This is a genomic window from Streptomyces sp. NPDC028298, assembly GCF_055565895.1.
Genome location: NZ_JBVHTL010000006.1, coordinates 568,479 through 624,737, shown reverse-complemented (window position 1 = coordinate 624,737; position 56,259 = coordinate 568,479). Strand labels below are relative to the sequence as shown.

The following is a 56,259-nucleotide window of genomic DNA, read 5'->3' as shown; positions in this document are numbered from 1 at the left end:
AGCGGCCGCGCAGGTGACGCCGACCGAGGAAGCAAGGAATCCACGCATGCTCCTGATCCTGGACATAGTCATACATATCTGTCCATCGCGGAATTGACGGACCGTCGGACCGCGCTCCGCCGAACCGGTGGCGTGCTCGGCCCGTGCCGCGCGTCGCCCCCGCGTACGCTTGCGCGCGTGAACGCCACCGACCGCACCCCTGCCGACCTGCTGCGATCCGCGCTCTCCGAGGACCCCGCGCGTCCTTTGGTGACCTTCTACGACGACGCGACGGGCGAACGGGTCGAATTGTCCGTGGCCACCTTCGCCAATTGGGTGGCCAAGACCGCCAACCTGCTCCAGGGCGAGATGGCCGCCGAGCCCGGCGAGCGGGTCGCGCTGCTGCTGCCCGCGCACTGGCAGACGGCGGTGTGGCTGCTCGCCTGCTCCTCGGTGGGCGTCGTCGCGGACCTCGGCGGCGACCCGGCGGCCGCCGACCACGTGGTCGCGGGCCCCGGCCACTTCGACGCGGGGCTCGCCTGTTCCGGTGAGCGCGTCGCCCTCTCGCTGGCCCCGCTCGGCCGCCGTTTCCCGACGCCGCCCGCGGGTTACGCCGACTACGCCGTCGAGGTGCCGAGCCAGGGCGACCGTTTCGCGCCGTACGCGCCGGTCGACCCGGAGGACCGGGCCCTGATCGTCGCCGGGGCCTCGTTCACGGGCGCGGAGGTCGTGGAGCAGGCGCGCGGGGACGCTCCCGGGCTGGATCTGACGGGTCCCGGTTCCCGCATCCTGTCGGCGCTCCCTTACGACACCTGGGAGGGCGTGACCGCGGGTCTGTACGCGCCGCTCGCGGCCGGCGCCTCGGTGGTGCTGTGCCGCAATCTCGACCGGCTGGACGACGACGCGCTCGCCCGGCGCATCGAGAGCGAGCGGGTGACCGCGACGGCCCGCTAGACCCCGCACCCGGCAGGACCTCGGGGCGCCCTCGGCGCCGGGGCGTCCCCCGTTCGGCCCATCATCGGCCCCCCTCACCTGCCGCGTCGGGACATGGTCGTAGGAGCAGCGAGACTCGCTCGTACGCCATGAGGGGTGGTGGTCCCGACGTGACCGACACCGCGGGCACTCCCTCCGGAAGCCCGAAGGACCCGGGGCGGGGAGCGTCGCCCACCGGGTCCAGGCGCCGGCGGCGGCGCTGGCTGCGCTGGACGGCGACCGGGGCGGCCGTGGTGGTCCTGGGCGCCGTGGCGGTGGGCTGGGCCGCCTACGAGAAGCTGAGCGGGAACATCACGGCCGACAACGACGCGGCCGCCGAACTGGCCCGCTACGAGAAGGAACGGCCCACCGCGCTGGTCCGCGACGCGCAGAACATCCTGCTGATCGGGTCCGACTCGCGCTCGGGGGCCGGGAACAAGAAGTACGGCCGCGACTCGGGCACGGAACGGTCCGACACCACGATCCTGCTGCACCTGTCGGCGAACCGGCACAGCGCGACCGCCATGTCGCTGCCCCGCGACCTGATGGTGGACGTGCCGAGCTGCCGGCGCCCCGACGGCAGCCGCACCGCCCCCATGTTCGCGATGTTCAACTACGCCTTCGAGGTGGGCGGCTCGGCCTGCACGATCCGCACCGTCGAGAAGCTCACGAACATCCGCGTCGACCATCACATGGTGGTGGACTTCCACGGCTTCAAGGACATGGTCGACGCGGTGGACGGCGTCGAGGTGTGCCTGCGGAAGCCGATCCACGACAAGGCGGCGAAGCTGAAGCTGCCCGCGGGCAAGGTGGTGCTCGACGGCGAGCAGGCGCTCGGCTACGTACGCGCCCGCAAGAGCATCGGCAACGGCAGCGACACCGACCGCATGGACCGCCAGCAGAGGTTCCTGGGCGCGCTGATCAGCAAGGTGCGCAGCGACGACGTGCTGCTCAACCCGACGAAGCTGTATCCGGTGCTGGACGCGGCCACCTCGTCGCTGACCACCGACCCGGGGCTCGCGAGTCTGCGCGGCCTGTACGACCTGGCCCGCGGCATGCGCGACATCCCCACCGAGGACATCCAGTTCCTGACCGTGCCCCGGACGTCGTACGTCCTGAACGCCAACCGTGATCAGCTCGTGGAGCCGGCGGCGGCCCGGCTCTTCAGACGGCTGCGCGCGGACCAGCCCGTCGTGGTCGTGAAGGAGCCTCCCGCGAGGCCGGCCCAGGGTCAGCCACCGCATTCCGTGAGCCTGTACGGGAAATCCTTCAGCGACTACGAAGGGGAGTCGTCCGGCGACGGAATGTCGACGTCAATAGGGGTCGCCCGACTCTCCGGGACCCCCGATCCGGCTCCCACTTTCCGCGGCAACACGGCCGCGCAGGACGCCTGCGGGTAAAGCGAGCGCCAAGGTGGGGAACAGGCGAGCTAAGAAGTCTCTGAAAATGGGGCGGATTGCCCGGTTGTAGGAACGTTGAATTTGTCACGGCCGTCGCTGGACGCTGAACTGGGCGGATAGTGTGAGCGATCCGGTGCACCCGGCCACGAGGTCCGTCCTGGGGGTCGCGCACTGCTTGACCGAGACCCGAGCGCCTTTTGAGGGGGAAAGGGCGCCGCGTGGCCCCGACGGAGGATTCAGACAACCGTGGACGCGCAAGGCCGTGGGCGGGCGGACGACATCGACCCCGCAGACCAGTGGGTGCTCAACCCGAACACCGGTGAATACGAACTGCGACTGCCCCCTTCCGGAGCGCAATCGGGCGTACCGCGACCGCGGAGGGGCACCCCCTCCGCGGCGACGCGCACCCGCAGCGCGCCGGCTCGGGACCGCGCGGCACCGGGACGGGAACGTGAGGCACCAGGACGGGAGCGCGGAGCTCCCGGCCCCGACGTGCCGGGGCCGCGCCGCCGGCGCGCCGAGCCGCCGGAGCCCGTTCCCGGGCGGCGGCGCGGGCGCACCAAGGCGCCCAAGAAGTCGAAGGCGAAGAAGGCGCTGCTGTGGACCGGCGGCACCATGGCGCTGGTCCTGGTGGCCGTGACGGGCGCCGCGTACGCCTATCTCAAGCACCTCGAGGGCAACGTCCAGACCGAGGACGTCGGCGGTTCGGCCAAGGACGGCTTCAGCAAGGACGAGGCCTTCAACATCCTCATCATCGGCACCGACAAGCGCACCGGTGCGGGCAACGAGGGATACGGCGACAAGAACAGCGTCGGGCACGCCGACACGAACATCCTGTTGCACGTCTCCAAGGACCGGACGAACGCGACCGCGCTGAGCATTCCCCGCGACCTGATCGTCGACATCCCCGAGTGCAGGTCGAAGCAGGACGACGGCACGGAGACGGTCATCAAGCCGTCCCAGAGCGTCCGCTTCAACACCAGCCTCGGCCAGGAGGACCGCAACCCCGGCTGCACGATGGACACCGTCAAGGCGGTCACCGGCATCACGGTCGACCACTTCATGATGGCCGACTTCAACGCCGTCAAGACGCTGACCACCGCGGTCGGCGGTGTCGAGGTCTGTCTGGCCAAGAACGTCAACGACTCCGACTCGCACCTCAAGCTCTCCGCCGGCAAGCACACCATCGAGGGCGAGCAGGCCCTCGCCTTCGTGCGCACCCGGCACAGCTTCGGCAACGCCGGCGACCTCGACCGCATCAAGGTGCAGCAGCAGTTCATCGGCTCCCTGATGCGCAAGATGAGCTCCAGCGACACCCTCACCAGCCCCACCAAGCTGTACAAGCTGGCCGAGGCCGCCACCAAGGCGCTCACCGTGGACACCGGCATCGGCAAGGTCAGCACGCTCAAGGACATGGCCCTGGAGCTGAAGAAGGTGCCGACGAAGAACATCACCTTCACGACGGTGCCGGTGAAGGACAACCCGGCCGAGAAGGGCTACCACGCGACGGTCGTGGTCGACGAGCCGAGGGCCCAGCCCGTCTTCGACGCGATCAAGAACGACGTCTCCTTCACCGCCGTCAAGCAGAAGGAGAAGAAGGAGAAGGCCGCGGAGGCCGCCCGCCTCAAGGGCTCCCGCTCCGCCGCCTCCGACATCCGCGTCGACATCTACAACGGCGGCGCCGAGGCCGGCTCCGCACAGGAAACTCTTAACTGGCTGCAGAATGATGAGGGCGTGCTCAAGTCCAGCCAACTCGGCAACGCCGACGAAACACTGAGCAAGACGACCCTGGAGTACTCTCCCGACCAGGCCGACCAGGCACGCAAGCTGGCGGATCTCATGGGTCTGTCCGGCTCGGCGCTGAAGCCCGGCAAGAGCGAGAAGAACTCACAGGGGCTGCCCGCGATCGTGCTGACCCTGGGCAAGGACTTCAAGGGCGCCGGTGTGCCTTTGACCGCTGCGACGAAGGCCCCGGACGTGGAGAAGTCCACGGCGGACAAAACGGTGTGCGCGAAGTGACCTAACGGGTCCGTCAGGCGTCCTACAGGGCGCGAGCGGCTGTCCGGCCGGGCGTGAAGACGCCCGGCCGGACGCCCGACGGACCCGTTTGTCAGGCGCAGGGTGGGGAGAGGCTGGGAGATGGCGCAAAGCAGTGTGCGCGGGGAGGGAGCACGACCACGTGTCCCGCAGGCCGGCGAACTGGGCTGGGACGACAGCATGTACGACGGGGGCGGCGATTCCGTTCAGACGTCGGAGCGTGCCCGGCCCGAAGGGGAAGGCACCGGCCCGGCCGACGGCCCCGTGCCGCCCGGCCCGAAGGCACAGGGTCCGCACGACGGGGACGACGGACACCACGGGACCCCGCGCCGCCCGCGGCGCAGACGCCGAATACTTCGCTGGTCGGCGCTGGTGCTGTCGGTCCTGATACTCGGCACCGCCGGTGCGGGCTATCTCTACTACCGGCACCTGAACAACAACCTCAAACGGGACGACCTGAACATCGGCGACGCGAAGGACCGCGCCGCGAAGACGAAACCGAACGCGGCGGGCCAGACCCCGCTGAACATCCTGCTGATCGGCTCGGACGCCCGGAACTCCACCGAGAACCAGAAGCTCGGCGGCGCGAAGGACACCTTCGACACCCCGCCCCGCGCCGACGTCCAGATGCTGCTGCACCTGTCCGCGGACCGCACCAACATGTCGGTCGTGAGCATGCCGCGCGACACCCTGCTCCAGATACCCAAGTGCACCGACCCGAAAACCGGGACGAGCTACGCCGCGAGCTCCTCGCTCACGATGACGAACGACTCGCTGGGCCGCGGCGGCCCCGGCTGCACGGTCGCCACCTGGGAGAAGCTGACCGACATCCACATCGACCACTTCATCATGGTCGACTTCGCGGGTGTCGTGTCGATGGCCGACGCCATCGGCGGCGTCCCCGTCTGCGTGGACGCCAACATCTACTCGCACACCTCCACCGGGCACGGCTCCGGGCTCAAGCTCGAGAAGGGCACGACGTCCGTCAAGGGCAAGCAGGCCCTGCAGTGGCTGCGCACGCGGTACGGCTTCGAGGACGGCAGCGACATCGGCCGGACCAAGGCCCAGCACCAGTACATGAACTCGATGGTGCGCCAGCTCCGGGAGAACGCCACGCTGAGCAACCCGGGCAAGCTGCGGGGGCTCGCCGAGACGGCCACCAGCGCGCTGACGGTCGACCAGGGCCTGGGCTCGGTCACCGACCTCTACGACCTCAGCAAGGAACTGAAGAAGGTCCCGACCAAGCGCATCACCATGACCACCATGCCGTGGGTGTACTCCAGCGACGGCAACCGCGTGCTGCCCAAGCCGACGGACGCGGACAAGGTCTGGCGGCTGCTGCGCGAGGACATCGCGCTGGACGGCAAGGACAAGAAGAAGGCCGCGGAGAAGACCTCCTCGGACCCGGCCGCGGCGGACGACGAGATCGCGGTGCAGGTGCGGAACGGCACCCGCACCAGCACGCTCGCCCCGGTGCCCGGACGCGCCAGCGCGGTGAGCGAGCTGCTCGTCGGCAAGGGGTTCACGCAGGCGAAGGCCGATCCGTCGACGACGGCGGCCGAGGACACCACGGTGATCCGCTACCCGAGCGCCGATCTGGAGGGTGACGCCCTGCGCCTCGCCAAGGCCCTCGGGATCTCGACCCACGCGGTGGAGAAGTCGGCGGACGTCTCCGGGGTCACGCTCGTCGTCGGCGCCGACTGGCGCGAGGGCACGACGTACAAGGCACCCGAGGACGACGACTCGACGCCCGCGTCGGCGAAGCTCGACAAGGGCTCGGACACCGGCGCCTGCATGCACGTCGACCCGAACTACACCTGGTCGTAGACCCGTTTCGACGGCCGAGGCCAGCCGGGCCCCTCTCGATTCGAGAGGGGCCCGACTCGTGCGCGGCTCACGAGACGACTCTGCGGTGACACAGATCACGCCGGTTCGAGTTGTCCGCCCGGCACCCCTCCGACATGATCATCTTTTCTTGCAGAAGATCTGATGGAGGATCAACCATGACCATGGGCAAGCGACTTGGGTCAGCGACGGCCGTCCTCGGCCTCACCGCCGCGGGAATGATCGCCGCCACCGGCAGCGCCGAGGCCGCGGCCGCCTACAACGGCGCCTGCGGGTCCGGGTACAGCGTGGTCGGCTCCAAGGACGTCGGCGACGGCAAGGCCTTCATCACGTACAGCAGCGCCACCGGCTACAACTGCGTCGTCACCGTCAACGACCACCCGGGAACGTCGACGTACCTGGACGCCCGGCTGCGGATCCACCGGACCGACACGGTGTGGAAGTCCAGCGAGATGGACGCCGGCACCTACAGCTCCTACGCGGGCCCCGTCTACGTGTACGCCGCCCACTCCTGCATCGACTACGGCGGCTCCGCGGGCAACGCGAGCTACATCCAGATCGACTACGGCGTCCACTGCGGCTGACGGCGAAAGACAGCCGGGCCCCTCTCGACGCGAGAGGGGCCCGGCGTGGGTGCGGGAGGGATCAGCCGGCGCCGACGACCGCCGGGCGGCGGGACGCGATGACCTTGCGGGCCAGCGCCTTCGGGCTCGTCAGGAAGCCCCAGCCCCACGACATGTGCATCGTCGCGAGGGCCACGGGGATCTGCAGCCGGGCCTTCGCCGGCAGCCCCTTGCCCGCGGGCAGCGAGCCCAGCCCGATGGCCGCGAGATATCCGGCCGGGACGACCAGACCCCACGGCGTCAGCACCGCGCCGACGACCAGGCCCGCGGCGATCGCGCAGACGGCGGCCGGCGGAGCCAGGTAGCGCAGGTTGATGGAGCCCTCGTGGTAGCGGGCGACGACGTGCCGCCAGCGGCCGTAGTCCTTGTACTGCTTGGCGAGCGCCTTGACGGACGGCCTCGGACGGTACGACACCCTCAGCTCCGGCGAGAACCAGATGAGCCCGCCGGCCTCACGGATACGGAAGTTCAGCTCCCAGTCCTGGGCGCGGATGAACTCCTCGTTGTAGCCGCCCTGCTGCTCCAGCGCCTCACGCCGGAACACCCCGAGGTACACGGTCTCGGCCTGGCCCGCCTCACCACCGGTGTGGAAGGCCGCGTTGCCCACGCCGATCTTCGACGTCATGGCGGCCGCGACGGCGTGCTCCCAGTCGTTCTCGCCCTCGGCGTGCATGATGCCGCCGACGTTCTGCGCGCCGGTCTCCTCCAGGAGCCGTACGGCGGTGGCGATGTAGTTCGGGGAGAGCATGCCGTGCCCGTCGACCCGCACGACGACGGGGTGCCGGGACGCCTTGATCGCGGCGTTCAGCGCCGCGGGCGTACGGCCGGTCGGGTTCGGCACCGTATGGACCCTCGGGTCCTCACGGACGAGTTCGGCGGCGATCTCGTCCGTCCGGTCCGTGGAGGGACCGATGGCGATCACGACCTCCATCTCGCCGTCGTACTCCTGCGCCAGGATCGCTTGGACGGCCCCGCGCAGATGCCGCTCCTCGTTGAGGACGGGCATGATCACAGAAACGGCGGGAGACCGCACGTCAGACTTCTCGCTCATCGGAGCTCACGTTACCGCGAACGGGGGACACGGTCGCGCGCCGCCCGGCGTAAGGACCGGGCCGCAGATCGTATCGGCCTACCGTGCTCACGGATCCCCACGCCCAGCGGAACGCGGCTGCGTCCGGCCCGCGGAACGCTTCCCTCCCCCGTCCCCCCTCGCGGAGGTGTTCCCCTTGCCCACGCCGCCCCGCTCCCCCGTCCGCCCTCAGCGCCCCCCGCGGCCGTCTCCCGCGCGGCGCCCGGCCCGACGCTCCGACGGACGCCCCGTACGCCCCGTACGGCGCAGGAGGCCGCGCTGGGCCATGCGGGCGCTCACCACCGTCTCCGTGGTGGTCCTCGCCTCGGCGGGCATCGGGCACGCGGTGCTGAGCGGCCTGGACGCGGACATCGCCCGGGTCGACCCGTTCAAGGACATGAAGAACCGGCCCGAGGGCGGGCACGGCATGAACCTGCTGATGGTCGGCACCGACGGCCGGGACAAGGTCACCGAGGCGGAGCGGCGCAAGTACCGGCTCGGCGGCGCCCCCTGCCACTGCACGGACACCGTCATGATCGTGCACATCTCGGAGGACCGGGAGCGCGCCAGCATCGTCAGCCTGCCGCGCGACTCCTACGCCGAGGCGCCCGAGCACACCGACGCGGTCACCGGCAAACGGCACGGCCCCCACGCCCTCAAGCTCAACGCGGCGTACGCGGAGGGCGGCCCGACCCTGACCGTACGGACCGTCGAGAACATGACCCACGTGAAGATCGACCACTATCTGGAGGTCGACTTCACCAGCTTCATGAAGACGGTCGACGTGCTCGGAGGCGTCCGCATCTGCACCGCGCAGCCGCTCAAGGACCGCTACACCGGGCTCGACCTGGCGGCGGGGCCGCATCTGCTGGGCGGCGGACAGGCCCTCCAGTACGTACGGTCCCGGCACACCGACGGCTCCTCCGACCTCGGCCGGATGAAGCGCCAGCAGCGCTTCCTGGCGTCCCTCGTCTCCCAGGCCACGTCGTCCGGGGTGCTGCTGAACCCGATGAAGTTCCGGGACGTGACCCGGGCGGTGCTGGGCTCGGTGCGGGCCGACAAGGGGTTCGGCACGGACGAGCTGCTGGACCTGGGCCGCGCGATGCGGAACTTCTCGCCGTCCTCGTCCGAGTTCACGACCGTGCCGATCGGACAGATGGCGTACGCCGTCAAGGGCATCGGCTCGACCCTGAAGTGGGACGAGCCGAAGGCGCGGAAGCTGTTCCAGGAGCTGCGCGAGGACAAGCCGCTCGCCACGCCCCGGGCACCGCGGCCGAAGGCCGTCCGGGTCGCGGTGGCCCCGCAGCAGATCCGGGTCCAGATCGAGAACGGGACCTCGACGACGGGTCTCGGCAGGCGGGTCGACGGCGCGCTCGCCGCCACCGGGTTCCGCACGACGGGCCGGCCCACGACGGGCCACGACTCCGGGGTCCGGCGCACCGTCGTGGCGTACGACCCCCGCTGGGACCGCTCGGCGAAGTCCCTCGCGGCCGCGCTGCCCGGTGCCGAGCTGCGCGCGGTCCCCGGGCAGGGCCCGCTGCTGAAGGTGATCGCCGGTACCGACTTCAAGCGGGTGACGCGGGTACAGGCCGAGGATCCCGCCCAGGGCGAGTCCGGAGTGGTGACGGGAGACCAGGTGGTCTGCCCCTGAACCCGGACGGCCACCCGGCCCGGACGGCCACCCGGGGGCGGCCATCCGACCCCGGACGGCCACCTGACCCCGACGCCCCGCGACCCCGGACGACCACCTGACCCCCGTCGGCCACCTGACCCCCGTCGGCCGCCGGGCCTCGACGCCCGGCGGGCGTTCGGCACCTAGTCGTCGAGGCCTTCCGCGGAGCGCCTCTCGCGGAGGTCCATGATCGCGCGGCGGCGGGCCAGCCGGTGGGTGCGGCGGATCTGCGCCTCCTGGAAACGGCGCTCGTCCCGCTCGGTCTCGGTGATGACCGGGGGCACCCGGCGGGGCTTGCCGTCCGCGTCGACGGCGGCGAAGACGAGGTAGGCCGAACCGACCTGCTGCGGCGGGGTGGACTCGTTCCAGCGCTCGGCCAGGACCCGCACGCCGACCTCCATCGAGGTCCGCCCGGTCCAGTTGACCTGGGCCTTCACATGCACCAGGTCGCCCACGCGGACGGGCTCGAGGAAGGCCATCTCGTCCATCGAGGCGGTGACGGCGGGCCCGCCGGAGTGCCGCCCCGCCACGGCGCCCGCCGCGTCGTCGACGAGCTTCATGATCACGCCACCGTGCACGGAGCCCAGAAGGTTCGTGTCGTTGTGGGTCATGATGTGGCTGAGGGTGGTGCGGGACGCGGAGGTCGGCTTGCCCGGGATGTCGTTTTCCGGGTTGGGGGCCTGGTCTGTCATGTCCTCCACCTTATGCCGGGCACGAGGCCGTCGATTTGCATCAGCTCTGCAACAGGCGTGACCCAGATCTCCCTGCTCTCTTGTAAGGCGCCTGGTGGAGAGCGGCACACTGGTCCGCATGAATGATTGGCCCGACGGGTGGTCCGACGACAACCGCAGCAACCGCTACGGACGCGGCAGCGCAGGCGCACAGCCTGAGAGCGCCCGCGTCATGCGCCAGGTCCGCCGTGGGCCCGCCGCACCCGCCCCGGGCCAGGGTGCGCCGCCGTACGGCGCCGGTGTCCCCCGGCAGCCCTCGTACGTCGACGGCCAGGGCTACGACGAAGGCCAGGGCTACGACAACGGGTACGACTCCGGCTACAACACCGGCCACGTGTACGGCAACGGCCCCGGCGGTCCGCAGGGCCCTGGCGGTGACGGCACGTACCCGCGGCGCCCCGCGCCGAACTGGCGGAAGCGGATCAAGTGGACCGCGATCACGCTGGTCACCGCGCTCGTCGTGGTCTCCGTCGGCACGTACTTCTGGGCCGACTCCAAGCTCCACCGTGACGTCGATCTCTCCAAGGTCATAGACCGGCCGGAGACCGGCGAAGGCACGAACTACCTGATCGTCGGCTCCGACAGCCGCGCCGGCATGTCCGCCGAGGAGAAGAAGAAGCTCCACACGGGCTCCGCCGAGGGCAAGCGCACGGACTCGATGATGATCCTGCACACCGGCAGCAACGGCTCCACGCTGCTGTCGCTGCCGCGCGACTCGAACGTCACGATCCCGAAGTTCCAGGGCTCCGAGTCCGGCAAGATCAAGGGCCCGCTCGGCCAGAACAAGCTGAACGCCGCCTACGCCTTCGACGGCCCCACGCTCCTGGTCAGGACCATCGAGTACAACACCGGCCTGCACATCGACCACTACGTGGAGATCGGCTTCGCCGGGTTCGCCGGCATCGTCGACGCGGTCGGCGGTGTCGAGATGAACCTCGACCAGGGCTTCAAGGACAAGTACTCCGGCGCCGACTTCAAGGCGGGCAAGCAGACGCTGAACGGCGAGCAGGCCCTCGCCTTCGTCCGTACCCGCCACGCCTTCGCCGCCTCGGACCTCCAGCGCACCAAGAACCAGCAGAAGTTCCTGGCCGCCCTGGCCCACCAGGTCGCGACCCCCTCGACGGTCCTGAACCCCTTCAAGCTGTACCCGACGATGGGCGCGGGCCTCGACTCGCTGGTCGTCGACAAGGACATGAGCCTGTGGGACCTGGCCGACATGTTCTGGGCCATGAAGGGCGTCACCAGCGGCGACGGCAAGTCCATGAACATGCCGATCTCCGGTTCCGTCGGCGGCAACCTCGTCTGGGACAAGGCGAAGATGAAGACGCTGGTCGACGAGCTCAAGAACGACGAGGCGGTCACGGTCTCGGGCAACTGACCCGCCCGCGACCGCCGTCGCCGCCGACTCCCGGTCACCCGGGGGCCGGCACCGGCCGGCCGACCCGCCGACACCGCCGCCCGCCGGCCGTCGGCGGGTCATTTGCGTAGCGTGATCCGGCCCCTCGTGCGGGGGCCGTCGAACTTGGACCGGTCCACGACGGGCCTCGGGGCCGGTTCCGCGGCCATCAGGCGGATGGTGTCGCGCCCCGCCAGCGCGGTGCACCACTGGGCCAGATGGGGGCGGGTGCCCCGGGGACCCGAGGCCTCCTCCCAGAGGTCACGGACCGCGTCGGCCCGCCGGTCGTCCAGGACGCCGGACAGCGGCCGCAGCGGCGTGCCCGGCGTCACGTACGGGTCCTGGCTCACGACACGGCCCACCACCAGGGCCGCCTTGTAGCGGTCGCTGTCCACCGTGGCCGCGCCGGCGGCGGCCAGCGGGTCGTGCCAGTCGGGGGTGTCCGCCTGCTCCAGGACCGGCGGCCGCCCGGCCATACGGACGCCGTCGCAGTCCAGGAGGTACGGGGCCGGCGCGGGCCGGACCGTCCACAGCACGTTGGCGTGGGACACGTCGCCGACGACCAGCCCCAGGGCGTGCAGCCACCGGAAGAGCCCGAGAACGGCCACGACCAGCGCGAACCGCTCGGCGGGCGACGGCTGCGCGACGGCCTGCCAGGCCGGCCGCGGCGGCCGGAGCAGATAGGACAGGTCGGTCAGCCGGGTCTCGCCGCGCGAGGTCGGCCAGGTCATGGAGTCCGGCGCGCGGCGCATCAGGAAGCCGGTCGCCCTGCCCCCGTCCACGACCCGGCACAGCGGCCACGCCGCCTCCCGGTCCAGGCGCTCACGGTCGGCCGGGGCGAGCCCCTGACGCAGCGCCACGAGCGCCGCGAGTTCCCGGCCGTCGGCCTTCCCCGGCTCGCGATAGCTCTTGTACAGCAGCCGGCCGGGACCCACGACGCCGTACACCTCGCCCTGGCCGCCGTCGCCGACGCGCGCGCCGAGGGCGAGCGAGCCGAGGGTCACGTCGGCGCCGTCGTCGGCGCTCACGGCACGGCCTCCCACAGGACTACGGCGGTGCGGTCGTCGTCGTACGACTTCACCCGGTACTGGAGCTGCCACAGGAAGTCGGCCGGTGCCGGCGCCCCTTCGCGCCCCCATCCCGACGCGAGGAACGCCCGCATCCCCGCGTCACCGGCGAGCGGTGTGGACAGGCCGTCCGTGCACAGCACGAGGACGTCTCCGGGCAGGGCCGGGGCGAGGAGCAGGGCGCGGGCGCGATGGCCGTGCGGCAGGGCTGCGGTGCGGGTGTCGATCATCCCGTCGCCGTCGTGCTCGGGGTCGGTCAGGGACAGGTTCCACTCCCCGCCGCGCAGCAGCGCCGTGCCGCCGTCGCCGACGGCCAGGAAGCCGCGGGTGCGCACCCGGGGATCGAGCGGCACGAGCAGGGCACGCAGGGTGGTGGCGTACGCGGCGGGGTCGTCGCCGTGTTCGCGGGCGCGGTGCGCGAGCAGGGTCGCGACCCGGCCCACCGCGGTGTCCGCCAGGGCCGCGAACCCCGGACGGTCGCCCGTGCGCAGGGTCTCCACCAGGTCGGCGGACACGGCGTCCAGCTCCAGCGCGGCGAGCCGGCAGGCCTCCTGGGAGCCGACGTGCGAGCGGGCCGCCGAGCCCACGCCGTCCGCCACCGCGAGCAGCAGCAGTCCGTCCGGGCCGGCCGCGCCGAGCCGCACCACGGCCAGCGAGTCCTGGCGCGGCTCGCCCTGATAGCGGTGCGAGTCGCCGCGCACCGACGCCGCGCGCACGGTCAGCGCGCCGTACCCGGCACCGTCCACGACCATGTCCGGCGTCAGCGCCGCGGTCGGGTCCTCCCGGACGGAGGGCAGCTCCCGGGGTTCGGGGGCGTACAGCGGCGGCTTGGGCCCCGAGTGCGGCGGCGCGCCGAGCACGGGGACGGCTCCGGTGCGCGCGGCGGACCGGTCGGCCGCCGTCCCGGGCCCGGGCACGGGGCCGCGCGGGGACGAGGGGGGTGCCGAACCGTGCGGAGACGGCTGCCCGGGGGCCTGCAGTGCCGGCGGTGCCGGCGGCGGTACGAACCCGGGCTGAGGGTACGGCGGCGTCGGCGTCGGCTCGTACGCGGGAGGTGCCGAGGGCGGCGACTGCGGACCCGGCCCGTAGGACACGGGGGTGGGCACGGCGGGCTGTGCCGCGGGCGCCCCCGGCCCGGCACCGGGCGCCCCCGACTCCGGATGGTCGGTGAAGAACAGGTCGACGCTCTGCTGCCAGGTCTCGTCCAGCGGGTCGGGCTGCCGCGCGTCCGGCCAGCTCGGCTGCTCCCGCTGCCCCGGGTCGTGCGCGCACCCCTCGGGGTGCCTCGCCTCCGGCTGCCCCGCATCCGGGCGAGGCGGCCCCACCTCGCGGGGGTGCGGCCCCACCTCGCGCGGGTGCGGCTCGGGCTCGCGCGGGCCCGGCCGGGAAGGTCCGGCGGCGTTCATGTCGTTCTGCATGGACGCCGCCTCACATCTTGTCGAGCGAGACGATGGAGAAGCCGGGCACGGTGTCGTCCACGGCCAGCGTGAATCCGCCGCCGCCGTCCGCGCCGATGCTCCCGGCGGACCGGACGATCGACCGGGTGAGGCTGGAGGCGAACTCGCGCAGCGCCTGCGCCGGTGACACCGAGGAGTCCTTCTGCATGAAGGCCCGGAAGTTCGCGACCCGGGCGATCGTCGACTCCTGCGCCTCGCCGATGCCGAAGGCGATGATCTTCGGACAGAACCGTGACTGGGTGACCTCCTTGTACGCCTGGTCCCAGTCCGGGTCCGTGGGAATGCCGTCCGAGAGGAAGAAGACCACGGGGCGGTACACCTCGTGGCCCTCCGCCTTGAGTGCCGCCACGTCGGCCTCGACACAGCGCAGCAGCGTGCGGAACGCGTCGCCGTACGAGGTGAGCCCGCCCGCGGCGAGCGCGGGGACCGAGTCGATGTCGCTGAGGTCGACGAGCGGCTGGAGCACGGTGGCGCTGTCGGAGAAGCCGATGAGGCAGAAGCGCGTCTTGTCGGCGACGGTCGGGTTGGTGCTGATCTCGTGGTGCAGGTCCGGGAGCGCGCCGTTGATGGCGTCGATCGGCTCGCCGATCATCGACCCGGACTCGTCGCAGAGCAGGTAGAAGGGCAGGATCTGCAAGGTCTCGTACCTCCGGGTCAGTACGTGTAGAAGTAGATCTCGATGTCGGCGTGCCCCGTGGAGGCTCCGCCTTTCCAGAAGTCGCGGGTGGTGGCGGCGCGGAACATGTCCGGACGGGCCTTCTCCAGCAGGGAGTTGACCTCGTGCGCGTACTCGCCCCCGGCGCCCGGGTCCGTGTGGCGTCCGAAGGTCAGCACGAAGGCGGCCTGCCGGCCCCGGTAGCGCGCGGTCGCGGTGCGCAGTGCCCGCACGATGCCGTCGTCGTCGCCGGCCGCCGCGTCGACGGCCACCTCGACCGGTGTACGGACGACCGCCCGCGGGCCGGTGTGCCGGGCCTTCTTCCCGGCGGCCGGGGCCGAGGAGGCGGGGCGCTTCTCGGCGGCCTGCGGGTCGCCCTGGTCGCCCATGGCCACCAGGGCGAGGACGAGCAGCATGTCCGCGAACAGCCACCCCGCCATGTGCAGGGGCTGGAACCTTCCGCCGCGCTTCATCGGGCCTCGGTCACAGGAGGCGCGGGAGGCGGCGGGGGCCGGCGACGGGGGTCGGGCCGTGCGGGGCCGGGGTGGCCCGGGTCACCGGAAGGGGGCCCGAACCGGCCGGCGGGGGCGTCGGCCTGCTCCACGGGCGAACCGAACCGGTCCCCGGGGGCGTGGCCCGCGTCGGTGGAGGGGGCGTGGCCCGCGTCGGCGGAGGAGGCGTGTCCGGATGCGGGAGAGGAGGCGTGTCCGGATTCGGGGGAGGACGGATGGCCCGCGTCGGCGGCTCGGCCATGCCCGTGGGCGTCACCGGCCGACGACCAGGCACCCCCATGCCCGACCTGGCCGGGCAGGGCCGCCCGGTCCGCCTGACCCGCCCGGCCTGCCGGGTCCGTACGGCCCGGCGGACCCGGAGGCCGGACGTCGGTGAGGCCGCCCGCCCCGCCCGCCCTCAACTCGGCCACCAGACGGGCGAACTCGTCGGCGACCGCCCGCAAAGCACCGCTCTGGGAACTCAGTTCACGCACCGCGTGCTGGGACTCCTCGACCGCGCGGGCCGTGTCCTCGGCCACCTCGCCGAAGCGTCCCAGGAGTTGGGCCGAGACGTCCGAGGCCACCTCGACACCGGTGGCGTAGGCCCGCTGGGACGCGGCCAGCACGGTGACGGACTCCTCGACGCGGTCGCCTGCCCCGTGCACCGCGAGGCGCACCTCCCCACTCGCCTCCCGCACGTCGTCGAGCGCCTTGCGGACCTGCGCCCCACCGTCGCTGACGGCGGCCTCGACGCGGCCCACCGCGGTCTCCAGGGGCTTGACGGAGGTGTCGACCCCGGACAGCGCGCGTTCCGCGCCCCGCACCGCCTCGCCGACCGTCGAGGCCGCGGCCGTCAGCTCCTCCTGGACCCGGACCGCCTTGTCGCCGAGCCGCCTGAGCGTCGCGGCGGACTCGGTGAGCTCGGCGGCGAAGCGCTGCGGGGAACTCGACCGCTGCCCGTTCAGGACGAGTTGGGCGCGGGTCAGCGCGGGGACGAGCGCCGCCATCACCTCCTCGTGGCCGCGCTCGGCGTCCTCCTCCCGGCGGGCGACGGCGGACCGCCGCAGGCCGTGCACGAGCACCAGCGAGAAGAGCAGCGCGATGGCGACGGTGGCGCTCATCGCCACATGGCCGAAGGTGAAGGCACCGGTGAGGTGCCCCTCGAAACCGGACTGCCAGAGCTGGAGGAAGGGCCGGGAGGCGGCCCTCGGGTCCGCGCCCGTCAGCGCTCCGTACGCGCTCGACGCCCGGGTCAGCCCGTACCAGGTGAGCATCAGCGGTACGAAGACCAGCGCGCCCAGCGCTCCTTCGGCGTAGGACCAGAGCGGGTGCTCCGGGCCGCGGCCGCCGGGGGCCCGCAGGCTCTCGGGGCGGGCGTAGGCGGCGAGGAGATCGAGTTCGGACCACGGGTCCAGCTCGCCGGCGTTCTGGTTCCGCAGTGCCGCGGCGAGCGCGGCCAGTTCCTCCTGCCGGGTCCCGAGTGCCGGCCGCTTCGCGAGTTCCTCGATGCTCTGCGCGATCACATGACGGTCCATCAGGGCGCCTGACGGCATGCCCACCCCCACAACACGACGGACGCGGGGGCGCGTCGACGGCGACCCTGGATCCCCACCCGTGTCACGTGCCGTCGTGTCCCCCGCCGGTTCGCACGCACCGGACGCGCGACCGAGGGCACAGAGAGTACTCCAGTGGACACGCTCCGCGCATAAACTCGCGACACCCGCCACTCTCCCCGACGGCGGTGCGAGGGGGACAAGTTGAGCAACGACGAACGTCGACGGGCGACCATCCGCCTGAGGCCCGCGCCCGGCGCCCGGCCCGGGACCGGCGCGCAGCGCGCGGCCCCGACGGCCCGGGAGGCGCCGCGGCCTCCCGCCGCGCGGGCCGAGACGACGCTGACCAGGTCGGCACCGAGGGCCCGCGTCACGGGGCGCGGCGTCCTCCAGGTGAACCTCAACCGGCCGCCGGGGACCGGGGCCGACCTGGACCTCGGCTGCATGGCCGCCTTCACGGACGGCACCTCCGCGGCCGTACAGCCGCTGGGGAACACCTTCGGCTCGCTGTCGCGGTGGCCGTACATGGAACTCGACCAGGACGACCGCACGGGGGCGTGCGCGGACGGGGAGACGGTCCGGGTGGACCTGGAGCGGCGCGAGCTGTTCCGGCAACTGCTCTTCCACGTCTACGTGTACAGCGGCGCCGTGGATTTCCGGAGCCTGGGCGCCACGGCCACCGTGACCGCTCCGTCCGGCGGTTTCCGCATCGCGCTCGACGACTCCCCCGAGGGGGCGACGGGCTGCGCCATCGCCCTGGCCACCCCCACCGAGGGCGGCCTCACCGTCACCCGCGAGGTCCGCTGGTTCACCGGCACCCCGCGACGCTCGGTCCAGGAACAGATGGACGGCGCCTACGGGTTCGGCCTCACGTGGGTCCGGATGCGCAAGGACTGATCAGGGGCGAAAACGAAGAGGTGAGAGGCGCGCCGGGGCGCCTCTCACCTCTTCCCCCGTCCACTGCCGGCCGATTCCCGGCAGGCGGCGTACTACGGCAGGTTGCGCGCCATGACGATGCGCTGGACCTGGTTCGTGCCTTCGTAGATCTGGGTAATTTTCGCGTCGCGCATCATGCGCTCGACCGGGTAGTCGCGGGTGTAGCCGTAGCCGCCGAGGAGCTGGACGGCGTCGGTGGTGACCTCCATGGCCACGTCCGAGGCGAAGCACTTGGCGGCGGCGCCCTGGAAGGTGAGGTCCTTGTCGCCGCGCTCCGACTTGGCGGCGGCCGCGTACGTGAGCTGGCGGGCGGCCTCGATCTTCATGGCCATGTCGGCGAGCATGAACTGGATGCCCTGGAAGTCGGCGATCGCCTTGCCGAACTGCTTGCGCTCCTGGACGTAGCCCTTGGCGTAGTCGAGGGCGCCCTGGGCGACACCGAGGGCCTGGGCCGCGATGGTGATGCGGGTGTGGTCCAGGGTCTTCATGGCCGTCGCGAAGCCGGTGCCCTCCTCGCCGATCATGCGGTCGGCGGGGATGCGGACGTTGTCGAGGTAGACCTCGCGGGTCGGGCTGCCCTTGATGCCGAGCTTCTTCTCGGGGGCGCCGAAGGACACGCCCTCGTCGGACTTCTCGACGACGAAGGCGCTGATGCCCTTGGAGCGCTTCGTCGGGTCGGTCACCGCCATGACCGTGTAGTACTCGGAGACGCCCGCGTTCGTGATCCAGCGCTTCACGCCGTTCAGGACCCAGTAGTCGCCGTCGCGGACGGCCCGCGTCTTCATGCCGGCCGCGTCCGAACCGGCGTCCGGCTCGGAGAGGCAGTACGAGAACATGCCGTCGCCCTTGGCGAGCGGGCTCAGGTACTTCTTCTTCAGGTCCTCGGAGCCGGAGAGGATCACCGGCAGCGAGCCCAGCTTGTTCACCGCGGGGATCAGGGAGGAGGACACGCAGACGCGGGCCACCTCCTCGATCACGATGACCGTCGCGAGGGCGTCGGCACCGGCGCCGCCGTACTCCTCGGGGACGTGCACGGCGTGCAGGTCGTTCGCGACCAGGGCGTCCAGCGCCTCCTGCGGGAAGCGGGCTTCCTCGTCCACCGCGGCGGCGTACGGCGCGATTTTCGCCTCGGCCAGCGAGCGGATCGCGTCCCGGAGCATGTCGTGCTCCTCGGACGGGCGGTACAGGTCGAAATCAGCCGATCCGGCCAAGGTCTCTCACGCTCCAAAAGGTGCTGTGCTGGCGGCGCTAACTACCGTTAAGTAACACAAATTTTAGGCCCCCGCCCGCGGGACGGATACGTGAGGTTGGCGACAGGGGTAAAAGTGCCCGTGAAAGCGCTCCCCGAAGCCCCGACTATGCTCGGGCGCGCACCGACGCGCCGCACACCTCAGGAGCACCCATGGCCCTCAAGATCACCGTGATCGGCACCGGCTACCTCGGCGCCACCCACGCCGCGGCCATGGCCGAGCTCGGCTTCGAGGTCCTCGGACTCGATGTCGTGCCGGAGAAGATCGAGATGCTCCAGCGGGGCGAGGTCCCGATGTTCGAGCCCGGTCTCGAGGAGCTGCTGCGCAAGCACGTGGCCGGCATCGAGGGCTCCTCGGGCCGGCTCCGCTTCACCATGGACTGGGCCGAGGTCGGCGCGTTCGGCGACGTCCACTTCGTGTGTGTGAACACACCGCAGAAGCACGGCGAGTACGCCTGCGACATGTCGTACGTCGATGCCGCCTTCGAGGCGCTGGCGCCGCATCTGCACGGCCCCGCCCTCGTCGTCGGCAAGTCCACCGTGCCGGTCGGCTCGGCGGAGCGGCTGGCCGCGCGGCTGGCCGAGCTGGCGCCCGCGGGCGAGGACGCCGAGCTGGCCTGGAACCCGGAGTTCCTGCGCGAGGGCTTCGCCGTGAACGACACGCTGCACCCCGACCGGATCGTGGTGGGCGTGCGCAGCGAGCGCTCCGAGAAGCTGCTCCGCGAGGTCTATGTGACGCCGGTCGCCGAGGGCACGCCGTTCGTCGTGACCGACTTCCCCACCGCCGAGCTGGTGAAGACGTCTGCGAACTCCTTCCTCGCCACCAAGATCTCCTTCATCAACGCGATGGCCGAGGTCTGCGAGGCCGCGGGCGGCGATGTCGCGAAGCTGGCCGAGGCCATAGGGCACGACGAGCGGATCGGGAAGAAGTTCCTGCGGGCCGGGATCGGCTTCGGCGGCGGCTGTCTGCCCAAGGACATCCGTGCCTTCATGGCGCGCGCCGGTGAGCTGGGTGCCGACCAGGCGCTGACCTTCCTGCGCGAGATCGACTCCATCAACATGCGGCGCCGCGGTCAGATGGTGGAGATGGCCCGTGACGCGCTCGGTGGCGGTTCCTTCCTCGGCAAGCGGGTCGCCGTGCTCGGCGCGACCTTCAAGCCGGACTCGGACGACGTGCGCGACTCCCCGGCGCTGAACGTCGCCGGGCAGATCCACCTCCAGGGCGGCCAGGTGACCGTGTACGACCCGAAGGGCATGGAGAACGCCAAGCGGCTGTTCCCGACGCTCGGGTACGCCCGCTCGGCCGTGGAGGCCGTACGGGGTGCCGATGTCGTCCTGCACCTGACGGAGTGGCGCGAGTTCCGCGAGCTGGACCCGGCGGTGCTGGGTGAGGCGGCGACGTCCCGGGTGCTGCTTGACGGGCGGAACGCGCTGGACCCGGAGCTGTGGCGCCGGGCGGGCTGGACGTACCGGGCGATGGGCCGGCCGACGGCCTGAGCCCCTGAGGGGCGACCGCCGCGAGAGCCGGGGCCCGGGCTCCGGAGTTCCAGGTGGCAGGGCCCTGGGGTTCCGGTCCCGAGGCGGGGCGTCGATCGCGGCGCCGGTTCCGGGATCGGGCCGGGTCTCGGGCGAGGGCGTGACGGTGGACGCCGGTCCGGCCGAGGCTCAGTCGGCCGGACCGGCGCCGGTTGCATTCTGCACCACTTCGCTGTGCGGTGACCGGGGACCGCCGGACCACGTCCGGCTCCCGGCCCCTCCGCCCGCAGGATTTACCGTGGCCGGAGGCTACTTCGCGCGGTAGCGGCGCATCTTGGCGCGGGCCCCGCACACCGCCATCGAGCACCAGCGGCCGCGGCCGGCGGGCGAGCGGTCGAAGTACGCCCAATGGCAGGTCGGAGCCTCGCAGGCCTTCAGCCGGGGCCAGGTGCCCTCGACCAGCGAGTCGGCGATCGCGGCGGCGACACGGAAGGCGAGGGGCACCACCGGGGAGGGCCGAGCGGCCCCGGCGGGGTCCTCGGGCATGGGCTCGGCGGCGGGGACCAGGCGCGCGGTGCCGCCGTCCGCGTCGAGTGTCACCCGCAGGGGCGCGCGGGCGAGGAGTTGCCCGAGCGGGGTCACCGTCCGGTGTGCCGGATGCCCCGCGTGCGCCAGGCACACCGCCCGCAGCGACTCGCGCAGCTCACGGGCCCCCGCCGCCTCGCCCGCCGTCAGGCCGAAGCGCGCCAGCCCGTCGGGGGTGTCCAGGGAGTCGGCGCCCGACTCGAGGTCCAGGGTGTTCACCAGGGCCTGGACCAGGGCGAGACCGCCGGGTGCGGGCGCTCTGTCATTCATGCTTGCGACGTTACCTCCAATGCGGGAGCATGGAGTAACCGTTACCCCTTGAAGAGGTTTGTGGGTAACGCACCGGTGTTGCTCGAGATCCCACGGAGGAAGTCATGGCTCTCGCCGTACTGGACGTCGTCGTCCTGGACTGTCCCGACCCGCGCGCGCTCGCCGAGTTCTACGCGGGGGTGCTGGGCGGCACCATCACGGAGGAGACCGACTGGATCGACCTGGAGGTGCCCGGCGGCCGCAAGCTGGCGTTCCAGGCCGCGCCCGGGTACGTACCGCCGCGCTGGCCGTCGCCCGACGGCTCGCAGCAGCTCCACCTCGACCTGAACGTCGAGGACCTGGACGTGGCGGAGAAGGGCGTGCTGGCGCTCGGCGCGACGCCGCTGGACACCGAGGACCGGTCGCGTTCCTTCCGGGTGTACGCCGACCCGGCCGGACACCCGTTCTGCCTCTGCGCCTGCTGAGCCTCCGCGCCCGCTGAACGGACCCGGGCGGCGGTCAGCCGTCCAGGTCGGCGATCCTCGCGGAGGACGGCGGCCTGCGGTGCTGCGCGGCGCGGGCGGTGAAGTCCGCGCCGCGCAGCACGCGCTGGACGTTTCCCCAGGTGAGCAGGGCGAGGTCGGAGCCGGACCAGCCCCGGGTGATGAGCTCCGCGATCAGGTGCGGATAGCAGGAGGCGTCGGCGAGGTCCTGCGGGTGGGCGGTCCCGGAGTCGTACGTGCCCGAGAGGCCGACGCACTCGGCGCCCGCGAGCGCGCGGACGTGGTCGAGGTGGTCGGCGACGTCCCGGACGGACGGGCCGGTCTGTTCGGCGGTGAGCGGGACCATGCACAGGCCCTTGGCGAAGCCGAGTTCGGCCAGGACCTCGTCGGACAGGTTCGACGGGTGGGGGCGCAGGGCGCGGGCGGCCGAGCGGGTGAACAGGACCGGGGCCTTGGAGGCGGCCAGAGCGCGGCCGATCGTGGCGTCCGAGCTGCCGGAGAGGTCGGCGAGGACGCCGAGCCGGTTCATCTCGCGCAGCACCTCCTCGCCGAACCGGGTCAGGCCCGTCTCACCCGCCCATGAGGCGCCGGTGAGGGTGAGGACGCGCAGGCCGAGCGTGTGCAGGGCGCGCAGGATGCCGAGCGAATCGCCGAGCGCGGCGGCTCCGGCCGGGCCGAGGACGACGGCGACGCGGCCGCGGTTGCGGGCGTCGGCGACCTCACCGGCTCCGCACGCGGCCCGCAGGCCCTCGGGGTGGGCGTGGATCACGGTCCTGGCCAGGTCGAGCTGCTCCAGGGTGGCGCCGACGGCCCGGTCCCCGGCGAGGCCCCTGGGCAGGTGCAGCGACCAGAACAGGGCGCCCACGTGTCCTTCGCGCAGGCGCGGCAGGTCCGTGTCCACGGCGCTCTCGCCGAGCTCCAGATCGAACCAGGGCAGGTGGCGCAGGGCCCAGGGGAGCCCGCTGTAGCCGTCGGCGACGGGGTTGCCGGCCAGGAACGTACGGGCTCGCGCCAGCGGGTCGGAGCCGTCGGCTCCCGCCGGGGCGCGGTCCCGGACGCGATCCGCGGCGCGGTCCGGGGCGCCGGAGCCGGTGACGAGGGCCGTGGCGCCTGCGAGGAGGGGGTCGGCGGGCAGCGCCTCGGTGTCGGGCCAGGCAGCGGGCGGATCGAGCTCTCCCACCTCGGCGGTGGAGTGCAGTTCGTCCTGCAGGTCTGCCATGACAGGCTCCGGAGTGTGGGCAGCGGTGATCACCAGCGGTGTTACCGCCACCGTGGCACGGGGCCCGGGGCGCTTCCTGGTGGATGCGGCGTTCGGGGTAGCCCACCGCTTCCACCGACCTGCCGGGCGCACGCGGAAGGCGCCCGGGCGGGAAGCCCGGGCGCCTTCGTGGGTCCCGGAGTCCGGGGCCCGGCAACTCGATGTGCCGTCAGCCGATCAGTCCTCAGCCGTCCAACTGCTCCAGCGTCGCGTTCGACGGCGCCCGGCGGGACCGGAGGTCGCGGGCGACGTCCTCCGCCGCGCCCAGCACGCGCACGGCGTTCTGCCAGGTCAGCTTGGCCACGTCCGTGGAGGACCAGCCGCGGTCGAGGAGCTCGGCGATCAGGTTCGGATAGCCCGAGACGTCGTCCAGTCCGGCCGGGGTGAACGCCGTGCCGTCGTAGTCGCCGCCGATGCCGAGGTGGTCGATGCCGGCGACCTCGCGCATGTGGTCGAGGTGGTCGGCGACCGTGGAGACGGTGGCGATCGGGCGCGGGTTGTCCTCCTCGAAGGCCCGGTGGATCTTCATGGCCTCGGCGGTGGTGTCGAGGTGGTGGAAGCCGTTCGCGCGCATGTTGTCGTCGGCCGCCGCCGTCCAGTCGACCGCCGCCTGGAGGACGAACTTCGGCACGAACGTCACCATCGCCACTCCCCCGTTGGCGGGCAGCCGCTCCAGCACGTCGTCCGGGATGTTGCGCGGGTGGTCGCACACGGCGCGGGCCGAGGAGTGCGAGAAGATCACCGGCGCGACGGAGGTGTCGAGCGCGTCGCGCATGGTCGTCGCGGCCACGTGCGAGAGGTCCACGAGCATGCCCTCGCGGTTCATCTCCCGTACGACCTCGCGGCCGAAGGCGGACAGGCCGCCCACGACGGGAGCGTCCGTCGCCGAGTCCGCCCAGGCGTTGTTGTCGTTGTGGGTGAGGGTCATGTAGCGGACGCCGAGCGCGTACAGCCCGCGCAGGGCGGCGAGGGAGTTGTCGATCGAGTGACCGCCCTCCGCGCCCATGAGCGAGGCGATACGGCCCTCGGCGCGGGCCGCCTCCATGTCCGCGGCCGTCAGCGCGCCGCGCAGGTCGGCCGGGTACCGGTCGATCAGCTGCCGTACGCAGTCGATCTGTTCCAGTGTCGCGGTGAGGGCGCCGGGCAGGTCGGAGCGGACGTACACCGACCAGTACTGCGCGCCGACGCCGCCCGCGCGCAGCCGGGCCAGGTCCGTGTGCAGGTGGGCGCTCTGGTCGGTGGCGATGTCACGGGCGCCGAGGTCGTAGCGGACCTGCTCCCGCAGCGCGTAGGGCAGGTCGTTGTGTCCGTCGACGACCGGGAACTCGTCGAGCAGGGCGCGGGCGCGGTCGATCGAGGGCAGGGAGGACGACGGCATCCGCGTCACTTCCCGAAGCCGAAGCCGCCGGCTGCGCCCTCGACCTTGGCGCGCAGCCGCTTGCCCTTCTCGGTGGCCTGGTCGTTCAGTTCCTGCTGGAACTCCCGCATCCGGCCGAGGAGTTCCTCGTCGTGGGCGGCGAGCATCCGGGCGGCCAGCAGACCCGCGTTGCGGGCGCCGCCGACGGAGACGGTGGCCACCGGCACGCCGGCCGGCATCTGCACGATGGAGAGCAGCGAGTCCATGCCGTCGAGGTACTTGAGCGGGACGGGCACGCCGATGACGGGCAGCGGGGTGACCGAGGCCAGCATCCCGGGCAGGTGGGCGGCCCCGCCGGCGCCCGCGATGATCGCCTTGAGCCCGCGCTCCGCGGCCTGCTCGCCGTACGCGATCATCTCGCGCGGCATGCGGTGCGCGGAGACGACATCCACCTCGTAGGGGATCTCGAACTCGTCCAGCGCCTGGGCGGCGGCCTCCATGACCGGCCAGTCGGAGTCCGAACCCATGACGATGCCTACAACGGGGCTCATTCGGTGATCGTGCCTCTCAGGTAGCCGGCTGCGTGCCGGGCGCGCTCAAGGACGTCGTCCAGGTCGTCGCCGTAGGTGTTGACGTGGCCGACCTTACGGCCGGGCTTCACGTCCTTGCCGTACATGTGGATCTTGAGCTGCGGGTCGCGGGCCATGCAGTGCAGGTACGCGGAGTACATGTCGGGGTAGTCGCCGCCGAGGACGTTCGCCATGACGGTCCACGTGGCGCGCGGGCGCGGGTCGCCGAGCGGGAGGTCGAGGACCGCGCGGACGTGGTTGGCGAACTGGGAGGTGACCGCGCCGTCCTGGGTCCAGTGGCCCGAGTTGTGCGGGCGCATGGCCAGTTCGTTGACGAGGATGCGTCCGTCGCGGGTCTCGAAGAGCTCGACGGCCAGGTGGCCGACGACCCCGAGTTCCTTGGCGATGCGCAGTGCCAGTTCCTGCGCCTCCAGGGCCAGCTCCTCGGCGATGCCGGGCGCCGGGGCGATCACGGTGTCGCAGACGCCGCCGACCTGCTGGGACTCGACGACGGGGTAGGCGACGGCCTGGCCGTGCGGGGAGCGGACGACGTTCGCGGCGAGTTCGCGGGCGAAGTCGACCTTCTCCTCGGCGAGGACGGGGACGCCGGCGCGGAACGGGTCGGCGGCCTCCTCCAGGGAGCGGACGAACCAGACGCCCTTGCCGTCGTAGCCGCCGCGGACGGTCTTGAGGATGATCGGGAAGCCGTCACCCTCCTCCCCCTCCGCGAGGCCTTCCGCCGCGAACGCGGCCACGTCCGCGACGTCGGTCACGATGCGGTGCCGGGGGCACGGCACGCCGATCTCGTCGAGCTTCGCGCGCATCACACCCTTGTCCTGGGCGTGCACGAGCGCGTCGGGGCCCGGCCGGACGGGGATGCCGTCCGCTTCCAGGGCCCGCAGGTGCTCGGTGGGGACGTGCTCGTGATCGAAGGTGATCACGTCACAGCCCCGCGCGAAGTCGCGCAGCGTGTCGAGGTCGCGGTAGTCGCCGATGACGACTTCGCCGACGACCTGCGCCGCGGAATCCTGTGGAGTGTCACTGAGGAGCTTGAACTTGATGCCGAGCGGGATGCCCGCCTCGTGTGTCATACGAGCGAGCTGGCCACCGCCGACCATGCCGACTACCGGGAACGTCACGCTCCAAGAGTATCGGCCGCGCCACCCTGGCCGATTTCCGCGGCGATTCGCCCGATTTTCCCTTCCGGTGACCGGCTCTTTTCTTACCTGTGAGCACATGCACAGGCACCGTGCGGGAGCGCTGGTTAGCATGGGCTGGTTGGCGTATTCCACCGCGCGTTCACCGGCGCGGCACACGACGAGACCCACCGACAGGGGCTGGCAAGACCATGGGCAGTGCTACACCGGGGCCTCATACCGGGCCTCGCAGCGCGGTTCGGCGCCGCTTCGACCTGCTCTTCCGGGAGGTCGCCAAGTTCGGCGCGGTGGGCGGTGCGGGGCTGCTCGTCAACCTGCTCGTGTTCAACCTGGTGCGCCACCTCACGGACCTGCAGGTCGTGCGGGCCAGTGTCATCGCCACGGTCGTGTCGATCGCCTTCAACTACGTCGGGTTCCGCTACTTCACCTACCGGGACCGCGACAAGGGCGGGCGCACGAAGGAACTGACGCTGTTCCTGCTGTTCAGCGCGGTGGGCCTGGTCATCGAGAACGGCGTGCTGTACGTGGCGACGTACGGCTTCGGCTGGGACAGCCCGCTGCAGAGCAACGTCTTCAAGTTCCTCGGCATCGGTGTCGCGACGCTCTTCCGCTTCTGGTCCTACCGCACCTGGGTGTTCCGGGCGCTTCCGGCCCGCGAGGCCGTGGCCAGCGCCGAATCGTTCCTGGACGAGGAGCCTGAGCCCGGGACGCGCCGTCCGCGGGCCCGCGTGAACTGACCGCGCGGTCCCCTGCCCCGAGCCCCCGGCCTCACCGTGGGAACCCCTGCCTCGCGCTCCTCGTGCCCTACCTGACCGTGCGCTCCTCGTCGTCCTCGGCGAGGCGGGGCGGGCGCTTGTGCGGGGTGCGGGACAGGAACAGGCCGAAGACCGGCGGCTGGGCCTGGAGCATCTCCAGCCGGCCGCCGTCCGCCTCCGCGAGGTCGCGGGCGACGGCGAGACCGATTCCCGTGGAGTTGCGGCCGCTGATGGTGCGCTCGAAGATGCGGGCGCCGAGGTCGGTGGGGACGCCGGGGCCCTCGTCGGTGACCTCGATGACGGCCTGGTTGCCGGTCACGCGGGTGCGCAGCGCGACGGTGCCGCCGCCGTGCATGAGGGAGTTCTCGATCAGTGCCGCGAGGACCTGGGCGACCGCGCCCGGGGTTCCCACCGCCTGGAGATGTCGCTTGCCGGAGCTGACGATCGCGCGGCCGGAGCTGCGGTAGGCGGGGCGCCATTCCTCGAGCTGCTGCTTGATGACCTCGTCGAGGTCGAAGGAGACGGCGGAGCCGGTCCGCGGGTCGCGGGCGTTGGTGAGCAGCCGCTCGACCACGTCGGTGAGGCGCTCCACCTGCGTCAGCGCGATGGTCGCCTCCTCCTTGACCGTGTCGGGGTCGTCGGTGAGGGTGATCTCCTCCAGCCGCATGGAGAGCGCCGTCAGCGGTGTCCGGAGCTGGTGGGAGGCGTCGGCGGCCAGGCGGCGCTCGGCGGTGAGCATGCGGCCGATGCGCTCGGCGCTGCCGTCCAGGACGTCGGCGACCCGGTCGAGCTCGGGGACGCCGTAGCGCTTGTGCCGCGGGCGGGGGTCGCCCGAGCCCAGCCGTTCCGCCGTCTCGGCGAGGTCGGTGAGCGGGGAGGCGAGACGGTTGGCCTGGCGTACGGCGAGCAGGACGGCGGCGATGATCGCGAGGAGGGCGACGGCTCCGATGACCAGGAGCGTGCGGCCGACCTCCTTGGTCACCGAGGAGCGGGGCTCCTGGACGGTGACGGTCTCACCCGACTCGCCCCTGGCGGTGTACTGGATGACGTCGCCGGTGGGCTGGCTGCCGACCTCGATGGGGTCGCGGCCCGGGATCCTGATGACGGCGTAGCGCCGGTCGGTGACCTGGTTCTTGAACGTGTCGCCGGAGATGTTCTCGTCGCCGAGGATGCGGCTGTCCACGATGCTGGCCAGGCGCAGCGCCTCGGAGTCCACGCGCTCCTGGGCGCTGTTGCTGATCGTGCGGGTCTCGACGATGACGAGCGAGACGCCGAAGACGGCGATCACCACGAGGACGACGGCGAGGGTGGACTGGATCAGACGGCGACGCACGGGGCCCTCCGGGCAGATGGCTGTACCGGGACCAGTGTGCACGTTCGCCGCTGCGGGCCGAGCCGGTCACCGGTCCGGGGCGCGGGTTTTCCACGCCGGCCGGACCGGACCGGCCCGGAGCCTCAGCTCTTCTCGAAGCGGAAGCCGACCCCTCGTACCGTCGCGATGTAGCGGGGGTTCGCGGCGTCGTCGCCGAGCTTCTTGCGCAGCCAGGAGATGTGCATGTCGAGCGTCTTGGTGGAGGACCACCACGTGGTGTCCCAGACCTCGCGCATGAGCTGGTCGCGGGTGACGACGCGGCCCGCGTCGCGCACCAGGACCCGCAGGAGGTCGAACTCCTTCGCCGTGAGCTGGAGTTCCTCGTCGCCCATCCAGGCGCGGTGCGACTCGACGTCGATGCGCACGCCGTGGGTGGCGGGCGGCTGCTGGGGCTCGGCGGCGCCGCGCCGGAGCAGCGCCCGGACCCGGGCGAGCAGTTCGGCCAGCCGGAACGGCTTGGTGACGTAGTCGTCGGCGCCCGCGTCGAGGCCGACGACGGTGTCCACCTCGTCGGCGCGCGCGGTGAGGATGAGGATGGGCACGGTGTGGCCCTCGGCGCGGAGCCGGCGGGCGACTTCCAGGCCGTCCATGCCGGGCAGTCCGAGGTCCAGGACGACCAGGTCGACGCCGCCCTGCATGCCGGCGTCGAGCGCGGTGGGTCCGTCCTCGCGGACTTCGACCTCGTAACCCTCCCGGCGCAGGGCACGGGCCAGCGGCTCCGAGATGGACGCGTCGTCCTCGGCGAGCAGTACACGGGTCATGGGGTGATGGTAGTCCGCCGTGCAGCACGCCCGGGCAGTGATCCGCCCGTGGGATTCACACCCTCCGTCCGGGTGTTTCTTACCTGCGGGTGTGCGATGCGATCCTTGATGACACCTTCGAAAGATCGCTCGCGGTTCCATGATCGCCTGTGATCCATGTCTCAAGTCCTTCCATATGGGGCATTGCGATGTCGTATGGTGACCAGACGCCTGTTGCACCACATCGGGACCTTTGGCTCGAACTTGATGCTGAAGGTCTCTTCTGTGTGCGGGCTGGTGTCAGCCAGCCTCGAAGGAAAGACCTGTGGCCGGGCCCGGACACGCTGACGCGTGCCGGGCGTGGATCCCGGTGGTCGCCGTCCGCCGCTCCGGCAATGCCGTAGCGGACTCCCCATGGGCGTGGGGAGGGACGCCGGACCCCGCCGGTGCCGGCCGCCCCCCATGGGCGCGTATTCCCCCGAGCTCCCGCTGTCCGCGTGAGTGAGGGGACCCCCCAACAGCGCGTCCCGACCAGCAAGGATCGACCATGGCGTCCAGCCTGACGAAGGACTCGGTTTCCCCGGGAATCTCCGGCTCCGAGAAGACCTTCTTCGGCCACCCCCGCGGACTGGCCACTCTCTTCATGACCGAGATGTGGGAGCGTTTCTCCTACTACGGGATGAAGGCACTGCTCCCGCTGTACCTGGTGGCACCGGGCGGCCTGCACCTCAGCGCGGCCACCGCGACCGCGATCTACTCCGTGTACCTCTCCCTCGTGTACCTGCTCGCCCTGCCCGGCGGCTGGTTCGCGGACCGTGTCCTCGGCCCCCGCAAGACGGTCGCCGTCGCGGGTCTGATCATCATGCTGGGCCACCTCACGCTGGCTCTGCCCTCCTCCGGCACCTTCTACGCGGGCCTCGGTCTCGTGGCGATCGGTTCCGGTCTGCTGAAGGCCAACATCTCCACGATGGTGGGCCACCTCTACGACGGCCCGGACGACCCGCGCCGTGACGGTGGCTTCACGCTGTTCTACGTCGGCATCAACCTCGGCGCCTTCGCCGCCCCGCTGATCATCGGCACCGTCGGCGAGAACGTGAACTGGCACCTGGGCTTCGCCCTCGCCGCGCTCGGCATGGCGCTGGGTCTCATCCAGTACCTGCTCGGCGGCCGTCACCTCAGCGCCCGTTCGCACGAGGTCCCCACGCCTCTGACGGCCGAGGAGAAGTCCTCGACGCTGCGCAAGTCCGCGCTGTGGGCCGCTGTCGCCGTCGTGTTCTACGCGATCGTCGGCTTCTCGGGCCACTACACGCTGAACTGGCTGCTGGTCCCGATCACGATCGCCGGCCTGGTCATCCCGGTCATGGTCATCGGGCGCATCAAGCGCGACAAGTCCCTGGACCGCGCCGACCAGTCGAAGATGTCCGCGTACATCTGGTTCTTCGTCGCCGCCGCCGTCTTCTGGATGATCTACGACCAGGGCGGCTCGACGATGTCGATCTTCGCCGACGAGTCGGCCAAGAACACCATCTTCGGCTGGGAGTTCCCGGTCTCCTGGTACCAGTCGGTCAACCCGGTCATGATCATGGCGCTGGCCCCGGTCTTCGCCTGGGCCTGGCTGTGGCTGAACAAGCGCGGCAAGGAGCCGAGCACGGCGACGAAGTTCGCCTCGGGTCTGATCCTGATCGGCGCGTCGTTCTTCCTCTTCCTGGCCCCGCTGACGATCGCCGAGGGCGGTCACAAGGCGGCCGCGATGTGGCTGGTGGCGATCTACTTCGTGCAGACCGTCGGTGAGCTGACGCTCTCCCCGGTCGGCCTCTCCGTCACCACGAAGATGGCTCCGGCGAAGTACGCCTCCCAGATGATGGGTGTCTGGTTCCTGGCCGTCACCGCCGGTGACGCCACGACCGGTCTGCTCTCCATCGCCGAGGTCGACCTCAACAAGACGGGCATCGTCGCCCTGGAGGCCGCGCTCGCCGTGATCGCCGGTGTCGCGGTGTGGATGTACCGCAAGAAGGTCAAGACGCTCATGGGCGACGTCCGCTGACGTCGGCTCCACAGCACGGCGAAGGGCCGCCGCACCGTTCGGTGCGGCGGCCCTTCGCCGTTCCCGCGGCCGGCCGGCGGCCGGGGCGGGGACCGGGTCGGGGGTCACGGGGATCAGCGCGTGCCGCTCACCGTGTCCGGCGGCGGCCCGGCATGAAGGTGAAGACCGCACCGCCCAGCAGCACGACCGTGCCCGCCACCAGTCCGAGCGCCTGGAGGGCGCTGTGGCTGTCGGAGCCCGTCTCCGCCAGGCCGCCGCTGGAGGACGTGCCGGCGGAACCGGAGCCGGACGAGGTGGAGCCGCCGCCCGAGGCGCCGCTCGCCTGCTGCGAGGTGTCCAGGGTCAGCGAGACCTCGGACTTGCCCGGGGTGCAGGTCGTCGTCGTGCCCAGGGCCATCACGGTGAGGACTCCCGGGGACAGGGTCGAACTGCCGGTCGCGCCCGGCTTGTAGGTGCCCGTCAGATCGGGGATCTCGATCGGGTCGCCGGACTTGATGGGCGCGGAGTTCGTCGGACCCTCCACATGCACCGTGCCCTTGTCGGCGCCGCCCAGGACCACCTCCATCGACGGCTTCACGGAGTCCGCGGGGATGTCCGCCGGGCTGTCCATCACCGACGCCTTGAACTGCACCGTGAGCGCGAAGCTCCCGCCGCTCTTCTTGGCGTTGATCTGGACGGCCGAGGTGGCGTTCTTGTCTCCGATGGGCGTCTTGCAGGCGTAGGGCACGGAGACCTCCTTGCCCGTGAAGTCGGTCTGTCCGCCGGACCCGCCGGTGTCACCGCCCCCGTCGGTCCCGCTGCCGCTCGGCGACGGGGTGGCCGAACCGCTCGGCGCCGTCGGGGTCGGCGTCGGCGTGGGGGTGGGAGTCGGCGTCGGCGTCGGCGTGCCGCCCGAACCACCGCTCGTCACCTTGATGGTCGCCGAGGGGCTCACCGCCTCCTTGGGCGTGCACTTGGTGTCGGTGGAGATCGGCTTGCTGACGTTGATGTTGTACGCGTCCGGGGTGAGCGTGACATCGCCCGCCGTCGTCAGCTTCAGCTTGCCCGTCATGTCGGACAGCTTCATGGCGCTGTTCTTGGGGATGGCGGGGTTCTCGCGCGGTCCCTCCATCGCGACGGCCGCCGTCTGCGCGCCGCCCGCCTTCAGCGTCCCGGTGGGCTTGACGGTGTTCGCGTCGAGGTCGAGGACGTCGGGGTTCTTCGAGGCGGCCTGGGTGAACTTCCAGGTGATGGTGACCTCGTCGCCCACCTTCGCCTCGGCGGGCGCGGTGATCTCCACCTTCGTGGTGCCCTGGACGGCGGGCAGCCCGGAGATCGCGGGCGGGATGCACTCCGTGCTGTACGACACCTCGGCGGCCTGCGCGGGGACGGCGGCCACCGCCAGCAGGATGCCCGCACCGCCGAGCATCAGCGCGACCCCGGCCGCGCCCGCTCTGCGGCCTCCGGCCCGTACCACTCTCCGTTGCGTGCTCACGTATGCCCCTTTCTCGTCTGCGTCGTCGAACCGTTCTCGTGCGGTGCGGAGAGCTGACCGTTCGTCCCGGTCCCCGGATCGGTCTCCGGGGTGAACCAGGGCAGGGCGGGAACCGGGGAGGCGGAGTCGTCCGCCGGTGTCCGGGGGGCGGGGTGAACCCAGGGCAGGCGCAGGGTGAGCTCGCCCGGCCGCAGCCCCCGGTGCCGTCCGGCCCGTCCGGTCGACCTGCGGGGGCGCACCCGGTCCACCACGGCCATGCCGACACGGAACACGGCGGCCGGGACGACCACGCAGAGCAGGATCCAGAAGACGGTGACTCCCCAGGGGCGGCCCACGCCCCACGGCTGCTCGGCGAGCACCTTCCCGCCGTACTTCAGCGAGATCGTGTAGTCGCCGTGCGCCCCGGCCGACAGTTCGACCGGGAGTCTGATCTGTGCCTTGCGGCCGGGCGCGATGCTGCCGCGCCACTGCTGTTCCTCCCACTGCGGGGCGAACACCCCGTGGGCGGTGCCGACCTGGAAGACCGGGTCCTTCACGGGGCTGGTGCCGACGTTGCCGACGGTGAGGACGAGGGTGCGCGAGGGCGGTGAGCCGAACCAGGTCAGCAGACCACTGGACCCGTCGAGCCGGGGGTCGGTCAGCACCGAGATGCGGCCGCCGCTCTCCTCCTTCGGCAGCGGCTCGACCGCGTGCCCGGCCACCATGAAGACGGCGTCGGCCTCGGCCTTCTCCCCGGTGACGGTGGCGACGTGCACCACGCAGGGGCAGGGCCTGGGCGGCTCGGTGACCGGCAGTTTCCTGCTGAAGCCGCCCTTGGCGTCGGTGGTGACGGCCCGTCCGTCGGCGTTGGCGCAGGAGTTGGTGCCTCCGATGACCCCGCGCGAGGGCACGGACTGCCCGCAGATCAGCATCATCAGCAGCGTCCCGGGCCGCCATCCGCCGCCGGTCACGGTGATCGAACCACCGGTTCCCGCCTCGGACCTGGACAGCGTGACGACCGGCTTCCCGGCGGCCGACACCGATCCCGCCGAGCCCAGCACCGCCGGGACCATCGCGAGGGCCAGCACCAGCCCCAGCGCCGCCGCCCGCATCTTGCCGTCCAGGACGCTCACGACACCGCTCCCGTCAACTCGACCTCCGCGCCGCTGTGTTCGCCGGCCCCGTCGTCCCGCGCCCGGCGTCCGCGGCGCCCCGGCCCCGGCATCCCGGCCCGCCTCCGGCGCCGTACGACGGACAGGGCGGCCAGGAGGACCACGAGGGCGCCCGTCGTGGCGGCCACCGCGGCCCACGGCACCGGCCGGACCTCCGCGGTCCCGGTCGCGCGCACCCCGCCCGCCGCCGTCACCGTCAGCCGCACCTTCGCCGCGTCGAACGCCGGCGGGCCGGTCCACGGCTCGTGGAGCGTGACCCGGCGGCCCGGCGGGAGCTCGACGGGCAGCGCGCGCGGGCCGCGGTCGAGCAGGGTGCCGAAGACCCCGCCGGCGTGCACGGCCAGCCGCGGAGCGAGGACCGTGGTGCCGCGATTGACCAGCTCGTACGAGATCCTGCCGCCGCCCACCCTGACGTGCTCCACCGTCAGCGCCGACAACGCCGGTCCGGGCACCCGGAGCTGGACCCGGACCGCCGAGGTGCGGCCGCCGCCGCTCGCGACGATCGCGCCGGGATGGTCGCCGGGCGCGGCCGCGGCCGGGACGCCGATGGTGAACGGCACGTCGGCGCGGGTGTGCGCCGGTACCCGTACGGACAGCTCGCGCACCGCGGTCCTGCGGCCGTCCGCGTGTCCGGCGAAGGCGATCCACGCGCCCGTGTCCGCCGCCCGTCCGCGCACCGCGAAGGCGCCGTCGGCCGTGTCGTCCGCGTCGGCGCCGCGCAGCCGGACCGTGACGGGCCGCGTCCCGGGGTTGAGCACGGACACCGCGTCCTGGAGGACCGTGCCGGGGGCGCCCTCCGCGTAGACGGAGGGCCGTCCGCCGGCCGTGCCGCCCGCGGCCGGCACGACGGACCAGCCCTCGGCGGCCAGGGCCGTCGGTGCCGCGCTCAGCAGCACCAGGGTCAGGCCCAGCGCGCGGGCGGCGGGAAGTGCGTACGGCATGCGGCGGCTCCAGGTCGCGGGGCGGGAAGGTCAGCGGCGTACCGCCTGGTGCCTGCGCGTCAGCCACAGCACGCCTGCCGCGCCGGCGAGCAGGACCGTGCCGCCGAGGGTGCCGAGAGCGATCACGGAGTCCTCGGGGCCGGTCTGCGGGAGGGAGTCGCCGGAGTCGGTGCCGCTCTGGCTCCCGCTGGAGCCCGAGGAGCCGGAGGAGCCCGAACCCGACGATCCCGAACCGCCGGCCGCCGTGACGTCGAGCGTCAGCGAGGGCCCCGGGTTGTTGGAGGGCGTGCACGTGGTCGTGGTGCCGAGGGCCTTGATGGTGAGGACGCCCGCGGTGAAGGTGACCTTGCCGGACTTCTTCGGCGTGTAGGTTCCGCTCAAGTCACTGATCTTGATGGGGGTGTTGGCGGGGATGGCGGCCGCGTTGGCCGGCCCGCTCACCGCCACCGTGCCGCTGTCCGCGCCGCCCACCTTGATGACGGCGCTCGGCGACATCGCGCCCTTGCCCAGCTCGACGGGGCTGGAGGAGACGCCCTTCTGCCAGGACATGGTGAGCTTGTAGGCGCTGCCGCTCTTGACTCCCTTGATGTCGATGGGAGAGACGGCGCTCTTGTCGCCGATCGGCGTCTTGCACTGGTAGTTGACGTCCACCACGTCGGCCTGGGCTGCGGGGGCGGCCGTCAGCACCGCCGAGCCGGCCAGGGCCGCGGCGAACGCGAGCGCGGCGGTTCGTTTCTGGTACGTCCGGTACGTCACGGGCTCGGCCTCATTTCTGACGGCACATCAGATCGGCCGTCAAGGTACGCCCGGTGACTTGTGGAGGGAAGACAAAGTGCGCGCCGGATCCGTGGGGATCCGGCGCGCATCGGGTGACACACGAAGAAGGGTTCGAACCACGCGCAGCCGTGGCCCGGACCGAACAGCTAGGCGGGAGCGCCGAGTTCGGCCCAGACCGTCTTGCCCGCGACGCCGGGCGTCCGCAGGACACCCCAGTCCAGGCAGAGTCGCTGCACGATGAACATGCCGTGACCGCCGGGACGGCCGGCGCGGTGCGGGGTGCGCGGGGCGGGCTGGCCCGACCCCCGGTCGGAGACCTCGATGCGCAGCACCTTGTTGTCGCAGGAGATCCGGAGCCCTTCCGGGCCCTCGGCGTGCAGACAGGCGTTCGTGACGAGCTCGGAGACGACCAGCAGGACGTCCTCGGCGGCCGCGCGCCGGTCGGCGCTCGGCGCGGGCAGCCAGCCCCACGCGTACAGCGCCTGCCGGGCGAAGTCACGGGCGAGCGGCACGACGCCGCTCTCGCCGGCGAGGCTCAGCGAGCGGACCTGGCCGCCGACGGAGGCGGAAGCCGCCGGGGCGGTGCCGCCGGGCGTCTCACCCGCCGTGGAGGCACTGCCACCGGGCGTCCCGCCCGCTGTGGAGGCGCTGCCGCCGGGCGTCTCGCCCGCCGTGGGGGCACGGTCGACGGGCGCCGCGGCGCCGGCCGGGGAGACGCTCTCGACGGGCGTCGCTCCGTCCACGGGCGCCACGCTCCGCGCGGACACCGCGGAAGCGCCGCCGTCGCCCGACTCCGGGCCGCGGTCGCCCGGCGTGCAGGGCCGGGTGGTGCTCATCAGCGCTTCACCTCACCGATTCACCGGTTCACGATTCAAGACTCAGTACGCAGTCTTCAGTACGGATGGATCAACGGCTTTCACCGCTGGTGGATCAACGAACTTCCGCCGCCCGGCCGCCGGCCCCTGGACCGCCGACGCTTCCAGGATGTCTCCTGCCCGACGGAACCGTCCGAACACCCACTTTTTCGGCGCGGGACCCGTGACGCGGGTAACGCACCGAACACTCAGAGGCACCCGGGACGGGGACGACGACATGGCGGACCGCCTCCGGCTCAGCCGGAGAGCGCCGCTTCGAGCGTGTCGTGGACGGTGAAGACGGCCTCCGCCCCGGTGATCTCGAAGACCCGTGCGACCACCGGCTGCATCGCCGCCAGGTGCACGCCGCCGCCCGCGGCCTCGGCCTTCAGCCGGGCACCGAGCAGCACATTGAGCCCGGTGGAGTCGCAGAACTCCAGCCGGGAACAGTCGATGATCAGGCGTGCATACCCCTTTTCGAGGCAGCCCTCGAGTGGCTCACGCAACAAATCGGCCGTGTGGTGATCGAGCTCACCCGCGGGAGTCACGACGGCGGCCGTGCCCTCTTCCCGCACCTCGACAAGAAGCCGGCCAGACTGTGCGCTGCCGACCGTCCCGCGGTCCATGCCGTCTCTCTCCCGAGTGTCGCGACTACTGACGTACGCACTCGAACACTACGCCTTCTCTACGTCACCCGACACCCGAACAACCCCCTGAAAATGGACATTTCACCACAGATGACACTTGCGGTGAGTTCAGGAAACCGGGTAGGGCTAGTAGAGACACCTATCCGACCCGGCCGGCTTTGGAGGCGCCGCACACCGCAGTGCACGTATTGGCATCGGCGGCCATATGCCGAGAACGATGGAGGACACATGTCACCCCGGCTCGACGCATCGCAGACCCTGACGGCGACGTCGACACCTTCTCCGGGTTCCCCGGAGCACGTCGACGCGACCGCGACCCACGGAGTCGACGCACTCACCGGACTCGACGGACTTCCGGAGATCCCCCCGTACGACAAGGTGGGGCCGGTGGACGCGCGGGCTCTGTCCAAGACGCTCTTCGCGCGACTGGAGTGCCTCGAAGAAGGCACGCACGACCACGCGTACGTACGCAACACACTCGTCGAACTCAACCTCGCGCTGGTGAAGTTCGCCGCCTCCCGCTTCCGCTCCCGCAGCGAGCCGATGGAGGACATCATCCAGGTCGGCACCATCGGCCTCATCAAGGCGATCGACCGCTTCGAGCTGAGCCGGGGCGTCGAGTTCCCGACCTTCGCGATGCCGACGATCATCGGCGAGATCAAGCGCTTCTTCCGCGACACCTCCTGGTCGGTGCGGGTGCCCCGCAGGCTCCAGGAACTCCGCCTCGACCTGGCCAAGGCCGGCGACGAGCTGGCCCAGCGCCTCGACCGCGCCCCGACCGTGAACGAGCTCGCGGAACGCCTCGGCATCAGCCGCGACGAGGTCGTCGAGGGCATGGCCGCCTCGAACGCCTACACGGCCAGCTCGCTGGACGCCCAGCCGGAGGAGGACGACTCCGAGGGCGCGCTCGCCGACCGCATCGGCTACGAGGACAACGGACTCGAGGGCATCGAGTACGTGGAGTCCCTCAAGCCGCTGATCGCCGAACTCCCGCAGCGCGACCGGCAGATCCTCTCCCTGCGGTTCGTGGCGAACATGACCCAGTCCGAGATCGGCGACGAACTCGGCATCTCCCAGATGCATGTCTCCCGGCTGCTGTCGCGCACCCTCGTGCGACTCCGCAAGGGTCTGACCGTCGAGGAGTGACACGACTTCGCGGCCCGTGAGGCCGCGCGTGCGAGCGGTCCGGCGCCCACGGCGCCGGGCCGCTCCGTTCTTCCCGGCGGACGTCCACCGGTCGCGCAGACAACTTCCTTTTCACGCAAAGCGGTTGGCGCCGCGGAGGTTGAGAGCGCTCCCACGGAATCGTTGTCCGGCAACTCTTTCCCCAGAAGGCCGATCCCGTCACCATGGGCATCCCAAACTGGCCGGTACGTCAGGACGGGACGAGCACGCACCAGGTGCGGGGAGGCGGAAAGACATGGCACAGGGCGACCCGGCCGACAGAGACGTCCCGGCCGAGGCCGACGGGCTGCCCGCGGGGGCGTCCGACGCACGGCTGACCGAGTTGCTGCGCGCCGGCACCTCGACCGCGTACGCGGCCCTCCAGGAACTGCGCGCACGCCACCGCGCCTCGGTCCTCGCCTACGCCCGGACCTGCACCACCGGCGACTCCGGAGCCGGACAGCTCGCCGCGCAGACCTTCACCCTCGCCGCCCGCGAGACGGCACGCGGCATCGACCCGAACGTCCCCTGGCGGCACCAGCTCCTGCTGCTGACCGGGCGCGTGGCGGCCTCCTGGGCCCGGGACCAGCGGGCCGCGGGACTCGACCCCGGGCTGCTCCTCGTCCTCAGCACCGCGGGCCCCGGCGGCCCCGTCCCCTCCCTGCTCCCCGCCTTCCAGTCCCTCCCGTCCCGCGCCCAGGGGCTCATCTGGTACGCCGTCGTGGAGCGCGAGCCCGCCGAACGGACGGCGCTCCTGCTCGGCCTCACCGCCGAGGACGTCGTCTACGGGACCGACCAGGCCCTCCACTCCCTGGGCCAGGCCTGTCTGCGGTACCGGCTGGCCGCCTCGGACGATCCGCGCTGCGGGGACTTCCGCCGGCTGATCGAGGAGTCGGTACGGCCCGACAACCCCCGCTCCAGCACCGATCTCAACACCCACATGGCGCGCTGCTCGCACTGCTCGGCCGCCTACGAGGAACTGACCGCGCTGCGCGACCACCCCCGCTCGGCCCTGGCCGAGGGCCTGCTGCCGTGGGCGGGCACGGCGTACGTCGCGGCCGACCCGCCGGGAACGGGAGCCGTACCCCACGTTCCCGCCGCCCCGCGGACGTCGCCGGGGCCCTGGCCGCCGTCCCGCCGGTTCGTCCTGACCTCGGCCGCGGCGCTCGGCGTGGCCCTGGCGCCGGTCCTGTTCCTGCTGCTGTCCCCGGGCGGCGAGCCGGCCACGGGCGCGGCGGGCTCGGTCGGCACGCCCTCGGGCCCGCCTCCGGTGACCGTCACGGCGACGGTCCCGGTCACCCCGTCCCCGACGCCCTCGGCCTCGCCCTCTCCGTCGGCGACCTCCGCGTCGCCCTCGCCGTCGCACCGGTCGGCGCCACCGAGGTCACCGAGTCCCAGGCCGACCCCGACCGTCGTCCTCCGCCCGCCGGGCGGCGCCTTCACCCAGGTGGTGAACGTCGCCTCGGGGCTGTGCCTGGACATCCGCGACGGCGACCTGGAGAAGGGCACCGACGTCGTCACCGCGCCCTGCACGTCCTCCGCCACCCAGCGCTGGCGCGTCGACAGCGGTTCCCTCCGGTCGGCCGCCGACGACGACTTCTGCCTGGACAGCCGCGGTTCCGTCGACCGGGGCGTGGGCATCTGGGAGTGCTCCTCGCTCGACGGCGGCCACGGCGACAATCTCCGTTTCACCGTCGACGGCGACGGGGTGATCCGTCCGGCCGTGGCCATCGAGACGGCCATGACACCGGACGGGGACGGCGGGCTGTCCCTGGTACCGCTGACCGGCGGCACGGGCCAGCGCTGGCGCGCGGGCAGCGCGTGAGACACCCCTGGGCCGCCCCCGGCGGTGGGCTCAGATCTCGCGGACGCCGCGCCGCCAGACGCCGGTGACCAGCGGGACGCCCGGACGGTAGGCGAGGTGGACGTGACTCGGGGCGTCCAGCAGGGTCAGGTCCGCGTAGGCGCCCGGCACGATCCGGCCGACGTCCTCCCGGCGCAGCGCCCGCGCGCCTCCCGCGGTCGCGGACCACACGGCCTCGTCCGGGGTCATCCGCATGTCCCGCACGGCGAGCGCGATGCAGAACGGCACGGACGAGGTGAACGACGAGCCGGGGTTGCAGTCGGTGGACAGGGCCACCGTGACACCGGCGTCGATCAGCCTGCGGGCGTCCGGCCACTCGGCGCGGGTGGAGAACTCGGCGCCGGGGAGCAGGGTCGCCACGGTGTCGCCGCTCGCCAGGGCGTCGACGTCGGCGTCCGTCAGGTGGGTGCAGTGGTCGGCGCTCGCCGCGTCCAGCTCGACGGCGAGCTGGACACCGGGGCCGTACGAGAGCTGGTTGGCGTGCACACGCGGGTGCAGGCCCTTGGCCTTGCCGGCCGTCAGGATCGCGCGGGCCTGGTCGCCGTCGAAGGCGCCCTTCTCGCAGAAGACGTCCACCCAACGGGCGTACGGGGCGCAGGCGTCGAGCATCTCGCCGGTCACCAGGGCGACATAGCCGGCCGGGTCGTCGGCGTAGTCCGGGGAAACGATGTGCGCGCCGAGGTAGGTGACCTCGTCGGTGTGCGAGGCGGCGATGCGCAGCGCGCGGGCCTCGTCCTCGACGGTCAGGCCGTAGCCCGACTTGGTCTCGAAGGTCGTGGTGCCCTGGCGGAGTGCCTCGCGCAGATAGCGGGTGAGGTTGCGCTCCAACTCCTCGTCGGAGGCGGCGCGGGTGGCGGCGACGGTGGTGCGGATGCCGCCCGCGCTGTACGCGCGGCCGGACATGCGGGCGTTGAACTCCTGGGTGCGGTCGCCCGCGAAGACCAGGTGCGAGTGGGAGTCGACGAAGCCCGGGATCAGCGCGCGGCCACCGGCGTCGACCCGGTTGTCAGTGGCCGGTGCTTTGCTTGATTCACCGGTCCACGCGACGCGGTCGCCTTCGATGACGACGGCCGCGTCCTGGATCAGACCGAGCGGGGAGCCGTCGCCGAGGGAGGGATCGTTGGTGACCAGACTGGCGATGTTGGTGATGACGGTCGTGCTGCTCATGGCGTCCTCAGGGGTGGCGGGACTGCTGGTGGGGGGCGTCGGGCGGGCGGTGTCTCCCGCCCGCCCGGGAGTCAGGAGCGCAGCGCCTGGACGGCGTCCGCGAGCGCTGTGGGCACATCGGGGACGAGCGTGTGCGCGCCGTCGCGCACGACGTGCCGCCCCGCCACGACGGTGTGCCGTACGTCGGCGGCCGTGGCCGCGAATACGGCTGTCTCCGCGCCGAGGCGTGGCACCGGTCCCGCTGTTCTGACCGAGTCGAGGGCGATCGTCGTGAAGTCGGCGAGCGCGCCCGCCTCGATGGTGCCCGCCTCGTCCCAGCCGAGGGCCGCGTGGCCGTCGGCGGAGGCGGCGCGCAGCAGGGCGGCGGCCGTCCAGTGACCGCGGGTGCGGGTGCGCAGCCGTTCGTTCAGCTCCATGGCGCGGGCCTCTTCGAGCAGGTCGATGACGGCGTGGCTGTCGGAGCCGAGCGAGAGGGGTGAGCCGGCGCGCTGGAGGGCGACGGCGGGGCCGATGCCGTCGGCGAGGTCGCGTTCGGTGGTGGGGCACATGCAGGTTCCGGTGCCTGATCCGCCGAGCAGGGCGATGTCCTCGTCGGTGAGGTGCGTGTTGTGGACGCCGGTGGTGCGCGGTCCGAGGACGCCGTGGTCGGCGAGCAGGCGGGTGGGCGTGCGGCCGTGGGCGGCCTGGCACGCCTCGTTCTCCGCGGTCTGCTCGGACAGGTGCACATGGAGCGGGGCGCGCCGTTCCTCGGCCCAGCGGGCCACGGTGGCGAGCTGTCCGGCGGGTACGGCCCGTACGGAGTGGATCGCCGCGCCGATCCGTGCGTGATCCCGGTCCTTGAGAAGTGAAGAGCGTTCCGCCCAGGCGTCGGCGGTGCCGTCGGAGAAGCGCCGCTGGTGCGGGTTGGGCGGCTGTCCGAAGCCGGAGGAGAGGTAGGCCGTGTCGAGCAGGGTGATGCGGATCCCGGCGTCGGCGGCCGCGGCGACGAGGGCCTCGCCCATGGCGTTGGGGTCGGTGTAGGGGGTGCCGTCGTGGGCGTGGTGGACGTAGTGGAACTCGCCGACGGCGGTGACTCCGGCGAGCGCCATCTCCGCGTACACCGCGCGGGCCAGCGCGTGGTAGGTCTCCGGGGTCAGCCGGTCCGCGAAGGAGTACATGATCTCGCGCCAGGTCCAGAAGGTGCCGGAGCCGACCTGGACGGTGCCGCGCAGGGCGCGGTGGAAGGCGTGGGAGTGGGCGTTCGCGAGGCCGGGGAGGGTGAGTCCGCGCAGGATCTCGGCGCCCGGCGGCGGGGTGTCGACGCCGGTGCGGACGTCGGTGACGCGCCCGTCGGCACCGGCTTCGGAGCCGCCGGCCGACACGGTCACGGCGACGCCCGGCTCGACGTGGGTGTCGAGCCAGGCGTGTTCCAGCCAGTACGTCTTGGTCACCTGCAGGCCAGCCCTTCGAGTACGTCGGCGAGTGCGGTCACCCCGGCCACGCAGTCGTCCTCGGCGGCGTACTCGGCCGGGGAGTGCGAGACACCCGTGGGGTTGCGTACGAACAGCATGGCGGTCGGGACGGTGCCGGAGAGGATTCCGGCGTCGTGTCCGGCGCCGGTCCCGAGCACGGGGACGTTGAGGGCGGTGTCCCGCTCCTTGCCCAGGATGCGGGCGAGTTCGTCGCGCAGGGCGTGCTCGAACTCGACGACGGGGGTGAACGACTCGCGGACCACGTCGAGTTCGACACCCTGTGCCTCGGCGTACTCGCGGGCGGCCTTCTCGACGCCGCCCACGACGGTGTCGAGGGTGGCCTGGTCGGCGGCGCGGGAGTCGAGCCAGCCGCGCACCAGGGAGGGGATGGCGTTGACGCCGTTCGGCTCGACGGCGATCTTGCCGAAGGTGGCGACGGCGCCCGCGAGCCGGGCCTCGCGGCGGGCGGCGAGGACGGTCTCGGCGTAGGGCAGCATCGGGTCGTGGCGGTCCACGAGCCGGGTGGTGCCCGCGTGGTTGGCCTCGCCCCGGAAGTCGAAGCGCCAGCGGCCGTGCGGCCAGATGGCGCTGGCGATGCCGACCTGGTCGCCGCTGAGGTCCAGGGCGCGGCCCTGCTCGACGTGGAGTTCGACGAACGCGCCGATCCGGCCCAGGCGTTCGGGGTCGGGGCCGATGGCGGCGGGGTCGTGTCCGGCGCGCTCCATGGCCTGCGGCAGGGTGATGCCGTCGGCGTCGGTGAGCCGGTGGGCCTGCTCGACGGTGAGCTGTCCGGCGGCGAGCCGGGAGCCGACGCAGGCGAGGCCGAAGCGGGCGCCCTCCTCGTCGCCGAAGTTGACGATGGCGAGGGGCTTGGTGAACCGGACGCCGCGGGCGCGGAGTTCGTCGAGGGCGGCGAAGGAGGAGACGACCCCGAGGGGGCCGTCGAAGGCGCCGCCGTCGGGCACGGAGTCCAGGTGCGAGCCGGTGACCACGGCGTCGCCCTCGGCGGGGTCGCCGAGCCAGGCCCACTGGTTGCCGTTGCGGTCGAGCTCGTAGGTGAGCCCGCGGGACTCGGCCTGCTGCCGGAACCAGGCGCGGCAGTCGGTGTCGGCCCCGGTCCAGGCGAACCGGCGGTAGCCGCCGGAGGCGGAGCTGCGGCCGACCGGCAGCAGCTCCGCCCACATGCTGTGGAACGTCACGCGTCGCCGCCCTCGTGGCCCTCGCGCATCGGGATGCGCACACCGCGCTCGTCCGCGACGGACTCGGCGATGTCGTAGCCGGCGTCGACGTGGCGGATGACGCCCATGCCGGGGTCGTTCGTCAGGACGCGGCGGATCTTCTCGCCGGCCAGCTTGGTGCCGTCGGCGACGGAGACCTGGCCGGCGTGGATGGAGCGGCCCATGCCGACGCCGCCGCCGTGGTGGATGGAGACCCAGGAGGCGCCGGAGGCGACGTTCACCATGGCGTTCAGCAGCGGCCAGTCGGCGATCGCGTCGGAGCCGTCGAGCATGGCCTCGGTCTCGCGGTACGGGGAGGCGACGGAGCCGCAGTCGAGGTGGTCGCGGCCGATGGCCAGCGGGGCCGCCAGCTCGCCCGAGGCCACCATGTCGTTGAAGCGCTCGCCGGCCTTGTCGCGCTCGCCGTAGCCGAGCCAGCAGATGCGGGCCGGCAGGCCCTGGAAGTGGACGCGCTCGCCGGCCAGCTTGATCCAGCGGTGCAGCGACTCGTTCTCCGGGAAGAGGTCGAGGATCGCCTTGTCCGTCTTGTGGATGTCGGAGGCCTCGCCGGACAGGGCGGCCCAGCGGAAGGGGCCCTTGCCCTCCGAGAACAGGGGGCGGATGTAGGCGGGGACGAAGCCGGGGAAGGCGAAGGCGCGGTCGTAGCCGGCGAGCTGGGCCTCGCCGCGGATGGAGTTGCCGTAGTCGAAGACCTCGGCGCCCGCGTCCATGAAGCCGACCATGGCCTCGACGTGCCGGGCCATGGACTCGCGGGCGCGGGTGGTGAAGCCGGCCGGGTCCTTGGCGGCCGCGTCGGCCATGTCGTCGAAGTCGACGCCGACGGGGAGGTAGGCGAGCGGGTCGTGGGCCGAGGTCTGGTCGGTCACGATGTCGATGGGCGCGCCCTCGGCGAGCATGCGGGGAAGCAGCTCGGCGGCGTTGCCGAGCAGGCCGATGGAGAGCGGCTTGCGCTGGTCGCGGGCCTCGACGGCGAGCTGGAGGGCGTGCTCCAGGGAGTCGGCCCGCACGTCCAGGTAGCGGTGCTCGATGCGGCGCTCGATGGCGCGCGGGTCGACGTCGATGCAGATCGCGACGCCGTCGTTCATCGTCACGGCGAGCGGCTGGGCGCCGCCCATGCCGCCGAGGCCGGCGGTCAGCGTGATGGTGCCGGCGAGGGTGCCGTTGAACTTCTTCGCGGCGACGGCGGCGAAGGTCTCGTAGGTGCCCTGGAGGATGCCCTGGGTGCCGATGTAGATCCAGGAACCGGCCGTCATCTGGCCGTACATCGTGAGGCCGAGGGCCTCCAGACGGCGGAACTCCTCCCAGTTGGCCCAGTCGCCGACGAGGTTGGAGTTGGCGATGAGGACGCGCGGGGCCCACTCGTGGGTCTGCATGACGCCGACGGGGCGGCCTGACTGGACGAGCATCGTCTCGTCCTGCTTGAGGGTCCGCAGCGTGCGGACCATGGCGTCGAAGGAGCGCCAGTCACGGGCGGCCTTGCCCGTGCCGCCGTAGACGACCAGCTTGTCGGGGTGCTCGGCGACCTCGGGGTCGAGGTTGTTCTGCAGCATCCGCAGGGCGGCTTCCTGCTGCCATCCCAGGGCGCTCAGTTCCGTACCGCGCGGCGCTCGGACGGGGCGGGGTCCTGACATGGTCTGCCTCCTAGCGGACTGTTTCTGCGGATATTCACATCCTGGCTCGTTGAATAGAGCTAGTCAATAGGCGCGCGGTCCCGCACGCGCCCCGCCCGGATGTTTGGCTGGGACGCATGGGCGCAGAGATGGACAGGGCAGGGGATCGGACGGACGACGGCGACGACCGGGCGGGTGGGGCTGCGATGCCTTCGACGGGGACTTCGGACGCGGCGCGGGTCTCACGGCGGGACGACGCCGTGCGGGCCGCCGTGGAGCAGGGACTCCTCGCCCCGGACCGTCCCATCGTCGCGCTCCTGGACGTCCCCGGCATCCGGGCCTCGGCCGCCGCACTGCGCACGGCCTTCGAGGCGGTGACCGCCCCCGGCACGCCGGTGCTGCACGCCTTCGCGGTGAAGGCGACGCCGCTCGTGCCCGTCCTGCGCCTGCTCCGCGAGGAGGGCATCGGCGCGGAGGTGGCGAGCCCCGGGGAGCTCGAGCTCGCCCGCGCGGCCGGGATCCCGCCCGCGCGGACCGTGCTCGACTCGCCGGCCAAGACCCCCGCCGAGCTGCGCGAGGCGCTGGCACTGGGCATCGCGGTCAACGCGGACAGCCGGCAGGAGCTGGAGCGCATCGACGCCGCCGTCCGCTCGGCGGCCACCCGCTCCCCGCTCGGGATCCGGGTGAACCCGCAGGTCGGCGGGGGTTCGATCGGGGCGCTGTCGACGGCGACGGCGACCTCCAAGTTCGGGGTGGCGCTCCGCGACGAGGGGGCCCGCGCCTGGATCGTGCGGGCGTACGCCGACCGGCCCTGGCTGACCCGGCTGCACGCGCACTCGGGCTCCCAGGGCATGCCGCTCCCGCTGATGGCGCGGGGTGTGGCGGACACCTACGCGCTGGCCGAGGAGATCAACCGGCACGTCGGGCGACGGCAGGTCGACACGATCGACATCGGCGGCGGACTGCCGGTCGACTTCGGCTCCGACGCCATGGCTCCGACGTACGAGCAGTACGCGCGGCTGCTCGCGGAGGCGACACCGGGACTGTTCGACGGGCGGTACGGGCTGGTCACCGAGTTCGGCCGGTCCCTGCTGGCCAAGCACGGGACGGTGCTGGCCCGGGTCGAGTACACGAAGTCGGCCGGGGGCCGGGCGGTCGCGGTCACCCACGCCGGGGTGCAGGTGGCGACCCGCACGGTCTACGCGCCGGGGTCGTGGCCGCTGCGGATCGCCGCGTACGACGCGAAGGGCCGGCCCAAGACGGGGCCGGACGTCGTCCAGGACGTCGCGGGCCCCGCCTGCTTCGCGGGCGACCTGCTCGCCGAGGGCCGTCCGCTGCCGCTGCTCGAACAGGGCGACCACGTGGCCGCGCTGGACACCGGCGCGTACTACTTCGCCCACCACTACGCGTACAACTCCCTGGCCCGCCCCGGCATCTACGGCTACGCCCCCACCCAAGGCGACCCCGGAACCACCCGCTTCGCGGTCGTACGAACCCCCCAGACCCTCCCCGAGATCGTCGCGGAATCAGGCGGCCCCCACACCCAGGCACTCACCGCACTGTAGAAATCAGCCCCTCCGGCACGCCGTTGGGCCGCGGCGAAGATCCAGCCCCTCCGGCCCGACTTTGAACCGCGGGCAAGATCCAGCCCCTCCGGCGTTTGAGGAGCGGGGTCCGGGGCGGAGCCCCGGGACGGGACGGGAAGGGGCGGAGGGGGCGAAGTCCGACGACGCCGACGCCGGCCGACCCGGACCCCCCGGCGGAGCCAGCCCCTACCGGCGGCCACCAAGGCGCACTCGGCACGGCGCACGCCCGTTCGCACTCTGGTGCGCCCCCGTCACCCCGCTCCAGGGCAGCACAAATCGACCCCAGGGGGTTTGGACGGGCCTGAGAATGTGGTCAGTTGACCCACCTTAGTCATCGCGGGCATTTTCCACAGGAAAATGCCGGATCACTCCCTTCCCGTGCACACAGTGCGTAACTTCGGCGTCACTCGGCCGAACCCTTTGGCGGGAGGGAGACACGGTGCCCGGTATCGACGAGTGCCTGCTGGAGGCCATGACACTGCCCGGTGCGCGAGGCGCCTCGGTGGTCGACTGGACCAGCGGCCTGGCCCTGGGCACGGTCGGCGACGCTCCGGGCGACGACCACGAGACGACCGCGGCGGAGGCCGCCGAGCTGGCCCGGCTCGCCGCGGAGAACCGCTCGTTCGCCCCCAAGGGCGGCTCCGACTGGTCCGAGTGGTCCGACCAGGAGACCCCGATCGAAGACCTGATCATCAGCAACCGCGACAGCTATCACGTCCTGCGATTCGTCCGGACCGCCTTCGACAGCAGCGTGTTCCTGCATCTGTGGCTGGCCCGCTCGGACGGCAACCTCGCCCTGGCCCGCATCCGGCTGGGCGAGATGGCCGGACGGCTGGTGCTCGTATGACCACGGTCAGGACACCTCCCCCGCCCCGGCTCCCGATACGGGACCCGGCACCGGGCGCCGCCGGCGGCGCCTCACCGATGCTCAGCAGGCTCGCCGACGAACGGGCCACCGGCGTCCTCATCCGCGAACGCGGCACCCTCTACCTCGCCGACGGCGAGGTGGTGCACGCCGAGAGCCCGGCCACCCCCGGACTCGACGTCCTCTTCTCCGTCCACGGCGTCCTGGACCCCGAGGTGTGGCGGGAGGCGGTCGCCACGGCCGGCGCGCGCCGCCGGGTCGGCCGGTTCCTGATCGACACCGGACGGATCGCGGAGGGCGCGCTGGAGCTGTGCCACCTCGGCTCCCTCTACGACGCCGCGTACTTCGTGCTCGGGCCGAGCAGCACCCCGAGCCGCTTCCGGTACGGCGCCGCGCACTGGTTCGGCCCGCTGCGCCCCGTCCCGGTCGCCGCGCTGGAGCGCGAGACGGTGCGCCGGCGCGAACTCCTGCACCGGATCTGGCCCGACCCGGCGACCGACACCGCACCCCTGCGGCGCGCCGGGCTCATCGCGGGACCGTCGGTGCCGCTGCGCCAGGAGGCCGTCCTCGGCCGGGTGGACGGCGTCCGCACGGCGGCGGACGTGTCCCTCGCGCTGGGCCGGCCGGCCTTCCACACGCTCGTCGACCTGCGCCGGCTCGCCGCCGCCGGACTCGTGACGGCCGCGCCCGAACCGCAGCCGCTCCCCCCGCCCAGCGTGCTCACCCAGACCTCCGCCGATCCCGACGTCGCGTTGCTGCGGCGACTCAGAGACGCGCTGGAGGCCTTGTGAGTCCCAACCCCGCGGGAGGCCTTGTGATCCGCGCGCTACGACAGCGTGCCGAGAGGAGACTGCTGATGGCGGCGGAGGCCGAAGTCCTGGACGAACTCCATCGGCTGAGGGCCCGGGTGCCCCAGCTGACCGGAGCGCTCGCGGCCAGCGCCGACGGTCTCGTCCTCGCCCACGACACGCCCGGTGTGGAGCCGGACGGCCTGGCCGCGCTCACCGCGGCCGCCCTGGGGGTCGCCATACGGATGGCCGAGTCCACCGGTCACGGCGACCTGCGCGAGCTGCTGGTGCGCGGCGTGCACGGCTACGTCGCCACGTACGCGGCGGGCGGTTCCGCCGTGCTGACCCTGCTCGCCCAGGACCGGGTCAACGTCGGCCGGCTGCACCTGGAGGGGCGGCGCTCCGGCTCCCGGATCGGCGAACTCGTCGACGCCGCCACGGCTCGCGGGGAGCCGGCCGCCGAACCGGCCAAGCCGGCCGCCAAGCCCTCCGCCAAGGCCCCGCTGCGCACGCGCACCCCCCGCGGCACCACCCCGCGGTCCACATCCACTCCTGCCACCAACCACCCGAGAACAACAGAGAGCTGAAGGAGCACCACATCATGACGAACACCGAGACCGCCCTCAAAGAGGCTCTGGCGTCCATCGAAGGCGCGACCGGAGCCGCCCTCGTCGACTACACGAGCGGTATGGCCCTGGGCACCATCGGCGGCAGCAAGAGCTTCGACCTCACGGTCGCGGCCGCCGGCAACACCGATGTCGTCCGCGCCAAACTGCGCACGATGGAACACCTGGGCCTGAAGGGCGACATCGAGGACATCCTGATCACGCTGTCCGACCAGTACCACCTGATCCGGCTGATGAAGGGGCGCGGCGGAAACGGCCTCTTCCTGTACCTGGTGCTCGACCAGAAGCGCGCCAACCTGGCGATGGCCCGGCACCAGTTGAAGCGGATCGAGGCAGATCTGGAGATCTAGTTCCGCGCAGCGGGTCCGGTTCCGTTCGGGTCAGTGACGCCGCGCCCCACCGGGCGCGGCGTCACCCGCCGCCACTCCGGTGGCCCGGACCGCGCGGACCGGCTTGCCCACGGGGGCTCCGGCGCGCGGGCCGAGCCAGTCGACGCGCACCCAGATCAGCGCCTGTTCGGCCTGCTCGACCCGTCCGAGCCGAGCGGCCTTCAGCCACAGCCCGACACCCGCCCCGGCGAGGAGCATGCCGCCCGCGGCGGGCACGGCGAACGAACTGCCGAGCGCCGCGACGAAGCCGAGCAGCAGCCACCAGCGGTGGCCCCGGCGCCAGTTGCGCACGGTCACGGCACGGTCCTGGAGCACATCGTGCTTGCCGGCACGGGCGGCCGAGCGGACCAGGGCGTCGTACCGCTTGGTGCCCCGACGCGCCACGACGGCGGCCGTGACGAGAAACAGCGCGGCGCCCGCCATGACGCCGATCCTGCGCCCGGTCAGCCCCGGGAGCAGTACGCCGATCCCGGCGGCCAGCACCCCGCTCCACCACAGCGGTGCCGCTCCCGCCCGCACCACGACGGCCACTCGGGCCAGTCCCTGTCCTCCGCGCGCCACGATCCGCCTCCCGTCCCTGCGCCTGCACGTCCTCGGGCGCGCCGCCGACCGCCGCCACGCCCGTATGCCTTCGGCCGCGCAGGTTAGCCACGGAAGGTGAGACGCGTCTGAGAAACGCCCGAATCGGCGCCCGGAGGGCCGGGAGGGACCCTGCCTACTCCACGAACAGGCCCCGTACGGCGGCCCGTGCGTCGAACTGCTCCAGTCGCGCCTGGGCGTCCGGCAGGTCGTCGCACATGGCCTCCAGCAGGACGCGGCCCAGCAGCATCGGCGCGCACGCCGTGTCGAAGGCGAGGCCGGTGCCGACGGCGGCGGGGAGCAGCAGGTCGGACACCTTCGCCACGGGCGCGAACGCCGAGTCGGCGACCGTGACGACGGTCAGGCCGGCCTCCTTCGCGTAGGCGAGGGCGTCGAGGACCTCGCGCGGGTGGCGGGGCAGCGCGAAGCACAGCAAAGCCGTGGCCCCGGCCCGGACGGCCGCGTCGACGCGGTCCTGGAGCATCGTGCCGCCCTCGTGCAGCAGCCGGACGTCCGGGTGCACCTTGGCGGCGAAGTAGGCGAAGCCGTAGGCCTGGGAGGCGGCGGCGCGCAGCCCGAGGACGGGCAGCGGACGGGACGCGGCGAGCAGCCGCCCCGCCCGTGCGACCGGCCGCGGGTCGGCGAGGACGGCGGCGAGGTGGCGCAGGTTCTCGATCTCGGCCTCGACGGCCTGCTGGTACTCGTTGTACGAGGCGGTGTCGGCGGCCGGTTCGGCGGGCGCGACCTCGCGCAGGTGGCGGCGCAGCGCCGGGTAGCCGTCGAAGCCGAGCGCGACCGCGAAGCGGGTGACGGAGGGCTGGCTGACTCCGGCGAGTTCGGCGAGTTCGACGCTGGACAGGAAGGGCACGTCGGCGGCGCTGCGCACCATGCTGTGGGCGATGCGCCGCTGGGTCGGGGTGAGCCGGCGCCCCTCGAAGAGGGACTGGAGCCGTCCGGCGGGGCTGTCGCTCACACCCGCGTCACCTTCCGGACCGTCACCTTCCAGGCCGCCACCGCCGACCACCTCGCGGACACCCCTCGCCCCGCCGACGCCCGCCGCCCCGCCGCCCCTGGTCGCCTCGCCCGGGCCCGTCGCCTCGCCCGGGCCCGTCGCCTCGCCGGGCCGCGTGGACGCGCCGGCACCCGTGGACCCGTCGGCGTCCGTCGCCCCGCCGACCCCCGTCGCCGTACCGTCCTGCATCGTCCCGCCGCTCCCCATCACGTCGTCGTCCCCGTCCCTGTCGCCGCCTGCGGCCCTGTCGCCGAGCGTGCTCATGACGTGCTCCCCCTCCAGATGTCCGTGAACCGGTCGAGCAGCGCGGCGGCCGCCGTCACGTCGTCCGTGAGCGGCCGGTCGGTCTGCTCCGCGTCGAGCACCGCCTCGGCCAGCTCCAGTGCCCGCCCGGCCGGCAGCTCCGGGTCGGGCCGCAGGTCGCGCTGACGCAGCGCCCGTACCGCGGCGACCAGTTCACAGCCGACGACGAGACGGTACGCACCACACGCACGCAGCGTCTGGCGTGCGGCGAGTGAGGCGAAGCTCGCCTGTTCCTCGACGCCCCGGGAGAGTACAGCGTGGCCGAGCGAGGCGGGCGCGGAGAAGGCCCGCAGGTCACCGAGAGCGGCACCGGCGGCGTACTCCAGGATCATCACGCCCGAGGCCGCGGGCTCGGCGTCGGCGAGGAAGGGGCGCAGCCGGGTGTAGGCGGGTTCGTTGAGGGTGGAGAGCCGGGAGGTGGACAGGCGCGCCACCTGGGTGACGGCGAGCCTGAAGTGGTCGAGGGCGAGCGCGAGTTGGGCCTGGTAGAAGCCGCCGTGGTGGTAGGCGGCCATGTCCTCGGGGGAGATGAGGGGGTTCTCCGCGGCGGCGTTGATCTCCACCGCGAGGACCGCCTCGAGCGCGTCGGCCGCGTCGTGCGCCGGGCCGTGGATCTGGGGCAGGCAGCGGAAGCCGTACGGGTCCTGGAGGCGTCCGAGCGGTGGCGTGGGCCGGTCGGCGGCGCCGATCAGCTCCCGCATCCGGCGTGCCACCGCGACGGAGCCCCGGTGCGGGCGGGCCGCGTGCACGGGCTCGGCGTAGGCCTCGTGGGACCCGTCGACCGCCAGCAGGGACAGCGCCGCGACGACCTGGGTGGCCCCGATCAGCCCGCGCAGTTCGTGCAGCGCGAGGGCGGACTGTCCGAGGGTGAGGGCGTTGCTGCTGATGAGCGCGAGGGCGTCGTTGTTGTCGAGCGGCTGCGGCTCGGGGGCGAGGCCTCCGCCGGCCCGGGCCGGGGAGCCGTCCGGGCCTCTCCACGGGTGCTCCCCCGCGAGGGCGAGGCCCATCTGGGCCAGGGCCGCGATGTCCCCGGTGCCGACCGAGCCGAACTCGTTGACGGCCGGGTACGCGCCGCTCTCCAGCGCCTCGCACAGCGCCGTCACGACGGTGGGCCGCAGGCCCGCGCCACCCGCGAGGAGCTGGTTCGCGCGGACGGCGAGCATGGCCCGGACCTGCCGGGCGGGCAGTTCCGCTCCTATGGCGCCGGCGTGGCTGCGCAGCAGGCGCAGCCCGTGGCCGGCGGCGGCCTCGGTCGGGACGTCCTCGTTCCGGTTGGCGCCGACGCCGGTGGAGCGGCCGTAGACGCGGCCGGTGGCGGCGATGCGCCGGGCGGCGGACCAGGACTCCTCGACGCGCTTCATGGCGTCCGTGCCGGGGACCGGGCGCGCGGCCCCGTCGGCGAGCCGTACGACGTCGTCGACTCCGGTGCCGCGGCCGTCCAGGACCACGAGTGCGACGGCCGCCGGAGGCGTCACCGCACACGACGGGTCCACGATCCGAGACGACACCACGCGCACACCCTTCTATTCAGGTACCGAGAACTCTGCATGACGATATGCAGCCCGGCAAGGGGCGTCTCCCGGGGGCTCGGCCCCGCGGCAAGAGGGGGGCTATCCCCAGTGCCGGACGCGTCCCGGCTGCCTAACGTGTTGGACATGACCGGTATGAACGCCCGCCATGACGACGCGGAGCTGAAGAAGGAACTCGACGCCACCCTGCACGCGCGCAGGGAACTCGGCGAGGAGTACGAGTCCGCGCTGGTCGACTCGTTCCTGGAGAAGGTCGAGCAGCGCCTCGACGGCGCCGTCGACCGCCGGGTGCGGCGCCGGCTCGCCGAACAGCAGATGGTGGTGGCGCGCGGGTCGCGTTCGCCCCAGTCCGCCGACTCCTGGGGCGAGCGCTTCGGCTTCGGCATCGTCTCGCTCGTCCTCGCGATCCCGCTGTCCGCGATCGGCGTGGCGAACGCGCATCTGCCGGGTCTGCTCGTCGCCTGGGGCGGCATCGTCGGGGTGAACGTGGTCCAGGCGGCCCGCCTGTCCCCCGGCTTCTTCGGCCGCCGCGCGTCCCGGCAGGAGTCGGACTGGGAGGAGTAGGGCCGGAACGGCATACGAAAGGGCCCGGCGCTCGGGACGAGCGCCGGGCCCTTCGACGTTATGCGCGGGGACCGCCGCACCCCCGGTGAAGGGGGGCGGGACGACGGCGGTCCCCGCGAGGGACGCGGGCCGGGTCAGGACCGGGCTTGCGCGTCCTAGGCGTCCATGGAGGTCCGGGAGCCGCTCCGGAGGTCCTTGGCGCCGTTCGGCGTCGGCCGGGGCGGGGAGCCGCTCCCGCCCTGCCGACACCCACTAATGTGCCGGACCCGTGTTAAGCGGGTGCTGCGCGGACGTGTCGCGCTCGTACCACTTCCGCGAAGTTCACCCCGGCCGGAGCCGGAAGATCCACACGGATCCGACACTTCGAGCGAAATTCCTGCTCAGGCCCACCCCGGAGGGGGTCAGGCCTTGGCGCCGCCCTTGGCCAGGAAGGACAGCAGGTCCTGCCGGCTGACGACACCGGTGGGCTTGCCCTCGACGAGCACGATCGCCGCGTCGGCCCCGCCGAGCACGGACATCAGGTCGCCGACCGGCTCGCCGGAACCGACCTGGGGCAGCGGCGAGGACATGTGCTTCTCCAGCGGGTCCTCCAGGGAGGCCCGCTTGGTGAACAGCGCGTCCAGGAGCTCGCGCTCCACGACGGACCCGATGACCTCGGCGGCCATCACGTCCGGGTGACCGGCGCCCGGCTTGACGATCGGCATCTGCGAGACGCCGTACTCGCGCAGCACCTCGATGGCCTCGCCGACCGTCTCCTCGGGGTGCATGTGCACCAGCGAGGGGATCGAGGCGCCCGCCTTGTCGTTCAGGACGTCGGCGACACGGGCGCTCGGGCCGGTGTCCTCCAGGAAGCCGTAGTCGGCCATCCACTCGTCGTTGAAGATCTTGCTGAGGTAGCCGCGGCCGCTGTCGGGGAGCAGCACGACGACGACGTCGTCGGGGCCGAGGCGCTCGGCGACGCGCAGCGCGGCGACGACGGCCATGCCGCAGGAGCCGCCGACGAGCAGGCCCTCCTCCTTGGCCAGGCGGCGCGTCATCTGGAAGGAGTCCTTGTCGGACACCGCGACGATCTCGTCCGCGACCGTACGGTCGTACGCGGTCGGCCAGAAGTCCTCACCGACGCCCTCGACCAGGTAGGGCCGGCCGGAGCCGCCGGAGTACACGGACCCCTCGGGGTCGGCGCCGACGACCTGCACCTTGCCGTCGCTGGCGTCCTTCAGATACCGGCCGGTGCCGGAGATCGTGCCGCCGGTGCCCACGCCCGCCACGAAGTGGGTGATCTTCCCCTCGGTCTGCTCCCACAGCTCGGGGCCGGTCGAGTGATAGTGCGACAGGGGGTTGTTCGGGTTGGAGTACTGGTCCGGCTTCCAGGCGCCCGGGGTCTCCCGCACGAGCCGGTCGGAGACGTTGTAGTACGAGTCCGGGTGCTCCGGGTCCACGGCGGTGGGGCAGACCACGACCTCGGCCCCGTACGCGCGCAGCACGTTGATCTTGTCGGTGGAGACCTTGTCGGGGCACACGAAGATGCACTTGTACCCCTTCTGCTGCGCCACGATGGCGAGCCCGACACCGGTGTTGCCACTGGTCGGCTCGACGATCGTGCCGCCGGGCTTGAGCGCGCCGCTCTCCTCCGCGGCCTCGATCATGCGCAGGGCGATGCGGTCCTTCACGGATCCGCCGGGGTTGAAGTACTCGACCTTCGCCAGGACGGTCGCCTGGATCCCCGCGGTCACGTTGTTGAGTCTCACCAGCGGGGTGTTGCCGACGAGACTGATCATCGAGTCGTGGAATTGCACCGTTGTCTCCGGAGCTGCGTTTTTTAAAGGAATGGTCCCGTCAGCCTACGGCCCTGCGCAGCCGTTCACCCTCAGTTGAGATTGGCCCACCCGCACTTCGGGGCAAGCAGTGGTTGTACGGCTACAGGAGGTGGTGGCGACGGATGTCGAGCATGTCGAGGGCGAGGGTGGCACGGCGGATCGCCGCGGGCGCGGCGTACGGCGGGGGCGGCATCGGGCTGGTGGGTGCGGCGGCCGTCGGTCTGGTGCTGGCCGAGGTGCAGTTCGTGAAGCGGCACGTGAACAACGGACACGCTCCCTACGCCCCGCGCGCCGACGGTCTGTACGGGTACGACTATGCCGGTGCCTCCCCTGACGAACCCCCGCTGCGGCTGACGATGCTCGGCGACTCGACGGCCGCCGGCCAGGGTGTGCGCAGGGCCCGCCAGACGCCGGGCGCGCTGCTGTCCTCGGGGCTCGCGGCGGTGGCCGAGCGGCCGGTGGAGCTGTGCAACGTGGCGCTGCCCGGTGCCCAGTCGGACGACCTGGACCGCCAGGTCGCGCTCGCCCTCGCGGACACCTCGCGGCTGCCCGACATCTGCGTGATCATGATCGGCGCGAACGACGTGACGCACCGGATGCCGCCGACACGCTCCGTGCGTCATCTGTCCGCGGCGGTACGGCGGCTGCGCACGGCCGGTGCGGAGG

Annotated in this window: 51 protein-coding genes (2 of these 51 running past the window's edge); 21 read left to right on the top strand and 30 right to left on the bottom strand. The window is 72.4% G+C overall.

Annotated elements, in window-relative coordinates; translation table 11 throughout:
- A protein-coding gene (locus ACZ4TO_RS28380) for a peptidoglycan recognition protein family protein (RefSeq protein WP_382792010.1) crosses the window boundary here: on the bottom strand, window positions 1–48 show its 5' portion. Its footprint begins 1,365 nt before the window's first position; 48 of the gene's 1,413 nt are visible here — the first part of the coding sequence; the start codon lies at window positions 46–48; its stop codon lies off the left edge, out of view.
- 129 nt (window positions 49–177) lie between these two features.
- Between ACZ4TO_RS28380 and ACZ4TO_RS28375 the strand changes: the two genes are divergently transcribed.
- The 5 genes from ACZ4TO_RS28375 to ACZ4TO_RS28355 all read left to right on the top strand — a co-directional run bounded on the left by ACZ4TO_RS28375 (window position 178) and on the right by ACZ4TO_RS28355 (window position 6,817).
- The gene (locus tag ACZ4TO_RS28375; protein ID WP_382792007.1) at window positions 178–933 is read left to right on the top strand and encodes a TIGR03089 family protein; all 756 of its coding nucleotides are present in this window, start codon (window positions 178–180) and stop codon (window positions 931–933) included.
- 149 nt (window positions 934–1,082) lie between these two features.
- Window positions 1,083–2,351, top strand: coding sequence for an LCP family protein (locus ACZ4TO_RS28370; protein WP_468025540.1), 1,269 nt, complete (start codon window positions 1,083–1,085; stop codon window positions 2,349–2,351).
- A 246-nt stretch (window positions 2,352–2,597) separates the two neighbouring features.
- On the top strand, window positions 2,598–4,370 hold the full coding sequence (locus ACZ4TO_RS28365; protein ID WP_468025539.1) for an LCP family protein: 1,773 nt from the start codon (window positions 2,598–2,600) through the stop codon (window positions 4,368–4,370).
- Between the two features lie 120 nt (window positions 4,371–4,490).
- Window positions 4,491–6,215, top strand: a complete 1,725-nt coding sequence (locus ACZ4TO_RS28360) for an LCP family protein (protein ID WP_382791999.1) — start codon at window positions 4,491–4,493, stop codon at window positions 6,213–6,215.
- Window positions 6,216–6,397: 182 nt separating this feature from the next.
- On the top strand, window positions 6,398–6,817 hold the full coding sequence (locus ACZ4TO_RS28355) for a spore-associated protein A (protein WP_468025538.1): 420 nt from the start codon (window positions 6,398–6,400) through the stop codon (window positions 6,815–6,817).
- A 61-nt stretch (window positions 6,818–6,878) separates the two neighbouring features.
- Here the strand turns inward: ACZ4TO_RS28355 and ACZ4TO_RS28350 are convergent, their stop codons facing one another.
- On the bottom strand, window positions 6,879–7,907 hold the full coding sequence (locus ACZ4TO_RS28350) for a glycosyltransferase family 2 protein (protein WP_382791994.1): 1,029 nt from the start codon (window positions 7,905–7,907) through the stop codon (window positions 6,879–6,881).
- Between the two features lie 175 nt (window positions 7,908–8,082).
- On the opposite strand from ACZ4TO_RS28350, the gene ACZ4TO_RS28345 reads away from it, so the two are divergent.
- Window positions 8,083–9,576, top strand: a complete 1,494-nt coding sequence (locus ACZ4TO_RS28345) for an LCP family protein (protein WP_468025537.1) — start codon at window positions 8,083–8,085, stop codon at window positions 9,574–9,576.
- A 164-nt stretch (window positions 9,577–9,740) separates the two neighbouring features.
- Here the strand turns inward: ACZ4TO_RS28345 and ACZ4TO_RS28340 are convergent, their stop codons facing one another.
- Entirely contained in the window at window positions 9,741–10,289 is a 549-nt protein-coding gene (locus ACZ4TO_RS28340) for an acyl-CoA thioesterase (protein ID WP_382791988.1), read from the bottom strand.
- 118 nt (window positions 10,290–10,407) lie between these two features.
- Here ACZ4TO_RS28340 and ACZ4TO_RS28335 point away from each other — a divergent pair, with 118 nt between their 5' ends.
- Window positions 10,408–11,706: an LCP family protein gene (locus ACZ4TO_RS28335; protein WP_382791985.1), complete on the top strand. Its 1,299-nt coding sequence runs from the start codon at window positions 10,408–10,410 to the stop codon at window positions 11,704–11,706.
- Window positions 11,707–11,804: 98 nt separating this feature from the next.
- Here ACZ4TO_RS28335 and ACZ4TO_RS28330 read toward each other — a convergent pair whose 3' ends face one another.
- Genes ACZ4TO_RS28330 through ACZ4TO_RS28310 form a run of 5 tightly spaced genes read right to left on the bottom strand, consistent with a single transcriptional unit; the run spans window position 11,805 to window position 16,947 of the window.
- Window positions 11,805–12,752 carry a hypothetical protein gene (locus ACZ4TO_RS28330; protein ID WP_468025536.1) on the bottom strand — a complete coding sequence of 316 codons (948 nt, stop codon included), beginning with the start codon at window positions 12,750–12,752 and terminating at the stop codon, window positions 11,805–11,807.
- Window positions 12,749–14,209 (bottom strand): PP2C family serine/threonine-protein phosphatase, encoded by a 1,461-nt coding sequence (locus tag ACZ4TO_RS28325; protein ID WP_468025535.1) that lies wholly within the window; start codon window positions 14,207–14,209, stop codon window positions 12,749–12,751. The genes ACZ4TO_RS28330 and ACZ4TO_RS28325 overlap by 4 nt, the downstream gene beginning before the upstream one ends.
- 10 nt (window positions 14,210–14,219) lie before the next feature.
- Window positions 14,220–14,885 carry a vWA domain-containing protein gene (locus ACZ4TO_RS28320; protein WP_467850040.1) on the bottom strand — a complete coding sequence of 222 codons (666 nt, stop codon included), beginning with the start codon at window positions 14,883–14,885 and terminating at the stop codon, window positions 14,220–14,222.
- Window positions 14,886–14,902: 17 nt separating this feature from the next.
- On the bottom strand, window positions 14,903–15,376 hold the full coding sequence (locus ACZ4TO_RS28315; protein ID WP_385044429.1) for a hypothetical protein: 474 nt from the start codon (window positions 15,374–15,376) through the stop codon (window positions 14,903–14,905).
- Window positions 15,373–16,947 carry a methyl-accepting chemotaxis protein gene (locus tag ACZ4TO_RS28310; RefSeq protein WP_468025534.1) on the bottom strand — a complete coding sequence of 525 codons (1,575 nt, stop codon included), beginning with the start codon at window positions 16,945–16,947 and terminating at the stop codon, window positions 15,373–15,375. Before ACZ4TO_RS28310 ends, ACZ4TO_RS28315 begins: the two co-directional genes overlap by 4 nt.
- A 204-nt stretch (window positions 16,948–17,151) precedes the next feature.
- Between ACZ4TO_RS28310 and ACZ4TO_RS28305 the strand changes: the two genes are divergently transcribed.
- Entirely contained in the window at window positions 17,152–17,844 is a 693-nt protein-coding gene (locus ACZ4TO_RS28305; RefSeq protein WP_382791966.1) for a tellurium resistance protein, read from the top strand.
- A 92-nt stretch (window positions 17,845–17,936) separates the two neighbouring features.
- Here ACZ4TO_RS28305 and ACZ4TO_RS28300 read toward each other — a convergent pair whose 3' ends face one another.
- Window positions 17,937–19,094 carry an acyl-CoA dehydrogenase gene (locus tag ACZ4TO_RS28300; protein WP_365495182.1) on the bottom strand — a complete coding sequence of 386 codons (1,158 nt, stop codon included), beginning with the start codon at window positions 19,092–19,094 and terminating at the stop codon, window positions 17,937–17,939.
- A gap of 191 nt (window positions 19,095–19,285) precedes the next feature.
- Between ACZ4TO_RS28300 and ACZ4TO_RS28295 the strand changes: the two genes are divergently transcribed.
- On the top strand, window positions 19,286–20,629 hold the full coding sequence (locus tag ACZ4TO_RS28295) for a UDP-glucose dehydrogenase family protein (RefSeq protein ID WP_382791955.1): 1,344 nt from the start codon (window positions 19,286–19,288) through the stop codon (window positions 20,627–20,629).
- A 288-nt stretch (window positions 20,630–20,917) separates the two neighbouring features.
- Here ACZ4TO_RS28295 and ACZ4TO_RS28290 read toward each other — a convergent pair whose 3' ends face one another.
- Window positions 20,918–21,463, bottom strand: coding sequence for a CGNR zinc finger domain-containing protein (locus tag ACZ4TO_RS28290; RefSeq protein WP_468025533.1), 546 nt, complete (start codon window positions 21,461–21,463; stop codon window positions 20,918–20,920).
- Window positions 21,464–21,567: 104 nt separating this feature from the next.
- On the opposite strand from ACZ4TO_RS28290, the gene ACZ4TO_RS28285 reads away from it, so the two are divergent.
- Window positions 21,568–21,927 (top strand): VOC family protein, encoded by a 360-nt coding sequence (locus tag ACZ4TO_RS28285; RefSeq protein WP_467850030.1) that lies wholly within the window; start codon window positions 21,568–21,570, stop codon window positions 21,925–21,927.
- A gap of 34 nt (window positions 21,928–21,961) precedes the next feature.
- On the opposite strand, the gene ACZ4TO_RS28280 is transcribed toward ACZ4TO_RS28285, so the two are convergent.
- From ACZ4TO_RS28280 to ACZ4TO_RS28265, 4 genes are all read right to left on the bottom strand, one after another.
- The gene (locus ACZ4TO_RS28280; RefSeq protein WP_468025532.1) at window positions 21,962–23,164 is read right to left on the bottom strand and encodes a dipeptidase; all 1,203 of its coding nucleotides are present in this window, start codon (window positions 23,162–23,164) and stop codon (window positions 21,962–21,964) included.
- Between the two features lie 223 nt (window positions 23,165–23,387).
- Entirely contained in the window at window positions 23,388–24,581 is a 1,194-nt protein-coding gene (locus ACZ4TO_RS28275; RefSeq protein ID WP_382791944.1) for a dipeptidase, read from the bottom strand.
- Window positions 24,582–24,586: 5 nt separating this feature from the next.
- Complete coding sequence (gene purE, locus ACZ4TO_RS28270) at window positions 24,587–25,111, bottom strand: 5-(carboxyamino)imidazole ribonucleotide mutase (protein ID WP_103550685.1); 525 nt, start codon at window positions 25,109–25,111, stop codon at window positions 24,587–24,589.
- The gene (locus ACZ4TO_RS28265; protein ID WP_382791941.1) at window positions 25,108–26,268 is read right to left on the bottom strand and encodes a 5-(carboxyamino)imidazole ribonucleotide synthase; all 1,161 of its coding nucleotides are present in this window, start codon (window positions 26,266–26,268) and stop codon (window positions 25,108–25,110) included. Before ACZ4TO_RS28265 ends, purE begins: the two co-directional genes overlap by 4 nt.
- A 209-nt stretch (window positions 26,269–26,477) precedes the next feature.
- On the opposite strand from ACZ4TO_RS28265, the gene ACZ4TO_RS28260 reads away from it, so the two are divergent.
- Window positions 26,478–27,023 carry a GtrA family protein gene (locus tag ACZ4TO_RS28260; protein WP_382791939.1) on the top strand — a complete coding sequence of 182 codons (546 nt, stop codon included), beginning with the start codon at window positions 26,478–26,480 and terminating at the stop codon, window positions 27,021–27,023.
- A 67-nt stretch (window positions 27,024–27,090) separates the two neighbouring features.
- Here the strand turns inward: ACZ4TO_RS28260 and ACZ4TO_RS28255 are convergent, their stop codons facing one another.
- Both ACZ4TO_RS28255 and ACZ4TO_RS28250 read right to left on the bottom strand, forming a co-directional pair.
- Window positions 27,091–28,374 carry an ATP-binding protein gene (locus ACZ4TO_RS28255; RefSeq protein ID WP_382791936.1) on the bottom strand — a complete coding sequence of 428 codons (1,284 nt, stop codon included), beginning with the start codon at window positions 28,372–28,374 and terminating at the stop codon, window positions 27,091–27,093.
- A gap of 122 nt (window positions 28,375–28,496) precedes the next feature.
- A complete protein-coding gene (locus ACZ4TO_RS28250) occupies window positions 28,497–29,174 on the bottom strand; it encodes a response regulator transcription factor (RefSeq protein ID WP_018566970.1) in 678 nt (225 codons plus the stop codon).
- Between the two features lie 526 nt (window positions 29,175–29,700).
- On the opposite strand from ACZ4TO_RS28250, the gene ACZ4TO_RS28245 reads away from it, so the two are divergent.
- Window positions 29,701–31,197: an oligopeptide:H+ symporter gene (locus tag ACZ4TO_RS28245; RefSeq protein ID WP_382791933.1), complete on the top strand. Its 1,497-nt coding sequence runs from the start codon at window positions 29,701–29,703 to the stop codon at window positions 31,195–31,197.
- Window positions 31,198–31,324: 127 nt separating this feature from the next.
- Here the strand turns inward: ACZ4TO_RS28245 and ACZ4TO_RS28240 are convergent, their stop codons facing one another.
- From ACZ4TO_RS28240 to ACZ4TO_RS28215, 6 genes are all read right to left on the bottom strand, one after another.
- Window positions 31,325–32,605, bottom strand: coding sequence for a hypothetical protein (locus tag ACZ4TO_RS28240; protein ID WP_382792098.1), 1,281 nt, complete (start codon window positions 32,603–32,605; stop codon window positions 31,325–31,327).
- Between the two features lie 62 nt (window positions 32,606–32,667).
- On the bottom strand, window positions 32,668–33,762 hold the full coding sequence (locus ACZ4TO_RS28235) for a hypothetical protein (RefSeq protein WP_468025565.1): 1,095 nt from the start codon (window positions 33,760–33,762) through the stop codon (window positions 32,668–32,670).
- A gap of 17 nt (window positions 33,763–33,779) precedes the next feature.
- Complete coding sequence (locus ACZ4TO_RS28230) at window positions 33,780–34,763, bottom strand: hypothetical protein (protein WP_468025531.1); 984 nt, start codon at window positions 34,761–34,763, stop codon at window positions 33,780–33,782.
- A gap of 30 nt (window positions 34,764–34,793) precedes the next feature.
- Complete coding sequence (locus ACZ4TO_RS28225; RefSeq protein WP_451075804.1) at window positions 34,794–35,519, bottom strand: LPXTG cell wall anchor domain-containing protein; 726 nt, start codon at window positions 35,517–35,519, stop codon at window positions 34,794–34,796.
- Between the two features lie 167 nt (window positions 35,520–35,686).
- Window positions 35,687–36,376 (bottom strand): ATP-binding protein, encoded by a 690-nt coding sequence (locus ACZ4TO_RS28220; RefSeq protein WP_385044453.1) that lies wholly within the window; start codon window positions 36,374–36,376, stop codon window positions 35,687–35,689.
- Window positions 36,377–36,651: 275 nt separating this feature from the next.
- Complete coding sequence (locus ACZ4TO_RS28215; protein ID WP_382791922.1) at window positions 36,652–37,020, bottom strand: STAS domain-containing protein; 369 nt, start codon at window positions 37,018–37,020, stop codon at window positions 36,652–36,654.
- Between the two features lie 249 nt (window positions 37,021–37,269).
- Here ACZ4TO_RS28215 and ACZ4TO_RS28210 point away from each other — a divergent pair, with 249 nt between their 5' ends.
- Both ACZ4TO_RS28210 and ACZ4TO_RS28205 read left to right on the top strand, forming a co-directional pair.
- Complete coding sequence (locus ACZ4TO_RS28210) at window positions 37,270–38,187, top strand: RNA polymerase sigma factor SigF (protein ID WP_382791919.1); 918 nt, start codon at window positions 37,270–37,272, stop codon at window positions 38,185–38,187.
- A 274-nt stretch (window positions 38,188–38,461) separates the two neighbouring features.
- Window positions 38,462–40,030: an RICIN domain-containing protein gene (locus tag ACZ4TO_RS28205; RefSeq protein ID WP_468025530.1), complete on the top strand. Its 1,569-nt coding sequence runs from the start codon at window positions 38,462–38,464 to the stop codon at window positions 40,028–40,030.
- Between the two features lie 30 nt (window positions 40,031–40,060).
- On the opposite strand, the gene hutI is transcribed toward ACZ4TO_RS28205, so the two are convergent.
- From hutI to hutU, 4 genes are all read right to left on the bottom strand, one after another.
- Window positions 40,061–41,236: an imidazolonepropionase gene (gene hutI, locus ACZ4TO_RS28200; RefSeq protein WP_382791913.1), complete on the bottom strand. Its 1,176-nt coding sequence runs from the start codon at window positions 41,234–41,236 to the stop codon at window positions 40,061–40,063.
- Between the two features lie 71 nt (window positions 41,237–41,307).
- Window positions 41,308–42,666, bottom strand: coding sequence for a formimidoylglutamate deiminase (locus ACZ4TO_RS28195; protein WP_385044463.1), 1,359 nt, complete (start codon window positions 42,664–42,666; stop codon window positions 41,308–41,310).
- Window positions 42,663–43,886, bottom strand: coding sequence for an allantoate amidohydrolase (locus tag ACZ4TO_RS28190; RefSeq protein WP_382791908.1), 1,224 nt, complete (start codon window positions 43,884–43,886; stop codon window positions 42,663–42,665). Before ACZ4TO_RS28190 ends, ACZ4TO_RS28195 begins: the two co-directional genes overlap by 4 nt.
- On the bottom strand, window positions 43,883–45,556 hold the full coding sequence (gene hutU / locus ACZ4TO_RS28185) for a urocanate hydratase (RefSeq protein WP_382791905.1): 1,674 nt from the start codon (window positions 45,554–45,556) through the stop codon (window positions 43,883–43,885). The genes ACZ4TO_RS28190 and hutU overlap by 4 nt, the downstream gene beginning before the upstream one ends.
- 185 nt (window positions 45,557–45,741) lie before the next feature.
- Between hutU and ACZ4TO_RS28180 the strand changes: the two genes are divergently transcribed.
- From ACZ4TO_RS28180 to ACZ4TO_RS28160, 5 genes are all read left to right on the top strand, one after another.
- Entirely contained in the window at window positions 45,742–47,100 is a 1,359-nt protein-coding gene (locus tag ACZ4TO_RS28180; RefSeq protein ID WP_468025529.1) for a type III PLP-dependent enzyme domain-containing protein, read from the top strand.
- A gap of 460 nt (window positions 47,101–47,560) precedes the next feature.
- Window positions 47,561–47,968, top strand: coding sequence for a hypothetical protein (locus tag ACZ4TO_RS28175; RefSeq protein WP_037628227.1), 408 nt, complete (start codon window positions 47,561–47,563; stop codon window positions 47,966–47,968).
- Entirely contained in the window at window positions 47,965–48,777 is an 813-nt protein-coding gene (locus ACZ4TO_RS28170; RefSeq protein WP_382791899.1) for a hypothetical protein, read from the top strand. Before ACZ4TO_RS28175 ends, ACZ4TO_RS28170 begins: the two co-directional genes overlap by 4 nt.
- A gap of 65 nt (window positions 48,778–48,842) precedes the next feature.
- Complete coding sequence (locus ACZ4TO_RS28165; protein ID WP_382791896.1) at window positions 48,843–49,361, top strand: roadblock/LC7 domain-containing protein; 519 nt, start codon at window positions 48,843–48,845, stop codon at window positions 49,359–49,361.
- 14 nt (window positions 49,362–49,375) lie between these two features.
- Window positions 49,376–49,750, top strand: coding sequence for a roadblock/LC7 domain-containing protein (locus ACZ4TO_RS28160; RefSeq protein WP_355763800.1), 375 nt, complete (start codon window positions 49,376–49,378; stop codon window positions 49,748–49,750).
- 30 nt (window positions 49,751–49,780) lie between these two features.
- Here ACZ4TO_RS28160 and ACZ4TO_RS28155 read toward each other — a convergent pair whose 3' ends face one another.
- The 3 genes from ACZ4TO_RS28155 to ACZ4TO_RS28145 all read right to left on the bottom strand — a co-directional run bounded on the left by ACZ4TO_RS28155 (window position 49,781) and on the right by ACZ4TO_RS28145 (window position 53,191).
- Window positions 49,781–50,350, bottom strand: a complete 570-nt coding sequence (locus tag ACZ4TO_RS28155) for a hypothetical protein (protein ID WP_382791892.1) — start codon at window positions 50,348–50,350, stop codon at window positions 49,781–49,783.
- A 154-nt stretch (window positions 50,351–50,504) separates the two neighbouring features.
- Window positions 50,505–51,569 carry a MurR/RpiR family transcriptional regulator gene (locus tag ACZ4TO_RS28150; protein ID WP_468025564.1) on the bottom strand — a complete coding sequence of 355 codons (1,065 nt, stop codon included), beginning with the start codon at window positions 51,567–51,569 and terminating at the stop codon, window positions 50,505–50,507.
- A 71-nt stretch (window positions 51,570–51,640) separates the two neighbouring features.
- Complete coding sequence (locus tag ACZ4TO_RS28145; RefSeq protein WP_468025563.1) at window positions 51,641–53,191, bottom strand: aromatic amino acid ammonia-lyase; 1,551 nt, start codon at window positions 53,189–53,191, stop codon at window positions 51,641–51,643.
- A 147-nt stretch (window positions 53,192–53,338) separates the two neighbouring features.
- Between ACZ4TO_RS28145 and ACZ4TO_RS28140 the strand changes: the two genes are divergently transcribed.
- Window positions 53,339–53,776, top strand: a complete 438-nt coding sequence (locus ACZ4TO_RS28140) for a hypothetical protein (protein ID WP_382791889.1) — start codon at window positions 53,339–53,341, stop codon at window positions 53,774–53,776.
- A 401-nt stretch (window positions 53,777–54,177) separates the two neighbouring features.
- Here ACZ4TO_RS28140 and ACZ4TO_RS28135 read toward each other — a convergent pair whose 3' ends face one another.
- Window positions 54,178–55,572, bottom strand: coding sequence for a cystathionine beta-synthase (locus ACZ4TO_RS28135; protein ID WP_382791886.1), 1,395 nt, complete (start codon window positions 55,570–55,572; stop codon window positions 54,178–54,180).
- Between the two features lie 143 nt (window positions 55,573–55,715).
- Between ACZ4TO_RS28135 and ACZ4TO_RS28130 the strand changes: the two genes are divergently transcribed.
- Window positions 55,716–56,259: the 5' portion of an SGNH/GDSL hydrolase family protein gene (locus tag ACZ4TO_RS28130; RefSeq protein ID WP_382791883.1), read on the top strand. 485 nt of this gene lie beyond the right edge of the window; the window shows 544 of its 1,029 coding nt (coding positions 1–544); its start codon is at window positions 55,716–55,718; the stop codon falls past the right edge of the window.

Excerpts from the sequence above, each read along its gene's own strand:
- ACZ4TO_RS28360 (WP_382791999.1), top strand. The coding sequence starts at position 4,491 with ATGGCGCAAAGCAGTGTGCGCGGGGAGGGAGCACGACCACGTGTCCCG.
- ACZ4TO_RS28355 (WP_468025538.1), top strand. The coding sequence starts at position 6,398 with ATGGGCAAGCGACTTGGGTCAGCGACGGCCGTCCTCGGCCTCACCGCC.
- ACZ4TO_RS28350 (WP_382791994.1), bottom strand. The coding sequence starts at position 7,907 with ATGAGCGAGAAGTCTGACGTGCGGTCTCCCGCCGTTTCTGTGATCATG.
- ACZ4TO_RS28340 (WP_382791988.1), bottom strand. The coding sequence starts at position 10,289 with ATGACAGACCAGGCCCCCAACCCGGAAAACGACATCCCGGGCAAGCCG.
- ACZ4TO_RS28335 (WP_382791985.1), top strand. The coding sequence starts at position 10,408 with ATGAATGATTGGCCCGACGGGTGGTCCGACGACAACCGCAGCAACCGC.
- ACZ4TO_RS28325 (WP_468025535.1), bottom strand. The coding sequence starts at position 14,209 with ATGCAGAACGACATGAACGCCGCCGGACCTTCCCGGCCGGGCCCGCGC.
- ACZ4TO_RS28315 (WP_385044429.1), bottom strand. The coding sequence starts at position 15,376 with ATGAAGCGCGGCGGAAGGTTCCAGCCCCTGCACATGGCGGGGTGGCTG.
- ACZ4TO_RS28310 (WP_468025534.1), bottom strand. The coding sequence starts at position 16,947 with ATGCCGTCAGGCGCCCTGATGGACCGTCATGTGATCGCGCAGAGCATC.
- ACZ4TO_RS28295 (WP_382791955.1), top strand. The coding sequence starts at position 19,286 with ATGGCCCTCAAGATCACCGTGATCGGCACCGGCTACCTCGGCGCCACC.
- ACZ4TO_RS28290 (WP_468025533.1), bottom strand. The coding sequence starts at position 21,463 with ATGAATGACAGAGCGCCCGCACCCGGCGGTCTCGCCCTGGTCCAGGCC.
- ACZ4TO_RS28285 (WP_467850030.1), top strand. The coding sequence starts at position 21,568 with ATGGCTCTCGCCGTACTGGACGTCGTCGTCCTGGACTGTCCCGACCCG.
- ACZ4TO_RS28280 (WP_468025532.1), bottom strand. The coding sequence starts at position 23,164 with ATGGCAGACCTGCAGGACGAACTGCACTCCACCGCCGAGGTGGGAGAG.
- ACZ4TO_RS28275 (WP_382791944.1), bottom strand. The coding sequence starts at position 24,581 with ATGCCGTCGTCCTCCCTGCCCTCGATCGACCGCGCCCGCGCCCTGCTC.
- purE (WP_103550685.1), bottom strand. The coding sequence starts at position 25,111 with ATGAGCCCCGTTGTAGGCATCGTCATGGGTTCGGACTCCGACTGGCCG.
- ACZ4TO_RS28260 (WP_382791939.1), top strand. The coding sequence starts at position 26,478 with ATGGGCAGTGCTACACCGGGGCCTCATACCGGGCCTCGCAGCGCGGTT.
- ACZ4TO_RS28250 (WP_018566970.1), bottom strand. The coding sequence starts at position 29,174 with ATGACCCGTGTACTGCTCGCCGAGGACGACGCGTCCATCTCGGAGCCG.
- ACZ4TO_RS28245 (WP_382791933.1), top strand. The coding sequence starts at position 29,701 with ATGGCGTCCAGCCTGACGAAGGACTCGGTTTCCCCGGGAATCTCCGGC.
- ACZ4TO_RS28240 (WP_382792098.1), bottom strand. The coding sequence starts at position 32,605 with ATGCTCGGCGGTGCGGGCATCCTGCTGGCGGTGGCCGCCGTCCCCGCG.
- ACZ4TO_RS28235 (WP_468025565.1), bottom strand. The coding sequence starts at position 33,762 with ATGCGGGCGGCGGCGCTGGGGCTGGTGCTGGCCCTCGCGATGGTCCCG.
- ACZ4TO_RS28230 (WP_468025531.1), bottom strand. The coding sequence starts at position 34,763 with ATGCCGTACGCACTTCCCGCCGCCCGCGCGCTGGGCCTGACCCTGGTG.
- ACZ4TO_RS28220 (WP_385044453.1), bottom strand. The coding sequence starts at position 36,376 with ATGAGCACCACCCGGCCCTGCACGCCGGGCGACCGCGGCCCGGAGTCG.
- ACZ4TO_RS28215 (WP_382791922.1), bottom strand. The coding sequence starts at position 37,020 with ATGGACCGCGGGACGGTCGGCAGCGCACAGTCTGGCCGGCTTCTTGTC.
- ACZ4TO_RS28210 (WP_382791919.1), top strand. The coding sequence starts at position 37,270 with ATGTCACCCCGGCTCGACGCATCGCAGACCCTGACGGCGACGTCGACA.
- ACZ4TO_RS28205 (WP_468025530.1), top strand. The coding sequence starts at position 38,462 with ATGGCACAGGGCGACCCGGCCGACAGAGACGTCCCGGCCGAGGCCGAC.
- hutI (WP_382791913.1), bottom strand. The coding sequence starts at position 41,236 with ATGAGCAGCACGACCGTCATCACCAACATCGCCAGTCTGGTCACCAAC.
- hutU (WP_382791905.1), bottom strand. The coding sequence starts at position 45,556 with ATGTCAGGACCCCGCCCCGTCCGAGCGCCGCGCGGTACGGAACTGAGC.
- ACZ4TO_RS28180 (WP_468025529.1), top strand. The coding sequence starts at position 45,742 with ATGCCTTCGACGGGGACTTCGGACGCGGCGCGGGTCTCACGGCGGGAC.
- ACZ4TO_RS28170 (WP_382791899.1), top strand. The coding sequence starts at position 47,965 with ATGACCACGGTCAGGACACCTCCCCCGCCCCGGCTCCCGATACGGGAC.
- ACZ4TO_RS28165 (WP_382791896.1), top strand. The coding sequence starts at position 48,843 with ATGGCGGCGGAGGCCGAAGTCCTGGACGAACTCCATCGGCTGAGGGCC.
- ACZ4TO_RS28160 (WP_355763800.1), top strand. The coding sequence starts at position 49,376 with ATGACGAACACCGAGACCGCCCTCAAAGAGGCTCTGGCGTCCATCGAA.
- ACZ4TO_RS28150 (WP_468025564.1), bottom strand. The coding sequence starts at position 51,569 with ATGCAGGACGGTACGGCGACGGGGGTCGGCGGGGCGACGGACGCCGAC.
- ACZ4TO_RS28140 (WP_382791889.1), top strand. The coding sequence starts at position 53,339 with ATGACCGGTATGAACGCCCGCCATGACGACGCGGAGCTGAAGAAGGAA.